Genomic DNA, 57,671 nt, shown 5'->3' on the forward strand with positions numbered 1-57,671 from the left:
TGTGGGGTTGTCTGCTATTGGCCGCGCTGTCGGCCATCAGGAAGACAGCGCGTCCGGCCGGAGCCAGCGCATGCGCGATGTGCTGAATCCACGCGGAGTTGGCGGACCCCCGGGGTGGCGGTTCATCCGGCCACCGGGGGTCGACAGGAACAGGGAGAGCCGACCAGCGGGCGCCCTGCTCCGTCTTGTCCTCCGGCGCCCAATCGCGCTGGTTGAAGGGAAGGTTAGCCAGGATGATGTCGTAGGGCTCGAGTTCGGGCTCCGCGAGGCTGTCCCCGGGCGGGAAGACGTGGGCCGTGATCCCCCGCACCGCGAAGTTCATGCGGGCCACCTGTGAGGTGTGGGCGTGCTGTTCCTTCCCCTGCAAGGACATGGCCGGGTGCAGCTCGACGCGTTCGCGGACATAGCGGTGACTCTCGACGAGCAGTCCCCCTGAACCGCAGACCGGATCCAGCACTCTGTGCCCGTCGCGGGGGACGGCCGCACCGACCATGAGACGTGTCATGTCATCCGGCGTGAAGTAGTGGCTGCCGTCTGCCTGGGCCTGGTCCGCCGAGAGGTCATGGAGGCACTGGTCGAGCAGGGGCCCGACCCGCTGGGTGGATCCGATGGCCTGGATGAGAGCGTGCAGTGCTCCTTCGGAACCGGAGGGCGGAATGGGCATCAGGCTCCTCATGCCCACGTCGGCGCCCTGTTCGTCGGCGACGGGAAGCCAGTGGCTCAGACACTTGCTCACGGCAGCGCGGATTCCCGAACCGCGCCCTGCTGGCTGACCCAGCAACCACGACCATGTCGGTACGCCGGCGCCGGGAGCAGCGTGCGCGGTCCGGCTCAGATACAGCAGCCCGAGGACGAGGCGAGTCGCATCGTGGGCGTTCATCAGCCGCGAGAGGTGCGTGCGGTGTCGGCGCACCTTCGCGAGCACCTCGTCGAGCGAGGAGGCACCCTCGGCCTGCATGTGTCCTCCAAGCGCACTCATGTCGCTCACGAGCCCACCACACCCAGGGCGCCCATGACCACGATGAGGAGTGTCAGGGAGCCGGCGAAGGTCAATGCTCCGGTCTTGAAGGCCGCCGTGGGACGCCCTCCCTCGACGACGGTCACGACGCTGCCGACCAGAGCGGCGACAAGCGCCGTGAGGACCGCGATGATCACGTACATCAGCCTCGGTTGCACGTTGTTCCTTCCTGAGGTCGGAGGTTCTCCCAGTGGACGAGTAAGCCGGTGATCCCTGGCTTCAGGAAGGACAGTAGAAGACGTAGGCGCAAGGCTACTGGGTGCACGCCGTTTGGGATTTTCTTAGGCGCGCGCCCGGAGTTCAAGCACTCTCGTCGAGTGCACGTCGTTTGGGATTCAAGACAGCGAGTCGGCGAGGGTGTGTCCGAGCCTTGGATTCACGTCCAAATGCCGTCCGCCCACGGCAATGCCTCGCACCGGGTGCCGTCGATGCCGTTGGTGTGGAGTAGTCCGGAGCGGCGCACGAAGGCACGGAAGCAAACGCTGGCCGCGCTCAACACTCAGGAACGCAACGACCTGTCCCTCCTGTTGGGCAAACCACTCACCGGTGCCACGGTGACCGTACGGCTTGACGTGCTCGACTCACAGCCGTGCGCCTCGGCCATTGGACTCGGCCTCAGGGACACCCTGGAGGAACTCGGCCCGCCTCTCACCGACCGCCGTGCCGCCCGCGCGGACGCGACGGCACGGCGGGAGCAGGTGTGGTCGTCCCTCACGTCGTCTCTGGACGCCTCCCCGCTCGTCGGCCAGGAATGGCCCAGGCGGTGGCACGACCTGTTGCGCCGGGCGGGTCCCGAGGGGAGTGACGCCCGATGCGGCGATCTGGACACTCCAGACGTAGGGGCATCGGCGCCATGCTGGGCTCTGGGAGCCATCTGGGAGCCGACCCGCTCCCCGAGCCCCTTCCGGACCGCCCGGGACCACCTCAGCCCACCGCCCTGACCAGGCAAAACAGCAACCCAGCCGGTAGCGATCACGCTCGAACCTCATTCGGGACGAAGAGGTGGTGGGTTCAAATCCCGCCACCCCGACTGAAGGAACAAGGGTCAGGCCCGGTGCTGAGAGATCAGCACCGGGCCTGACTCGTTGCACTTGCCCCTCGTGGCGGTGTGTGACTGTCCCTACACTGTGCAGACCGCGACATCACACGTGTGGGGGGACTGATGTTTCGACGAGCGGTGCCGACACCCGGGATGCCTGACGAGGGGACGGCGTCGACCAGTCCCCCGCGGGCGCGTCGGCTGTGTGCTTGGGCGCTGGATTTCGCCGTCGTCGTGGCCGTGGCCGTGCTGCTCGGCTGGTACACCTTCCAGCAGATCAGTGCCGAGGTGACCGACGTCACGAGCCTTGCTGGGACGAGTGCTTGGGAGGTCATCACCTCGGACGGCAATCTGGCGGGGGCGGGTCAGGACGTCGGAAGGTCGCTTTGGCGGTCCGCGGTGAGCGCGGTCCAGCAAGCCTTCGCCGCCCTGGTCGTGTTCACCTTCGCCTACCACTTCCTCTCGCTGGCCGTGATGAGCCGCACGCCGGGGCAGGCGTTGACGGCCCTGTGCGTGGTGCGGCGCGGTGGCGGAGGGCGGCCCGGGAAGGGCCGGGTTGCGGTGCGCGCCGGGGTGACCACGCTGGTCGATGTCGGCTGGTATGCGCTGGCCTGCTGCCTGCTGGCCGGCGGCGAGTTCGTCCTCTCGGTGCTGTGCTGGGTCGTCGCCATATCCTTCTTCGCCTTCAATGCGGGGCTGGCGCTGATGGGCTCCCGAAGGTCGCTGGCCGACCGGCTGGCCGGTGTGACGGTCACCGGCACATGGCGCGTCCGCGCCGCGCTCGCCCGGATCGGCGAGGCGGCGCGATGGGGCGGTCGTGGGGCAGGCCCTACGGTCGGCTGATGGGTGGCGTCGCGCAGCCACATTTCGCCGATGGCGGCGCTGCTGACGCGCAGTGACAGGCCGTCAGGGCTGGACAGGCGGGCCTCGGTCAGGTCCGGTTGTCCGGGTATCCGGGCGCTGCGCAACGTGATGCTGCCCTGGGCGTGCAGCCCGCGGGCGGCCAGGTCGGAACCCACGGTGAGCCCTTCGGCGTTCAGGGCGATGCCGCCGGGATGGTGCAGGCGGGCCGACGACATCGCGACCTGGGCGGTCACGGTGGCTCCGTCCAGGCGTACCTCACCGCGGGCGGACAGGGCGGTGGCCACGACCGCGTCACCGATCACCGTGTGGTTCAGCGCGACGGCGACTCCCTGCTCCTCGGCATGCGCCGATTCGACCGACAACCGGTCCGGATAGAGGGTGCGGGCGATCCGGGCCGAGCTGAAGCTGACCATCCCGGTCGCGCGGCACTCGCTCAACGCGACGAAGCTCTCGAACTGGGTCCCGACCGCGCTCAGCCCCGGCAGGCCGGTCCCCAGTCCGCGCCTTCCGCCGGATCTTCCTCGGGCGCGGCGCGGAAGTCGACGGCAGCGCCGGTGGGGAAGGCATCCCACACGCGGCGTTCCAGCGGCGTGAGCTCGTCGTAGGTCACCATCCGGGCACGTTAGCGAGGTGATCCCGGCCCGCGCCCGGCGCCTGGGGGCTGCTCGGCACAGCTGAACGGGGTCGGCCAACGTCCGGCGGGTGCCGTGTGAGAAGGCGATCACCTATCGGGAAGGACGTGCCCGGACCGACCCAGGCGCGGGTCCCGAAGGGTGGTCGGGCCGACCCCGTACCTCTTCAGCTTGATGCAGAGCAGATGTTATTGCAAGTAATTCGCAATAACAGTCAGAGCGTGGAGCGGACCTCCTGGGCCGCCGCGACCAGGTGCTCCAGGGAGGCGCGGACCTCGGGCCAGGCGCGGGTCTTCAGGCCGCAGTCGGGGTTGGCCCAGAGGCGGTCGGCGGGGATGGCGGCGAGGGCCGTGCGGAGGAGGGTGGCGGTTTCGTCGGGGCCGGGGACACGGGGGGAGTGGATGTCGTAGACGCCGGGGCCGACCTCGCGGGGGTAGTGGGCGTCGGCGAGTTCGGTGGCGACCTGCATATGGGAGCGGGCGGCTTCCAGGCTGATGACGTCGGCGTCGAGGTCGTCGATGGCCGGGAGGATGTCCCCGAACTCGGCGTAGCACATATGGGTGTGGATCTGGGTGTCCGCGCGCACGCCGCCGGTGGTGAGGCGGAACGCCTCGGTGGCCCAGGCCAGGTAGGACGGGCGGTCGGCGGTGCGCAGGGGCAGGGTTTCGCGCAGGGCGGGTTCGTCGACCTGGATGACCGGGGTGCCCGCGGCCTCCAGGTCGGACACCTCGTCGCGCAGGGCGAGGGCGACGTGGCGTGCGGTGTCGGCGAGGGGCTGGTCGTCGCGGACGAAGGACCAGGCCAGCATGGTGACGGGGCCGGTGAGCATGCCCTTGACCGGGCGGTCGGTGAGGGACTGGGCGTACGTCGTCCAGCGCACCGTCATCGGCTCGGGCCGGGAGATGTCGCCGGCCAGGATCGGCGGGCGGACGTAGCGGGTGCCGTAGGACTGCACCCAGCCGTGCCGGGTGGCGAGGTAGCCGGTGAGCTGTTCGGCGAAGTACTGGACCATGTCGTTGCGTTCGGGCTCGCCGTGCACCAGGACGTCGATGCCCGTCTTCTCCTGGAAGGAGATCACGTCCTGGATCTCGGCCGCGATGCGCTGCTCGTATCCGGCGGTGTCGAGCGTTCCGGCGCGCAGGTCGGCGCGGGCGGTGCGCAGCTCGCTGGTCTGCGGGAACGAGCCGATGGTGGTGGTCGGCAGCGCGGGCAGCCGCAGCCGGGCGCGCTGGGCGGGGGCGCGCTCGGCGTACGGCTCGGGGCGGCGGGCGTCGGCGTCGGTGACGGCCTCGGCGCGGGCGCGTACGGCCGGGTCGCGGGTGAGCGTGGAGGTGGCGCGGGAGGCCAGGTCGGCGCGGTTGGCGGCGAGTTGTGCGGCGATGGTGCCGGTGCCCTGGGCGATGCCGCGGGCGAGGGTCGCGACCTCGGTGGCCTTCTGGCGGGCGAAGGCCAGCCAGCGGGCGATCTGGGGGTCGATGTCGCGTTCGGCCGTCGTGTCGAGGGGGACGTGGAGGAGGGAGCAGGAGGCGGCGACGTCGACCCGGTCGGCGAAGCCGAGCAGGGTGCCGAGCCTGGACAGGGAGGCGGCGAGGTCGTTGATCCACACGTTGCGGCCGTCCACGACGCCCGCGACCAGGCGCTTGCCGGGCAGTCCGCCGACGGCGGCGAGGTCGTCGAGGTTGGCGGCGGCGGGCCCGGTGAAGTCGAGCGCCAGCCCGTCCACGGGGGCCTTGGCCAGGACGGACAGGGCCTCGCCGAGGCGGTCGAAGTACGAGGCGACCAGCAGCCGGGGGCGGTCGGTGAGGGCGCCCAGGTCGCGGTACGCGCGGGCGGCGGCATTCAGTTCGGCGGCGGTGCGGTCCTGGACGAGCGCGGGCTCGTCCAGCTGGACCCACGCGGCGCCGGCCGCCCGCAGATCGGCCAGCACCTCCGCGTACACGGGCAGCAGCCGGTCCAGCAGGGTGAGCGGCTCGAAGTCCGGCGCGACGCCGGGCGCGGGCTTGGCGAGCAGGAGGTAGGTGACGGGGCCGACCAGCACAGGGCGGGCGGTGTGCCCGAGTGCGACCGCTTCCGACAGCTCGGCGACCTGCTTCGCCGCGTTGGCGGTGAAGACGGTGTCGGGGCCGAGTTCGGGCACCAGGTAGTGGTAGTTGGTGTCGAACCACTTGGTCATCTCCAGCGGCGCGGCCTCCTGGGTGCCGCGCGCCATGGCGAAGTAGCCGTCCAGCGCGTCGGCGTCGACGGCGGCGCGGTGGCGGTCCGGTACGGCGCCGACCATGACGCTGGTGTCCAGCACATGGTCGTAGAACGAGAAGTCGCCGGTCGGCACCTCGTCGATACCGGCGTCGGCCAGCTGCCGCCAGTTCGCCGCGCGCAGCATCGCGGCGGTCTCCCGGAGGGTGCCGGCGCCGACCCGGCCCTTCCAGTAGCCCTCGACGGCCTTCTTCAGTTCGCGGTGGTGTCCCTGGCGGGGGTAGCCGTACACGGTGGCCCGTGCCGCCGCGGCGGCCGCGGATGTCGCTGTCACGTAGCTCTCCTTCGCGAGCGTGTCCCTTGGGGATCCCGGCCGGATTCGGGGGCGCGAAGGAGTGACGAACCGGGCGGATCGTCCGCGCGTCCGATACGCGCGCGTCCGCCTGCTGGGTACGCCGACCCGCCCTCGAGGTCACCGGGATCTCCGCGCGCGATCGGTCGCGCACGGGCAACGGGCAGGTCTTCGGACTCGCGGGCACACCTCGTGACGTCGTGCACGTACGAGGCACCTACTGGCCGTCGCTTCCCGGGCCCGTCTCCCGGACCCAGTGCGTATGACGGCGGTCGTTCCCGCTCACCGCTGCGGGGCAGTCCCGGATTTCCACCGGGTTCCCTCTTACGACGCGCCTGCCTGGCGGGCAGGGCGAACCAGCTGCGGGGCCCAGCCTAGGCGGTGGTGCCGGATCGGGGCACCCCCTCCACAGCGGCAGGGGGAGAAAGGGCGTATGGCGCGCCGTTCCTCAGCATCCGATGGGGGTTCCACAGCCTCCGCGGCCTCCGAGGCCGGAATCTCCGAATCCGACGCCGAGGCGATGGTCACCGCCGTGCTGACCGCGTCCCGGCTGCTCGTCGCCGTCTCCGCCCGGTCGTTGGCCGCGGTGGAGGAGTCCCTGACGCTGCCGCAGTTCCGGATGCTGGTCGTCCTGGACGGCGGAGGGCCGCTGAGCCTGTCCGGGCTGGCCGGGGAGCTGGGCGTCCAGCCGTCGACCGCGATGCGCATGATCGACCGCCTGGTCACGACGGGCGTGGTCGCGCGCGGCGTCTCCGCCGAGGACCGGCGTACCAGCATGATCTCGCTCACCGGGGCCGGGCGGTGGGTCGTGGCCGAGGTCACCGAGCGGCGCCGCCGGGAGATCGCGCGCATCGTGGGCGTCATGCCCGCCGGACAGCGCCGTCATCTGATCGAGGCGCTCCAGGCGTTCGCCGAGGCGGGCGGCGAACCGACCGTCGAGACCGGGAGCCCGCAGGCCCACGCCGCCTGGTGACCGCGCGGGCGCCCCGTCGCCCGGCAGCCGCACCCCCGTAACCCTGCGAGAATGATCAACTGCTCTGGGAGACCGTAAGACCGGTGGGTGGCCGGGGGGATAGGGGACGTGCGATGAGGCTGCGGGACCGGCTGCGGTACTGGTTCGACGGCACCATGGACCGGGGGACGCCCGCCCTGATCGGCTGGCTCGGCCTCGCCTCCCTCGCGTTGATCGCCGTGGTCTCCACGCTGGTGGTCGCCCTCTCCCACGAGGACACCCGGAAGAGCGGCGGCTGGACGGGCGTGGTGTGGATGAGCCTGCTGCGCACGCTCGATCCGGGCACCATGGGCGGGGACACGGGCCACCCGCTGTTCCTGGTGCTGATGCTCACGGTCACGATCGGCGGCATCTTCATCGTCAGCGCGCTCATCGGTGTGCTCACCACGGGCCTGGAGAACCGGATCCAGATGCTCCGCAAGGGCCGGTCGCGGCTGATCGAGCGCGGCCACACGATCGTGCTGGGCTGGTCGGACCAGGTGTTCACGGTGATCGCCGAGCTGGTGGAGGCCAACCAGAGCGCCCGCCGTTCCTGTGTGGTGATCCTCGCCGACCACGACAAGGTCGACATGGAGGACCAGATCCGCGACAGGATCCCCGTGACCGGCCGCACCCGGGTGATCTGCCGTTCCGGAAGTCCGCTGGAGCGGCGCGACCTGGAGCTGGTGAGCCCCGACACCGCCAAGTCGATCATGGTGTTGCCGCCGGTCGGGGACGACACCGACACGGACGTCATCAAGGTGCTCCTGCTGCTCAACAGCCGGAAGTGGAAGGGCGCGCGGCCGAACGTCGTGGCGGCCGTGGAGAGTTCGGACAACCTGCCCGCGGCCCGTCTCGCCGCCGGTACGAACGCGCTGATCATCGACGCCGACGACATCGCCGTACGGCTCATCGCCCAGGCGCACCGGCAGTCGGGGCTGTCCAGCGTCTTCAACGAACTGCTCAGCTTCGAAGGCAACGAGTTCTACTTCCACACGCAGCCCGCGCTGGCGGGTGCGACGTACGCGGACACCCTGGCCCACTACACGCAGGGCATGGCCGCCGGGCTGCGCCGCGGCGACGGTGAGGTGCTGCTCAACCCGCCGATGGACACCGTGGTCCGCGCCGACGACCAGCTGCTGGTGATGGCCGAGGACGATCTGCTGATACGCCCCGCCGAGACCCCGCCCGGGATCGTCCCGTCGGCGATCACCACGGCGCCCGGGCGGCCGCCGGTGCCGGACCGCACCCTGGTGATCGGCTGGAACTCCCGGACGTCGAAGCTCATCACGCTGCTGGACAGCTTCGTCGAACCCGGCTCGGCGGTGGACATCGCGGCGCCGCGGCTACCGCGGAAGGGAGTGCCGGAGGGGCTGAAGAACCTGACGGTCGGCCACAAGCGGTGCGAGCCGACCCGCAGGTCGTCCCTGGAGGCCCTCGACCTCGGCCGCTACCAGCACATCGTGGTGCTGTCCGACGACACCATCGACCCCCGGCGCTCCGACGACCGGACGCTGGTGACGCTGCTGCACCTGCGCGACATCGAGGTGCGGCTCGGTGACCCGTACTCGATCGTCACGGAGATGAACGACGACAGCAACCGGGAGATCGCCCAGGTCACCAAGGCCGACGACTTCATCGTCAGCACCAAGGTGATCAGCCTGCTGCTGACCCAGCTGACCGAGAACCGCGACCTGTACACGGTGTTCATCGACCTCTTCGACCCGGAGGGCTCGGAGATCTACCTCAAACCGGCCACCAACTACCTGGTGCCCGGGGCCGAGGCCAACTTCGCGACGGTCATCGAGGCCGCGCGGCGGCGCGGCGAGACGGCCCTCGGCTACCGGCTGGCACGCCACGCCGACGTGCCGCCCGCCTACGGTGTCCGCCTCAACCCCGACAAGGCCGCCCCGCTGGTCCTGGACGAGGGCGACGCGATCGTCGTGCTGGCGGAGGAGTAACGCTTCTGCGGGCCGGGCCCGCGAGTAGCGGCGCAGGTTCACATCGCCCTCGATAGGGGCCGCCTCGCGGAGCCACAGCTGCTGGCGCGCAGGGCCTGGCCGTCGGGGTGGGACAGCCGGGCCTAGGCGAGGTTGAGGTGGCGGGGCATCCGGGCCCCGCTGAGGTTGACGTGTCCTCGCGCGCGCAGCCGCTTGGCGTGCAGGTCGTTGCCGACGGACAGGTTCTCGGCGTGCAGGGCGATGCCGCCGGGGGCGTGGAGTTCACTGTCGTCGAGGTTCACCTGGCCGGTGACGGTGGCCTCGTTGAGCCGTATCATTCCGTGGGCAATGAGGCCCTCGGCCCGGACGTCGGCGCCTATGGCCGCGTTGTTGAGCTGGAGCAACGGCTGTTCGCAACGGGTGTCCGGAGTGCCCAGGCGCGCCCCGTCGAGGAAGAGCCCTCCGGTGATCTGCGCCCCCGCGAGCCGCACCGGGCCCGTCGTGCGGCACCTGCTCATCCGCAGGACGCCCTCGGTGTGCAGGGCCCCGGCCGTGAGCTCGGGAAGGGTGGAGTCGCTGAACACCAGGACGCCCAGCCGCGCCCCGTACAGCTGCGGGGTCCGCTCGAAGTGGCAGGACCGCAGCCGTATGGCGTGCTCGACCACCCCGTACTTCAGGCGCAACTCCCCGGTGATGCGCGCGCCGGTCAGCTTCAGGCCCGCCACCTCGCCGTCGCGGGTGGGCCCGCCGAGCAGCAGCGCGCGCAGCACCTCGGCCCGTATGGTCCGCTCGGGCCCCCAGGAGCCGCCGTGTTCGGGATCGTCGTCGGCGCCTTCGCGGAAATCGACGCCCTCATCGAGCGGGAAGGCCCGCCAGACGCGCCGCTCCGCCGGTGTCAGGTCCGTGATCTCCACCGGCGGGATCGTGTCGCGGGGGTGTTCGGGGTGTCAACCGCGCTGTGTTTCGCGGGCCTTCGGCTCGGCGGCGGCGGTATCGGCTGCGGGGGCCGCGGCGGGCTTGGGGCGGATGAGGCGGCGCGCCAGGGGCTCGGTCCAGCGGGCGGTGAGGGGGCCGATGATGACCAGGATCAGGACGTACGCCGTGGCCAGGGGGCCCAGCGACGGTTCGATGCCCGCGGTGACGGCGAGTCCGGCGATGACGATGGAGAACTCGCCGCGCGCGACCAGTGTGCCGCCCGCCCGCCAGCGGCCCTTGACGGAGATCCCGGCGCGCCGCGCGGCCCAGTAGCCCGTGGCGACCTTGGTGCAGGCGGTGACGACGGCCAGCGCGAGGGCGGGCAGCAGGACCGGCGGGATGCTGGCGGGGTCGGTGTGCAGGCCGAAGAAGACGAAGAAGACGGCGGCGAACAGGTCGCGCAGCGGGCTGAGCAGATTGTGGGTGCCCTCGGCGACCGAGCCGGTGAGGGCGATGCCGACCAGGAAGGCGCCCACGGCGGCGGAGACCTGGAGCTGCTGGGCTATCCCGGCGACCAGCAGGGTCAGGCCCAGCACCACCAGCAGCAGCTTCTCGGGGTCGTCGCTGGAGACGAAGCGGGAGATGTGGCGGCCGAAGCGGACGGCGACGAAGAGGACGAGGCCTGCGACGCCGAGCGCGATGGCCAGGGTGACGCTGCCCGCGGCCAGCCCGACACCGGCCAGCAGGGCGGTGACGATCGGCAGGTAGATGGCCATGGCCAGGTCCTCGAGGACCAGGATGGACAGGATGACCGGGGTTTCGCGGTTGCCGAGCCGGCCGAGGTCGCGGAGGACCTTGGCGATGACGCCGGACGAGGAGATCCAGGTGACCCCGGCCAGCACCACGGCTTCCACCGGGCCCCAGCCCAGCAGCAGCGCCATGACGGCGCCGGGCAGGGCGTTGAGCGTGGCGTCGACCAGCCCGGCCGGGTACTGGGTCTTGAGGTTGCTGACCAGATCGCTGGCCGTGTACTCCAGGCCGAGCATCAACAGCAGCAGTACGACGCCGATTTCGGCGCCGATCGCGACGAACTCCTCACTGGCCCCGAGCGGCAGCAGCCCGCCCTCGCCGAAGGCCAGCCCGGCGAGCAGATAGAGGGGTATGGGCGAGAACTGGAAGCGTCCGGCGAGGCGGCCCAGCAGTCCGAGGCCGAGGATGACCGCACCGAACTCGATCAGGAAGACGGCAGAAGAGTGCATCCGTCTGTCACTCCCGCCCCAATATCGCCGCGGCGGCTTCCACGCCCTCGCGCGTGCCGATCACGATCAGGATGTCCCCACCGGCCAGCCGGAAGTCCGGGGTGGGGGACGGGATGGCGTCCGCCCGGCGCAGCACGGCCACGATGGAGGTCCCGGTCTCGGTGCGGGTCCGCGTCTCGCCCAGCACCCGCCCGTTCCAGTACGAGGACGGGGACAGCTCGATCCGCTCGGCGACCAGCCCCAGCTCGGTGGTGGACAGCAGCGTGGGACTGTGGTGCGCGGGCATCAGCGCGCTGATGAGCGCCTCCGCCTCGCCCGGGGTGAGCCGGGTGGACAGGGCGCACTCGTCGGGATCGTCCCTCCGGTACGCGCTCAGCGTCCGTTCGCCGTCGCGGTGCGCGACCACCGACATCCGGCCCTGGTCCCGCGTCGTCAGGTCGTAACGGACTCCGATGCCCGGCAACGGCGTACTGCTCAACCGCGGAACACCCACAGCCATCCCCTTGTTCGTGCGCGACTTCCCGCTGGTCGCGCGGGTCGAAGTGTCGTCCGGCCACCGTAACAAATGGTAAAGAGTAAGTAATGGGGGGAAGTGCTCCGGGGCCCGGTGGAACAATCCGCGTTCGGGTGTCCGTACCCCGGGAGACGCACGAGAAAGACGGTGATCATGATCGAGTGGCGGCCGCTCAGCGTCGGCATGAGGCCCGTTCCGGAGCCCGTCGCCACCCCGGTCATCTGGTCCGCGGCCTTCGCCGGGGCGCTGCTGCTGGTGGCCGTCCTCAACTCGCTCGGCGGCCATGGTCGGCCGACGCTCGCCCTGATCGCCCTGTCGCTGTTCGCCGCCGTGCTCGGGCTGTGCGCGCGGTTCGTGGCGGCGCCGGGGACGGCCGTGCTGTGCTGGCTGTTCCTCAACGGCTTCGCCATCCCGCCCGTCGGCGTGCTGACCTGGGCGGGCGGCCGCGACGGCACCTGGCTCGCGTGCCTGCTCGGCGCGACCGTCGTCGGCACGGCCTGCGCCCGCGTCGTCAACGCCCGGGCGGGCTACCGGCGCATCACGCCGCGCGACCACGGCTGACGGGAGGCTCTGGAAGCGGGGCCGGGCGTCGCTGTTCCGCGAAGCGGGGCCGGGCGTCGCTGTTCCGCGAAGCGGGGCCGGGCGTCGCTGTTCCGCGGCCCTCGGCTCGGAGGAACAATGGCAGCATGACCGAGCGCAAGCCACCGGGCATCAGTTTCGAGACATGGGCCGACCGGCAGATCCGGGAGGCGGAGGAGCGCGGAGACTTCGCCGACCTGCCGGGCAAGGGCAAACCGCTGCCCCACCTGAACAGGCCGTATGACGAACTGTGGTGGGTCAAGGAGAAGATGAGCCGCGAGGGCCTGTCGTTCCTGCCCCCGACGCTCGTGCTGCGCAAGGAAGCGGAAGACGCGCTCGCGGCCGCGGCGGAGGCACCGTCCGAGCGGGCGGTACGCGAGATCATCGCGGACGTCAACGACAAGATCCGCGAAGCGATCCGGCACCCTCCCCCGGGCCCGCCGCTCCATCTGGCGCCCTTCGACGCCGACGAGATCGTCCGGGAGTGGCGGGAGCGGCGGCCAGAAGACCAAGGCTGACCTGGGCTGACGGGTCCGGCGCGGCCGGGGCGCGGGGCCCCGGCCACACCGGACCGCCCTTGAGAGGGCTACTCCTCGTTGCCGTAAGGCCGGGTGATGATCTCCATGCCATGACCGGCCGGGTCCATGAAGTACAGCCCGCGGCCGCCGTAGTGGTGGTTGATCTCGCCCGGCTGCTTACCGTGCGGATCGGCGTAATACGTGATGCCCTGCTCCCGTATCCGCTGGAACGCCGCGTCGAATTCCTCGTCGGAGATGAGGAACGCGTAGTGCTGCATGGTGATCGACTCGGCAGGGATACTGGCGAAGTCCAGGGTGACCCCATTGCTGGTGGAGACCGGTATGAACGGGCCCCAGGCGTCCCCCACCTCCAAGCCCAGAATATTGGCCAGGAATTCGGCGGATTCCCGGTTGTCCCGGGAGTGGACGATGGTGTGATTCAGCTCGACTGACACTGTGGAATGCCTCCAATTAAGGCAATCTCACGGGCACCTCCATGCCTCACCCGGCCGGTGACCGACACGCGATGCCGTATCTCCGATCCTAGGCGTCGTCCCGCTCGCCCGTCGAGCCTCGTTGGACGGCCGCCACGCTGAAGATTCCGCCCTCCGCGTCGCGGAGTGCCGCGACGCGGCCATAGGGGGTGTCGACCGGCGGGGAAACGACGCTTCCACCCAGCGCCACGGTGCGTTCGGCGACCCGGTCGACGTCCTCGACCCGGAAATAGGCATGCCAGCGGGGCCGTACATTCGGATCGGGGGCGGCCTCCAGGGCGCCGCCGCGCAGCCCGGCCACCGCCTTCCCATCGATGTGCAGGACCACCCGGTCATGCTCGAAGCGGACGTCGCACCGCTCCCGCGCCTGGGCGTCCCAGCCGAAGACATGGCCGTAGAAGAGCGCCGCGTCGAACGCGTCACGCGTACGCAATTCCAGCCAAACGGGGGCGCCCGGTCTGCGCTCGCCCCACCAGGCGGAGGTGAGATCGCCCTCCCAGATGCCGAAGACGGCGCCGTCCGGATCGGCCGCCCACGCCACTCGGCCGTTGCCGAATTCCAGTGGCCCGACCGCGACCGTGCCCCCGCGCTCCTGGACGCGCCAGGCGACCTCGTCCGCGCTGTCCGCAGCGAAGTACGTCGTCCAGGTGACGGGCAGGGTCACCCCCGCCGTCGGGGCCGACGCACCGATGCCGACCGTCGGTACGCCATCCTCGGTGCAGGCGATGGTGTAACGACCGTGCCCGTACCGCGTGGGCCGGAACGTCCAGCCGAAGAGCTCTCCGTAGAAGGTGTGCGCGCGGTCCAGATCGGCTGCCATCAGGCTCACCCAGCAGGGTGCTCCCTGGACAGCGCGGAACCTCTCCCGCAAGCCGCTCACCTCACTCCGCTCACTCCGCATCCATCGCGACGCACGGCCTGGCGCTTCCCTTCCGCGCGCAGCCCTCATCGCTCGCGCGTGACGCCCGATATCTTCACTTTCCTCCGATCCTCCGGTCCGCGCCACCGCACTGCTCATGAGACGGGCCGGAGAGCGGCCGCCGCGCACCTGTGGTACATCACACCGGGACGCGTCTGCCAACGTGTGACGGACGACCCTCCGCGGCAGGGCAGTATTGCGCCCATGTCGAATCTCCGCTCGAACATCGTCACGTGGCTGGGCCGCAAGTACTTCACGAAGATTCAGAAGAACGGGTTCGATCTGTCCAAGATGTCGTTTCTCCCGGATGCCACGCTGGCACCGCTGAAGCGCGACGGACTCGACCCCGTGGCCGATCTCTCCAAAACCCGGGCAAAGGAACCCATCAGCAAGATTTGGCTCCCTTTCGGGATCAACGGCTGGCTCGTCACCGGGTATGACGAGACCAAGGCGGTACTCGGAAAGGCGAAGGGATTCAGCTCCGACTTCACCAACCTGGCCGAGAAGGCCGTCGGCGTCGCCGAACAGCAGCATCCCGGCGGCCTCGGCTTCAGCGATCCACCGACGCATACGAGACTGCGACGGCTGCTGACGCCCGAATTCACCATGCGGCGGCTCAGCAGGCTCACCCCGCGCATCCACGCCATCGTGGAGGAGCGGCTGGACGAGATGGCCGCGGCCGAGGGGCCGGTCGACCTGGTGGAGATGTTCGCGCTCCCCATTCCGGCCCTCGTCATCTGCGAACTGCTCGGCGTTCCGTACGAGGACCGCGATGACTTCCAGCGGTACAGCACGGCGCGGTTCGATCTGTTCGGCGGCGCGAACGCGTCCCTCGGCGCCATGTCGGACTCGCTGTCGTATCTCCATGGAATCGTCCGCAAGCAGCGTGAATCACCGGGTGACGGGCTGCTCGGCATGCTGGTGAAGGAGCACGGCGACGAAATCGACGACCAGGAGCTGGCGGGGCTGGCCGACGGGGTGCTGACCGGCGGTCTGGAAACCACCGCGAGCATGCTGGCGCTGGGCACGCTCGTACTGCTCCAGGCCCCCGAACAGTTCGCGGCGATACGCGACCAGGAAGACGTCGTCGACCGTTTCGTGGATGAGCTGCTGCGTTATCTCTCCGTCGTCCAGGTGGCGTTCCCGCGGTTCGCCCGCGAGGACATGGAGATAGCGGGCACGAAGATATCCGCGGGCGATCTGGTGCTGTGCTCGCTGAGCGGAGCGAATCGCGACGAGAAGCTGGGTCCGGACATGGAGCGGGTCGACCCGCACCGGCAGACGGCGTCTCATCTGGCCTTCGGCCACGGCATTCACCGCTGCATCGGCGCCGAACTGGCCAAGATGGAACTCAGGGCGGCCTATCCCGCGCTGGTCCGGCGATTCCCCGAGATGCGGCTGGCCGTGGATGCCGACAAGCTCAAGTACCGGAAGCTGTCGATCGTTTACGGCGTCGACGCGCTGCCGGTGACGCTGCGCTAGGCGAACGCCGGAGGGGACACACCGGAGGGGCGTCGGGGACGGGGAGAGAAGGGGGCGAGGGCGGGGAATCGAGGGGTGGATACGGGGAGCTGGGGGCCTGTCAGGTGGGGACCTGACGGGGCGGGACCTGCTGAGTGGAGTTCCGCTGGGCGGGGATCTGCTGGGTGGGGATTCGCTGGGTGGGGATCTGCTGGGTGGGGATCTGCTGGGTGGGGATCTGCTGGGTGGGGATCCGTCAGAAGCGCTCGGTCAGTTGCTCACGCCCGGCCGGCGGCTCGTCCGCACGGGGCCAGAAGTCGGTGATGGTCTGGATCCTGCCGTCCGGAGCCGAGGTGAAGAAGCTGATGCCCTGCGTCTCCTCCTCCTCGTCGCTGAACCGGACCCAGGAGACCGCCTGGGTGTCGTCGGCGACCACGCGCTCGACCTCCAGGCTCCACTCGCCGAGCTGCTCGGCGTTGAAGCGGACCACGCCGTCCCGGCCGACCACCCGCTCCCGGGTCTGCGGAAGCTCGTAGCGGACGTCGTCGGCAAGGGTCGCGCCGAACGCCCTCCAGTCCCTGGCCTGGGCCGTGGCCCAATATGTCTCCACGGTCGCGGCTATGTCGCCCATCGTCGCCCCCTCCGTTCCGGCCCATCTGTCCATGCCCGCCGGGAACGTTATCCACAGGCGCGAGGGGACGCCAGCGCGGATGTCGGGGTGCGGCGCAGAATGGGGTCATGACTGAGAGCACGGAGTCCATGCCGGACTGGGAAAAGCGGTTTCGGGCACCGCGAGTGGGGTTGCCGGAGTGGGCGGAGGACGCCCCCGAGCGGTCGCTGTTCGTCTCGAACGCCACGGGCACATACGAGCTGTACGCATGGGATCGCGCGACCGGCGCGCAGCGGCAGGTGACGGACCGGCCGAACGGGACGACGGACGGGGTGCTGGCCCCGGACGGCCGGTGGATCTGGTGGTTCTCGGATACCGATGGTGACGAGTTCGGGGTGTGGCTGCGCCAGCCCTTCGACGGCGGCGACAGCGGCGGCGACGGGACAGGCGTCGGCGAGTCCGGGGAGACGGCGGGGGCGGACGAGCCCGCGGCGCCCGGCCTCGACCCCTCCTATCCGGCGGGTCTCGCGCTCGGCCGGGACGGCACGGCGATCGTCGGCCGGTCCACGGACGAGGAGGGCTCGACGATCCATGTGGTGGCGCCGGGGGCCGAGCCCCGGGAGATCTACCGCCACCGGGAGTCGGCCGGAGTGGGCGACCTGTCGCACGACGGGACGCTGATCGCGGTCGAGCACACCGAGCACGGCGACGCCATGCACTCGGCGATCCGGGTCGTCCGGCTGGACGGGACGGCGGTCGCGGAGCTGGACGACACCAAGAGCGGCACCGAGGAGCTGGGCCTGTCCGTCATGGGCTTCGCACCGGTCGCCGGGGACACCCGGCTGCTGGTCGGGCACCAGCGGCGGGGCCGGTGGGAGCCGATGGTGTGGGATCCGGTGACCGGGGTGGAGACGGCCCTGGCCATCGATCTGCCGGGCGATGTCGGCGCGGACTGGTTCCCGGACGGCTCGGCGCTGCTGGTCGCCCACGACCACCAGGCGCGCGGCGAGCTGTGGCGGTATGAGCTGGCCTCCGGTGAGCTGACCCGCGTCGAGACCCCGGCCGGGTCGATCGGGGGCGCCTCCGCGCGGCCGGACGGCACGATCGAGTTCCTGTGGTCCTCGGCGGAGCAGCCGCCGCAGGTGCGGTCGACGAGCGGGCGGACCGTGCTCGACCCGCCGGGGCTCAAGGCCCCCGTGTCGGTGCCGGTGAGCGACGCCTGGGTGGACGGGCCGGGCGGGCGGGTGCACGCGCTGGTGCAGAAGCCCGAGGGCGAGGGCCCCTTCCCCACGGTCTTCGACATCCACGGCGGGCCGACCTGGCACGACAGCGACGCGTTCGCGGCGGGCCCGGCGGCCTGGGTCGACCACGGCTTCGCCGTCGTCCGGGTCAACTACCGCGGCTCGACCGGGTACGGGCGGGCGTGGACGGACGCGCTCAAGCACCGGGTCGGGCTGATCGAGCTGGAGGACATCGCGGCGGTCCGGGAGTGGGCGGTGGCCTCGGGGCTGGCCGACCCCGAGCGGCTGGTGCTGTCCGGCGGTTCCTGGGGCGGCTATCTGACGCTCCTGGGCCTGGGCACCCAGCCCGAGGCCTGGGCGCTGGGCCTGGCCGCGGTCCCGGTCGCGGACTACGTGACGGCCTACCACGACGAGATGGAGGCCCTGAAGGCGATGGACCGCACGCTCCTCGGGGGCACCCCGGAAGAGGTGCCGGAGCGCTTCGAGGCGTCCTCCCCGCTGACCTACGTGGACCAGGTGCGGGCGCCGGTCTACATCTCGGCCGGGGTGAACGACCCGCGCTGCCCGATACGGCAGATCGACAACTACGTGGAGCGGCTACGTCAGCGCGGCGCCCCGCACCAGGTGTACCGCTACGACGCGGGGCACGGCTCGCTCGTGGTCGAGGAGCGGATCAAGCAGTTGCGCTTGGAGATCGATTTCGCTCAGCGTCATCTGAATCTTCCTGGTCCGGGGCGCGGTCCTGCCGCGGACCGGGCGGAGGAGCCGCAAGCCCGTCCGGAGTGAGGCCCAGCGCGAGGTCGCGGGCGGCCTCGACCTCGCGCCGGAAGAGCCGGAACCACATGAAGACCACGAAGCCCGCGAAGACGAACCACTCACCGGTGTAGCCGAGGTTCTGGAACGCCTTGAGGTCCAGCCCGGTGCCCTCCGCCACGACGGGGGGCACCGGCCGCAGGGCCCCGGGCGCCTGGGAGGAGGTGATCCACGCGTCGTACACCGAGTACGGCACCAGGTTGACCAGCGAGGCATCGCTGATCATGCCCAGCTGACCGCGCGGCAGCGCGCCGCTCGCGGTCACCCCGCCGCTGCCCTCGTGCTCGGTCGCCTGGAGCGCCCCGGTGACCGTCACCCGGCCGGACGGCGGCGCGGGCACCTCGGCGGTGTCGGCCTTGGAGGAGGCGTCCCCGGGCAGCCAGCCACGGACGACGGGCAGTGCCTTGCCCCCGTCGGTGCGCAGCAGCGTCAGTACGTAGAAGCCGGTCCGGTCGCCGAGTCGCCGGTCGGGAACGAGGAGTTGGTGTTCGGTGTCGTACCGGCCGGTGGCGGTCGCCCGCCGCCCGGAGGTCTCCGTGGTGACCGGCAGCAGGTCGTGCAGCGGCTTCGCCGCGGCCTTCTCGGCGCCGGACGCGTCCTCCTGCTGCTGCTCGTGCGTGTCGATGCGCGTCTCGAAGCGGCTGAGCTGCCAGCTGCCCATGAAGAGGCAGAACGGGATCGCCAGCACGGTGAACACGTTGATCACCCACCAGCGGGGTGTCAGCAGAAACCGATACACACCCCCACGGTACGGGCCCCACGGCGGGCCCCCGGCGGCGGGCCCCGGCTTGACGCCGCCGCGAGGACCACGACGGGCACCGGGACGGGCAGCGGCACGTGGGCCGGGACAGCGCCCGGAAGAGGGCCCGCGAGGGGGCTCAGGAGGAGGCCAGCAGGCCGGTGCCGTAGACCGTCCCCGCGCAGGCACCGCTCAGGGTCACGCTGCCGACCGCGGGCTCGCCCGCCTCCGGCGTATAGCTGACCTGGACGCTCGCGGCAGGCTGCTCGCCACCGCCGCCGCCCGGGGAGCCGCTCGGGTCGCCCGAGCCGGGCTGGTCCGCCGGGCCACCGGCGGCATCCGGGGTGGGGGTGGCGGTCGGGGTGTCGTCGCCGGAGCTGGGGCATCCGCTGGGGCCGCCGCCCGACGCCGGGATCCATGCGAACCGGACCTCGTACGCCTGGCCCGGCTGGAGGATCAGCGTGCCCGGCTCGGTGGCCGGGTCGGGCAGCCCGCTCGCCGCGTCCCCCGCCGTGTGATCGACGAAGAAGACCTTCCCGGGGTCCGCCGAGCCCTGCGCGGCCACGCCGAACCTGCCGTCGCCCTCGACCATGCAGGCCTGACCGGAGGTGTTCTCGACGCGGAACGAGCCGTAGATCCGGCCCTCGGCGTCCGCCGCTCCGGTCGACCCGCCGTTGCCGCCGAGCTGGGTGCGGGAGCAGGTGGGCGAGGTGGCGTTCAGCGTGCTGGAGGGGTCGGGGGCGGTGCCGCCCGAGTCGCCGCCCTGGGCGCCCTTGGACGGCTTGTCCTCGTCCTTCGTGCCGTCCTTGCCCTCGTCGCCGTGGTCGTCCGTCCGGGTCTTGTCGGAGGGCCCGTCGGGGTCCTTGCCGCCGCTGCCCTCGCCGCGCCCGCTGCTGTCGCCCCCCTGAGGGGTGCGGTGGCTGCTGGCCGCGTTGGCCGGGTGGTCGTTCGAGGCGTTGCTCGCGGAGGTGACGTGCACCAGGGCGGGCAGCGCGGCACCGCCGAGCACCACCGCCGCCACGGCCCCGACCAGGGCCTGGCGGCGCCGCGCCCGGCGGGCGGGCACGGCGCGCCGCAGACGCTCCAGGGAGTGCGGGGGCGGCTCCAGGTCGTCCACCGCGCAGTGCAGCATCCGCCGTAGCGACTGCTCGTCGATGTCAGCCGCGCGGCGTATGTCCCCCGCGTCGTCCGCGCCGATGCCGTCCGAACGCGCGCCGTCCGGACCCGTACCGTCCGCGCCGGTGCCGTCCGAACGCGCGCCGTCCAAACCCGTACCGTCCGCGGCCGCGGCGTCCGGCGCCGCTCCGTCGGGAGCGGCCTCCAGCGGCTCGCGGTCGCCCTGGCGGTCGGGGTCCTCCGGGCCCGGCGTGTCGTTCTCGTGGTTCATGCGGGAGCCTCCATGGCGACGCGGAGCGCCGCGATGCCGCGCGAGCCGTACGCCTTGACCGAGCCGAGCGATATGCCCAGCGTCTCGGCCACCTGGGCCTCGGTCATGTCGGCGAAGTAGCGCAGCACGAGGACCTCGCGCTGGCGGCGCTGGAGGCCCTTCATCGCCTTGATCAATTGGTCGCGCTCCAGCTGGTCGTACGCGCCTTCCTCGGCACTGGCCATGTCGGGCATCGGCTTGGAGAGCAGCTTCAGCCCCAGGATGCGGCGGCGCAGCGCCGAGCGGGAGAGGTTGACGACCGTCTGCCGCAGATAGGCGAGGGTTTTCTCCGGATCGCGGACTCTCTTGCGCGCGGAGTGCACGCGGATGAACGCCTCCTGCACCACGTCCTCGCAGGATGCGGTGTCGTCGAGGAGGAGCGCCGCGAGCCCGAGCAGCGACCGGTAATGGGCGCGGTAGGTCTCGGTGAGGTGATCGACTGTGGTCCCCGCTGCCATCGCCATCGCGTCGTCAGCGTCCTCGCGCCCCGTCGCGAGAGGTGCAGGGCGGGCGGTCGACCATGGCGCGATCACCGGCATGCCGCCTGATGTGCGCGGCCGCGGGGGCCGCACTGCCGTGCCGCCGCGCCCTGGAACCGTTGCGATGCCGAATACCTCTGCCACGTCTGTTGGACACGCTGTCCCCCGTCAGGGTTGTACGCGCGAGGCACCGCTTTTGACGCTGCACCAGATCCCCCCATGCGCCCCAACTCTCCCCAATGCCCAGTTTTCACAGCGCCCACGGGTGGGCGACCAGAAAGACGCTCCCCACTCGCTGTCGGTTGCAGCAAGCGGGGAGCGGTTCGTCGGACGGGCCATCGACCCGGACCAACTGGTCCAGGCCATTGACCAGATCACAGGATATTCACATTATCCGGGGCGTGCACCTCGTGCGGTGCACTCTTCGCGGGGCACTACGCGGCGGTCAGCTCCGCCGCGATGACCTCCCCGATCTGCGCGGTGTTGAGCGCCGCGCCCTTGCGGAGGTTGTCGCCGCACACGAAGAGTTCGAGCGCGTTCGGGTCGTCCAGCGAGCGCCGCACCCGGCCGACCCACGTCGGATCGGTGCCCACGACATCGGCGGGCGTCGGGAACTCGCCCTCCGCCGGGTTGTCGCACAGCACCACGCCCGGCGCACCGGCCAGGATCTCGTGGGCCGCCTCCACCGTCACCTCGTTCTCGAACCGCGCGTGCACGGCCAGCGAGTGCGTGGTGATCACGGGCACGCGCACACAGGTCGCGGTGACCCGCAGGTCCGGCAGCCCCAGGATCTTGCGGGACTCGTTCCGTACCTTCAGCTCCTCCGAGGACCAGCCGTCCTCCTTGAGCGAGCCCGCGAACGGCACCACGTTGAGCGCCATCGGAGCCGGGAACGGCCCGGTCTCGCCGACCGCCCGCCGTACGTCGCCCGGGTGGGTACCCAGTTCCGTACCGGCCACCAGCGCGATCTGCTCGCGCAGGGCGTCGATGCCTTCCTTGCCCGCGCCGGAGACCGCCTGGTACGAGGAGACGATCAGCTCGCTCAGCCCGAACTCGGCGTGCAGCGCGCCCATCGCGACGATCATCGACAGCGTGGTGCAGTTCGGGTTGGCGATGATGCCGCGCGGCCGGACGCGCGCCGCGTGCGCGTTCACCTCGGGCACGACCAGCGGCACATCCGGGTCCATCCGGAAGGCGCCGGAGTTGTCCACGACGACCGCGCCCTTGCTCGCCGCGACCGGCGCCCACTGGGCCGAGACCTCGTCCGGGACGTCGAACATCGCGACGTCGACGCCCTCGAACGCCTCCTCGCGCAGCGCGACGACCTCGACCTGCTCGCCCCGGACGGTCAGCTTCCGCCCGGCCGAGCGCGGGGAGGCGATCAGCCGGATCTCGCCCCACACGTCGGCCCGCTCGGACAGGATCGAGAGCATGACAGTGCCGACGGCGCCGGTCGCACCGACGACGGCGAGCGTCGGCTTCCGGCCACCGGCGCCGCCGGCCCGGGTCATCGGCCGGTCCCTCCGTACACGACCGCCTCGACGCTGTCGCTGTCCAGCCCGAACGCGCTGTGCACGGCGCGGACCGCGTCCTTCACGTCATCGGCGCGGGTGACGACCGAGATGCGGATCTCGGAGGTCGAGATCAGCTCGATGTTGACCCCGGCGTTCGACAGCGCCTCGAAGAAGGTCGCGGTCACGCCCGGGTTGGTCCGCATCCCGGCGCCGATCAGCGAGATCTTGGCGATCTGGTCGTCGTAGCGCAGCGAGTCGAAGCCGATCTGCGGCTTCGCCTTGGTCAGCGCCTCCATCGCCCGGTGCCCGTCCGTCTTGGGCAGCGTGACGGAGATGTCGGTCAGCCCGGTCGACGCGGCGGAGACGTTCTGCACCACCATGTCGATGTTGATCTCGGCGTCCGAGATCGTGCGGAAGATGGCCGCGGCCTCACCCGGCTTGTCCGGCACCCCGACGACCGTGACCTTGGCCTCGGACGTGTCGTGCGCGACCCCGGAGATGATCGCCTGCTCCATGCCTTCTTCTCCTTCTCCCGCTTCCTGCCGATTGCGCACCCAGGTGCCCTGATGGCCGGAGAACGACGACCGTACGTGGATGGGGATGTTGTAGCGGCGCGCGTACTCCACGCAGCGCAGATGCAGCACCTTGGAGCCGCTCGCGGCGAGCTCCAGCATGTCCTCGTACGGGATTTCGTTGATCTTGCGAGCCTTCTTCACCACGCGCGGGTCGGAGGTGAACACTCCGTCCACGTCGGTGTAGATCTCGCACACCTCGGCCTCCAGGGCCGCCGCCAGGGCCACCGCGGTGGTGTCCGAGCCGCCCCGGCCGAGGGTGGTGATGTCCTTGCTCTCCTGGGACACGCCCTGGAAGCCCGCGACGATCGCGACGGCGCCCAGTTCGAGCGCATCGCGGATGCGCCCCGGCGTGACATCGATGATCCGCGCTTTGTTGTGGACCGCGTCGGTGATGACTCCTGCCTGGCTGCCGGTGAACGACAGCGCCTCGTGACCGAGGTCTTTGATCGCCATGGCCAGCAACGCCATGGAGATTCGCTCTCCCGCGGTCAGCAGCATGTCGAACTCGCGCCCAGTAGGAATCGGGGATACCTGCTCGGCGAGATCGATCAGCTCGTCCGTCGTGTCGCCCATCGCGGAAACCACGACGACCACCTGGTGGCCGTTCTTCTTGGCTTCGACGATTCGCTTGGCGACCCGCTTGATGCCCTCGGCATCGGCAACGGAGGAGCCTCCGTACTTCTGCACGACAAGGCCCACGTGCGCTCCTCGCAGATCTCAATAATGCGGTCGGCTCAGTTTAGCGAGCGGCCGGAAAGTGCCCTCCCAATATCAGATAGCGAGACACACGCCTCACCACCCGACCAGGTCGGACCAGACGGACCCGGGCGGACCAGGGGGATCATGCGGCACAACGTCCCCGTACCGCGGATACTCCTGGCATCCCGTACCACTCGTTCAGCGACGAACCCTGCCCGCTTCCGGGCGAAGCACACAGGAACGTAACCCAGCTCACAGGGCGCGCGGAGGCCGTGCGGGCCTCCGGATGGCCTCTCAGGGGCGCAGGGAGCGCAGTCCCAGCGGCTCCGCGATCTCCGCCGCCATGACCCGGCCGGCCTCCTCCGCCAGCGCCTCGTCACCGCCCGCGCTACTGTCCGTGTCCAGCCCGTCCAGCTCGTCCAGCGGGCTGTCCAGCCGTACGTGCGCGACGAGCGACTGGAGCGCGCGCAGGGCGGCGGAAGCGGTCGTACCCCAGTTGGAGAGGTACGAGAACTGCCACCACCACAGCGCCTCGTTGATCCGGCCCTCGCGGTAGTGCGCCATGCCGTGCCGCAGGTCCGTGATGATCAGGGCGAGATCGTCGGAGATGCGGCAGGGGACGGGCTCACTGCGCGGTACGTACGGGTCGAACACCTCCGAGTAGACGTCGACCGGCTCCAGCAGCCGGGCGAACCGTTCCCGCAGCTCGTCGACGTCCGGCTCGGGACCGGCGTCCGGCTCGTACCGCTCGTCCGGTACGAAGTCCTCGTGGGCGCCGAGCCGCCCGCCGGCGAGGATCAGCTGGGAGAGCTCGAGCAGCAGGAACGGCACGGCGCTGTTCGGTTCGTCGCCCTTGGCGACCTCGGTGACCGCGACGATGAAACTCTCGATCTGATCGGCGATCTGAACCGAGAAGTCGTCCGGGTCCGGGTGGGCGTCGTGCAACGTTGCGTCAGACATCGAGAAGTCTTCTCCCTTCGAAGGCACGACCCAGCGTGACCTCGTCGGCATACTCCAGGTCTCCCCCGACGGGAAGACCACTGGCCAGGCGCGTGACCTTCAGCCCCATGGGCTTGATCATGCGCGCGAGGTACGTGGCGGTGGCTTCACCCTCCAGATTCGGATCGGTGGCCAGGATCAGCTCCGTGACCGTGCCGTCCGCGAGCCGGGCCAGCAGCTCCCTGATCCGCAGATCGTCCGGGCCCACGCCCTCGATGGGGCTGATCGCCCCGCCGAGCACGTGATAGCGGCCGCGGAACTCACGGGTCCGCTCGATCGCGACGACGTCCTTCGGCTCCTCGACCACGCAGATGACCGCGGGGTCCCGGCGCGGGTCCTGGCAGACCCGGCACTGCTCGGCCTCGGCGACGTTCCCGCACACCGCGCAGAACCGCACCTTCTCCTTGACCTCGGTCAGCGCGTGAGCGAGGCGGCGGACGTCGGTGGGCTCGGACTGGAGGATGTGGAAGGCGATCCGCTGCGCGCTCTTGGGACCGACGCCGGGCAGCCTGCCCAACTCGTCGATGAGGTCCTGGACCACGCCCTCGTACACGCCTGCATCCAATCTCGCGCCGCCGCGCGGTGGCTGTACTTCATCTGAATATTCGGTTGCGCCGCTCGAAACGGGACACAGGGCCCGTCGAACGGTCTTCAGTCTCGGGCCTACGGCCTCAGAAAGGCAGCCCCGGCATCCCACCCAGCCCCTGCGCCAGCGGGCCGAGCTTCGTCTGCTGAAGCTCCTGCGCCACGTGGTTCGCGTCGCGGACGGCCGCGACGACCAGGTCCGCGAGGGTCTCGGTGTCCTCCGGGTCCACCGCCTTCGGGTCGATCACCAGACCCTGAAGCTCACCGGCACCGGTCACGGTCGCCTTCACCAGCCCACCACCCGAGGACCCCTCGACGGGGGTACGGGCCAGCTCCTCCTGGGCCGCGGCGAGGTCCTGCTGCATCTTCTGCGCCTGCTGCAACAACTGCTGCATGTCAGGCTGGCCACCACCGGGAATCACGAGTTCGCTCCTGGCTGTCGATTGCGGTTCTCTTCGATAGCCCGAGCCTACGTGCTCCCACGGCGCCTTGCCCTACGCCGTACGAAGGAGACGGCCGCGCCCGGCACCGGGCCCGCCCCCTACGCCGTACGGCCGACGCGCTCTCCCCGCTCTCCCCGTTCTCCTCGCTCTACGGGTTCTCCTCGCTCTGCCCGCTCTACTCGTTCGCGATCTCTTCGATGACCGTGGCGCCCAGCTCGCGCACGATCAGGTCGTGCCCGCTCAGCGCGGTCTCGTCCAGATCCGGGTCGTCCTCGGCCGGCATGTCGTCCTCCGGCGAGATGGGCGGAGGCTCGGGCTCCCGGTACGCGGACGCCTCGGGGGGCGGCCCCGCGTCGGCGGGCGCGGGGGCCGGGGCCGACGGCGCGGGGGCGGGCGGGGGCGTGGGGGCGGGCTGCCGGGGCGGGGCGGGCTGACCGCCGCCACCGAAGCCGCCTGCGTTTCCGCCACCTCCGCCGAAGCCGCCTGCGTTTCCGCCGCCGCCACCGAAGCCGCCGGGACCGCCGGACGCCCCCGGCCCGGGCCCGCCGGGACCGCCGCCCGGACCGGCCGACCCGCCTCCTTGTCCGCCAGAAGGATCGACGATCGCCTCGATGCGCCACTGCACGCCGATCGCGTCGTTGAGGGCCTGCCGCAGGACGTCCTCGCTGCCGCCGTTGGCGAAGCTGTCGCGGGCGCCCGCGTTGGGGAACCCGATCTGGAGGGTCGTGCCGTCGAAACCGGAGACCGTGGCGTTCTGGCTCAGCAGGATCCAGGTGAAACGGCGACGGTTCTTGACCGCCTCCAGGATGTCCGGCCACATCTGCCGCACCTGCATGGCGCCCTGCGCCATGCCCGGCGTCGGCTGCGGCTGGCCGGGCCCACCGGCGGGACGCCCCTGTCCGGCCCCGGGCGCAGGTGCGGGCGCGGGCGCGGGAGCCCCGGCCCCCGGCGCGGAGGCGGTCGGCCAGGCCCCCGGCCGCTGCCCCCCGCCCGCCGCGGGCGAACCGCCGGGCTGCTGCCCACCGCCGCCCGCACCGGGCTGCGCGCTGGTCGGCCAGGCCCCGGGCCGCTGCCCGCTGCCCTGCGGCGCCTGCCCGGACGCACCGCCGCCGCCTCCACCCCCGGAAGGCCAGGCGCCGGGCCGCCGCGCACCGCTGTCCGCACCGCCGCTGTCCGTACTGCCGACGTCCGTATGACCGCTACTACCGCTGCCCGCACCGCCGCCGTCTCCGGCCGGGCCGCCGCCCGCCGCGGGCTGCGCACCGCCGGGCCAGGCACCCGGCCGCTGGCCGCCGCCCTCACTTCCCGCACTCCCGCCGGAAGCGTCGTGCGCAGGCGCCGGTCCCCCACCGCCGCCTACCGTCTCGTCCTGCCCGCCGGGCTGCTCCCCAGGAGCCGCAGGAGCCTCGGGCGCGCCCCCGCCCGGCCCCCGGCCACCGGCCATCGCCGCGCGGGCGGCCGCCGGACCGGAGGGCCCGGCCGGGACGTGGGCGTCGGGCCCCGGTACGTACCCCACGGCAGGCCCGGGCCCACCACCGGCGCCGCCACCACCGCCGCCGACGCCACCGCCCAGGCCGCCCGCCAGGGCACCCCGCTCCAGCCGCTCCAGCCGCGACTGCACCGACCGCTCGTCGTCGAAGGCGGCGGGCAGCAGCACCCGCGCGCAGATCAGCTCCAGCTGCAACCGCGGCGAGGTGGCGCCGCGCATCTCCGTCAGCCCCTCGTTGACGAGATCGGCCGCCCGGCTCAGCTCGGCCCCGCCGAAGACCGACGCCTGCGCCTGCATCCGCTCGACCACATCGGCCGGGGCATCGATGAGCCCCTTGTCCGCCGCGTCCGGCACGGCGGCGAGGATCACCAGGTCGCGCAGCCGCTCCAGCAGGTCGGCGACGAAGCGCCTGGGGTCGTTGCCGCCCTCGATCACCCGGTTCACGACCTCGAAGGCCGCCGCGCCGTCGGTCGCCGCGAACGCGTCCACGATCGCGTCGAGCAGCGAGCCGTCCGTATAACCGAGCAGCGAGGTGGCCATGGCGTACGTCACGCCGTCCTCGCCCGCGCCCGCGAGCAGCTGGTCCATGACCGACATCGAGTCCCGGACGGACCCGGCGCCCGCCCGCACCACCAGCGGCAGCACCCCGTCCTCGATCGGGATCTCCTCGCGCCCGCAGACCTCGCCCAGATAGTCGCGGAGCGTCCCCGGCGGCACCAGCCGGAACGGATAGTGGTGCGTACGCGACCGGATGGTGCCGATGACCTTCTCCGGCTCGGTGGTCGCGAAGATGAACTTCAGGTGCTCCGGCGGCTCCTCGACCACCTTCAGCAGGGCGTTGAACCCCGCCGAGGTGACCATGTGGGCCTCGTCGATGATGTAGATCTTGTAACGACTCGACGCGGGCCCGAAGAACGCCTTCTCCCGCAGCTCCCGCGCGTCGTCCACACCACCGTGCGACGCGGCGTCGATCTCGATCACATCGATCGACCCGGGCCCGTTCCGCGCGAGGTCCTGGCAGGACTGGCACTCCCCGCACGGCGCCGGAGTGGGGCCCTTCTCACAGTTCAGACAGCGGGCCAGGATGCGCGCACTGGTCGTCTTGCCACAGCCGCGCGGACCACTGAACAGATACGCGTGGTTGACCCGGTTGTTGCGCAGCGCCTGCTGCAGCGGATCGGTGACATGCTCCTGCCCGATGACCTCCGCGAAGGTCTCGGGGCGGTAGCGGCGGTACAGCGCGAGGGACGACACGCTTACGACGATATCGGGGCCCACCGACATCCGGACGCCGCCCGGGTCCCCGCCCCGCAACGCCCCCACAAACGAAAGGGCCCCCCACGCACCCGCCAGAGCCCACTTACCCTTGCTGCCTTCCGGCCCTGGGGGAGTTCGGTGAGATAGCGCCACGTGAGGGGCTGGCCCCCACCCTAGCGGATAGACCGGGGTGGGAACGAGTTCGCGAGCACTCCCGATCGTCTTGTAGAGTCTCCAGCGGAGGATTCGCCTAGAGGCCTAGGGCGCACGCTTGGAAAGCGTGTTGGGGGCAACCCCTCACGAGTTCGAATCTCGTATCCTCCGCAGCCGCCCACCTGGGCAAACGAAGGCTCCGACCGGATCTCGGTCGGAGCCTTCGTTGTGCTGTGGTTGCAGTTTTGGTTGCGGTTGACGCCGGGGGAGTCGACCGCAGCGAGGCTCCCGCTTAGCCGCTCACATCTGGAGGGCAGTCCGCAGCTCTTCGTCCCGGAGTAGTTCGAGGACTCCGGGCTCCTCGTCGGCGAAGATCCGGGGAGCTTCCTCGGACACAGCCTTGTGCAGCGCCGCGTAGCAGACGTCGGCGAACGGTTGGGTGCGCATACGGTAGATCTTGCGGCGCATGTTCCTGAGATCGCCGTCGGCGCGAGCTCGATCCCAGCCCCGTAGGTCGTCTGTCAGGTTCAGCCAGGCTTCGGCCCGCACTCGTGGCCGCTTCCCTTCGTTCAGGCCGCAGACCTTGATGGTCCACTCGCCTTTAAGGGAACCCTCGACCGGGCGGTAGACGCCGCTAGCCAGGCCGAGGTCTAGGTACTCGAAGGGGTCCTCACATGTCGGATCGATGAGCAGCGAGCCGACAAGGCCGTCGCTGCGATGCTTGTCGCCCTTAAAGCGGGTGTTGCAGGTGTTGCAGGCCAGTAAAAGATTCGGCCAGTAGAAGGTCCGCAGGGCGCATCGGGACTTGGGCACGAAGTGGTCCACCGTGTCGGCCAGGTGATTGCCGCAGTACATGCAGCAGTCCACGCCGGGGGCGATGTTCTCAAGGGCCTCGCGCACGGGCCGGTACACGTCCCGGCGCACGGTCTTGCGCTCCCACATCCGCTCGGCGTGCTCACCTCGCTCGGGAACCGGGGTGCTGGCCATCTCCTGGGTTAGGGCCAGCAGAGAGGCTTCCAGTTCGGTGGGGAGCCGCGGTCGTACGATCCTGATCACGAGCCACCGGTCTCCCGCCTCCTGGACCGCAGGCTGGAGTCCTCCACGTAGGTCGCTTGCGAGCTAGCCAGAGTCCGGCGCAGGGCGCGGAACCGCCGTACTGTCTCCGGATCGGCGTCCCCCGCCGCTACCTCGTACTCCAGGTCCGCCAGCTCCTCCCGTAGCTCCTCGGCGTGACGGGAGAACGGGGACCGAAGGCCGAAGACGTCCGAAAGGACTGCGTCGTCACCGGTGCCGTAGACGATCGTGCCGTACTCCTTCTCGTCCACGACCTCCGGTGGGACCTGCTCGTCCAGGCCGGGCAGCCTGATGAGGCCGCCAGGATCCGCAGCCTGGCAGATGTAAGGACTGTGCGTGGTGACGATGAACTGCACTGCTGGGAAGTGAGCCTTGAACCAGTCACCGATGCGCTGCTGCCAGGACACGTGGAGGTGCGCGTCCACCTCGTCGATGAGGACGACTCCTGGGTACGGCAGGTACGGTCGGCCGCCACTGTCGCGACACAGCTCCAGTGCTCCATAGGCGGCATGCATCTGCCGTACAACGTCCAGGACCAGTGCCGTGACGGTGCGCAGGCCGTCACTCATCCGCCATTGGGCGACCAGCGGTCCCTCTCCATCAGCGTGCCGCAACCACAGTCCTCGTGAGGTGACGTCCTCGACGCGGAAGTCTCCCGGCAGGAGATCGTCGTTCAGGAGCGCGAGTACCGATTCGATCAATGCCCCCGCGCCGGCCTCGCCTTCCAACCGACGCGTATGGACAGAGACGAGCCAGACCACCGATTCGGTGAGTGCCGACTTCTCTTCGAAGAGGGTACGCAGGGCCTCGGCACGATCTGGATTCTGCCGGTCACGCTCAAACAAGCCGGTACCGCTGAGGCGTCGGAAAGGCCCGTAAGCGGCGTGGAACCAGCCTGGCGGCGGTGAGGAAGACCACAACAGGTTAGCCGTCCTGGCACCCGAGTCGGGGAGGAACCGTACGCGGGTCGGGGGCGCGTCCTCCGCACTGAGCGGCTCCCGGCCCGGTTCCCACACCAGCTTGACGGTGCGCGGATCAGGCGTGGCAGGAGCCCCGAGGTCAGCCTTCGTGTCCGCTCGGAGGGAAAGCTCCAGACTCCCCCGGGACTGTCCGTAGGCGAGGTAGTCCTCTACCTCGCCGTCCAGCCGACTGGCTCTTTCCGGACCGGCCAGAGCGAGGGCGATAGCCCTCAGCAGGGTCGTCTTCCCCGAGCCGTTGCGTCCGGCCAGCACGGTCCACCCGGCGAAACTCCCATCCGGACGGGTGAAGTCGAGGTCGCAGGCCCTGGCGCCGTGGAACCCACGTACGCCATCGAGCCGGAGCCTCGTCACATACACCGCAGCGTCCTTCCTGGTCTTTCCCTGGCCTTCCCGATCGGGCCGGACCCGCTGGCCCGTCGCAACTTACCGCCCACTGTACGAATGCGCACTGACAGTGACGCGGCGGAGCCCGTGGCCTAATCCGGACGGTCATCATCCGCGTGGTGACGAAAGCCCCAGACACGCGTACATCGACTGGTGTAATGGGTGAGGCCGAATGACTGTTCCAGGGCGCGGGACAGATATAGGACACGCGAGGCCGCGAGGTACGGGGAGGGGCCGTGAGCGCTTCTGGCGCGCAGGCGAACAATGACAAGGTCGAGCAGGCACTGCACGATGCCGGCTGGCGGGTGTGTGCCCCGCACGAGCGCGATCTGAAGCCGGACGCGACGGCTGTCCGCGCCCCACATCCCGGCCTCAACGGAGTGTGCCTCTATCTCCTCCACGTTGACCGGGACCTCAGCGGCCTCGTGGTGGCGGGGGCCGAGACAGCCGACCCCCACGAACTGCTCGCCGAGGCAAACGATCTCGCCGCTCCACTCGCGACTCAGTACCTACGGCGAACCTGGCAGGAACGTCCCCTCCCGTTCCGCTACGGGACCAACGGCCGTGTCTGGTGCTTCCTCAACGCCCTCGATGCCGAGCACCTCGACGGCACGCCCTCCGCCGACGCGCCCCAGGGCGGGGCGCGCAGCCGCTATGTATTCGCCCCGGCCCGGCCAGCTACCGTCGCCCGCTGGAAGCGCCAGGCTGTGCAATACCCCGACACGCCCTCGCTGCGGGCCCGGCTGCGCTGGCTGCCGAGAGTCCATCTCGACCCGCGGCGGCAGCTGTACGACGCCCAGCGCCGGGCCATCGAGGGTCTGGAGGGCTCACTCGCGGCTGATCATCATCGGGCGCTGATCCAGATGGCGACCGGAGCCGGCAAGACATATACGGTCGTTCAGGCGAGCCACCGGCTACTGAAGCACGCGGGCGCGCATCGCGTGCTGTTCCTCGTCGACCGCTACAACCTGGGAGAACAGGCATACCTGGAGTACCGCGACTTCCAGCCAGCGGATTCAAGAAAGCCACTGCATGAGGAGTTCCCCCTCAAGCACCTCTCCAGTGGGCGTTCGGGCCTGGCTGACTCCGACAAGATCGTGATCACGACTATCCAGCGGCTATGGTGCATGCTGACCGACCGGACCCCTCCGCCACCTGACAGCGAGGAAGCACAGAACTTCGAGGGCAGCGGGACAGCCGGTCTCGGCAGGAGACTGCCCAAGGTCCACTATTCTGCCGCACTCCCGCCCGACTCCTTCGACTTCATCGTCATCGACGAGTGCCACCGCTCGATCTACGGCGCCTGGCGGCCCGTACTCGAGTACTTCGACGCGCACATCGTGGGGCTCACCGCTACGCCAATCGGCCCTACCTTCGCCTTCTTCGAGAACAACCTGGTCAGCCAGTACACATACGAGGAAGCGGTCGCCGACGAGGTCAACGTCGACTACGACGTCTACCGAATCTCGACCCGGATCACCCGGGACGGTTCGGAGATCCCGGCCGTCACCGAGACCCAGGCCCCCGACGGCACCATCGAGAAGATCAACACTGTCGTGGCCCAGGTGGACCGGGTCACACGGGAGCAGCACTGGCACCAGCAGGCGGAGGACGACGAGTACACGGCGGCCGAGCTGAACGCCCGGGTCGAGTCCACCAGTCAGATTCGTACGGTCATCGAGACTTTCAGGGATCGGCTCTTCACAGAGATCTTCCCGCCCGAGGCCAACCCCGATACCGGGGAGATCGTCCACCAGCGGACCGTCGTACCCAAGACCCTGATCTTCGCCGCCACGAACCGGCATGCGGACGCCATCGTGGCCGAGGTGCGCAGGGCCTGGAACGCAGGCAACAAGTTCTGCCTAAAGATCAACAGCGAGACGTCGCAACCAGCCAAGGCGATCAAGGATTTCCGCAATGCGTCGGAGACCCGGATCGCCGTCACCGTCGACATGATCGCCACTGGCACCGACATCCCCGCCCTGGAGTGCCTGGTCTTCATGCGGGACGTGCGGACGTGGTCGTACTTCGAGCAGATGAAGGGCAGGGGTGCACGGATCATCAAACCGGAGGACTTGCGCAAGGTCACCGAGGACGCCCTGTGCAAGGACCGGTTCGTGATCGTCGACACGGTGGGCGTGACCGAGCACGCCATGGTCGAGGCCCGGCCCCTCGTACAGGACGACCTGCGGGAGCTGCCCAGCCTGGAGCGACTCCTCAAGTTGTGTGCGCAGGGAGCCCCGCTGAGTATTGCCGACGTCTCCACTCTGGCCGGCCGACTGAGCCGGCTCGGGCAGCGGCTCGACGAGCAGCAGCTAGCCCGGATCGAGGGGTGTGCGGGTGGCCGCAAGCTAACCGATCTGGTGACGGACCTGGTACGTGCCTCGGATCCGGACCGGCTGGCGAAGGAGAGAGTCAGCGCTGCCGAAGAGCCCGAAGAAGCGCCAGAGACAGATAAGTCCGGTCCCGCGGCTGACGGCGAAGCCGCTGTCGCAGTTGTGCTGGCGCAGGCTCTGCGACCGTTCGTCGAAGGCGAGGCACTGCGCGAGGCACTCCTCGATGCGGCGAGACGTCGCTGGATCAAGATCGACCATCTCAGCCAAGACGGGGGCGTGATCGCCGAAGGCGTGACGGACGTCATGCGGGCCGAACGGACCGTGGAGGACTGGCGCCGGTACATGACGGAACAGCAGGACAAGTTCGCCGCCCTGCGCATTGCCTTTCAGGACCGGCAACCGCTGAGCGAGGTCCAGGCGCAGATCGACGAGCTTCTCAGCATGGTCAGTCCACCGCAGCAGCAATGGACCGGACAGAAGCTCTGGAAGGCATACGTCGACCTTGGCATCGCGCGCACGAGGAGGCGGAGAAACGCAGGGCTGCCCGAATTGCTCTCCGTACTCCGATGCGAGCTGGGACTCGATGGAGGCGGCTTCCGGCCGTACCGGGATACCGTGGACCTCCGCTTCCAGGAGTGGCTCGCGCGTCAGGAGACGGCGGGAGTGACGTTCACGGAGGAGCAGCGCACCTGGCTCAAGCGCGTCGCGAACGTGGTCGCCACCTCGGCGACGGTCTCCGTGGAAGCGCTTGACCGGCATGCGGTATGCCGAGCTGAAGGCGGCTGGAGCAGGTTCAGGACGGTATTCGCGGGAGGAACGCGGACGCCGGACGAGCTGATCAATGAACTGGATCGGGAACTGGGTGCGTGAGTGTGGAGAGAGGCGAAGCGGGCACGGGTGCGTCGGAGCCCAAGCTGCCCCATGGTTGGGCTTGGGGCACCGTCGGCGAGATCCTCGTTAGATCCGATTCGGGCAAATCGTTCAAGTGCGAGCCTCGCCCTGCCACCACGGATGAATGGGGCATCATCAAGGTCAGCGCCATGACGTGGGGCGAGTTCCAAGCGAGTGAGAACAAAGCCCTGCTCGACGAGTCGCTGGTCAACCCAGACTACGAGATCCAGGCCGGCGACATCTTGGTGAGTCGCGCAAACACCGTTGATCACGTAGGTGCTCCGGTACTTGTCGAGGAAGTTCGGCCCCGGCTACTGCTGAGCGACAAGAGTCTCCGATTTACGCCTGGTTCGGCGGTCGATCGGAAATGGTTCGTGTACTGGCTCAGGTCCCCGGCTGTACGCAGAGCCATCGCATCGAAGGCGTCCGGGACCTCGGACTCCATGAGAAACGTCTCTCAAGCCAACCTCAGAGCGATCAGCATCCCGATCCCGCCCGCCGCTGAGCAGCGACGCATCGCCGCCGCCCTCGACGACCGGCTCACTCAGCTCGGCGAGATGACCCAGCTCATCGCCCGTGCACGAGCCCACTCCGCCAGCCTCCGCAAGCAGGTGCTCCTAGACGCCATTCCCGAGGTGGCCAACTGGCCTGTTGGCTGGAAGGCGCTGACCGTCGAACAGGCAGGAACAGTCGACCTTGGCAGAGCACGGCACCCTGACTGGCATACTGGTCCCAAAATGCGCCCCTACCTGCGCGTCGCCAATGTCTTCGAGGATTACATCGACACCACGAGCCTCATGGAGATGGACTTCTCCGAAGGGTTTGGCAAATACCGTCTCCTGCCGGGCGACATCCTCCTCAACGAGGGGCAGAGCCCTCATCTTGTCGGGCGTCCGGCAATGTACAGGGGCATCCCCGACGGCGTGGGCTTCACGAACAGTCTGCTCCGATTTCGCGCCGGGGAAGGCGTGCTTCCCGGCTGGGCGCTGCTCGTGTTCCGCCGTCACTTGCAAGCGGGACGGTTCATGCGTGAGGTGCGCATCACAACCAACATCGCGCACCTCAGTGCATCTCGACTGAGGGCTGTAGAGTTCCCGGTTCCCACACTCGACGAGCAGCAGCGACTCATCGCCACGATCAAGGGACGGCTGGCTCGTGTTAACGCGTTGGAGCGGCTTCTGGACGAGGCAGAAGCCCACGCCACCGCCCTCCGTGGCACCCTCCTCGCCGAAGCCTTCGCCGGCCGACTCGTCCCCCAAGACCCCCACGATGAGCCCACCGAGGACCTCCTCAAGCGCATCCGGGCCGAGCGCGAGGCCGCGGAGACCGAGCGGAAGGCGGCCCGGCGGGCCACTACTCAGGCCAGGCGGAAGAAGCAGCAAGGCGCGGCCAAGCTCTCCACGGCCGCGCCTCCGTCGGCCCCTGCTGCCCATACCCCCCTCCCCGAGGGCGAACAGACCACCCTCCCCCTGGAGTTCACCGAGTGAAGCCGGAAGCACGCCGTCTCGTCGATCGTCTCTGGAACTACTGCAACGTCCTGCGTGACGACGGCGTATCGAGCCTTGAATACCTGGAGCAGCTCAGCTTCCTGGTGTTCCTCAAGATGGCTGCCGAGAAGGATGTAGCCGACAAGGGCCTCTCCAAGGAGAAGCAGCGCCCCGTACTCCCGGACACCAAGGAGTGGCAGGGGCGCGGCTGGCCGGAGCTGCTCGAACTCTCTGGCGACAAGCTGGAGGAGGCGTACACCCAGCTACTCACCGATCTGGGCAAGCAGGACGAAGGTCACGAGAGCACCCTCGGCCTGATCTTCCACCGCGCCCGTAACCGTATCCAGAACGCGGCCAACCTCCGCCGCCTCATCGTCGACCTGATCGAGAATGAGGACTGGCTCGAGTCCAGCAAGGACATCAAGGGCGACGCCTACGAGGCGCTGATCGCCCGCAGCGCGGAGGACACGAAGGCTGGTGCCGGGCAATACTTCACCCCGCGGGTACTCATCGAGTCCATCGTGCGGTGCATGCGGCCTACCCCGGAGGACACCATCACCGACCCGGCCTGTGGAACCGGTGGATTCCTGCTCGCCGCGCACGGTTACATCGTGGACGCGTACGGCGAGGAGATGTCCGTCGAGGAGTCCGCACGGTTCGACGAGGGTGCGATCTGGGGCACCGAGCTGGTGCCGGCCACCGCGCGTCTCGCCGCGATGAACCTGCTTCTCCACGGCATCGGCAGGCCCGATGGCAAGCCGCTGATCGACGTCGATGATGCCCTGGCCAAGGCTCCCTCCAAGCGGGCCTCGCTGGTGCTGGCCAACCCGCCCTTCGGTAAGAAGTCCTCGATCGTGATCACCCATGGCGACGGCACGGTCAGCCGCGAGGACATGTCCTACCACCGCAAGGACTTCTGGGAGACCACTACCAACAAGCAGTTCAATTTCGTCCAGCACATCGCGAGCCTGCTCACCGACAGCGGCAGGGCTGCGGTGATCCTGCCCGACAATGTCCTATTCGAGGGCGGCCGGGGCACGAACATCCGCCGCGAACTACTCAAGCGATTTAACCTGCACACCATGTTGCGCCTGCCTGCTGGCATCTTCTACGCGGGAGGCGTCAAGGCCAATGTCCTCTTCTTCGACGCGGCGCCGCCCCGCCGCAGCGAGGACGAGCCTCCGCACACGCAGCAGTTGTGGGTGTATGACCTGAGGACCGGCAATCGGTTCACGCTCAAACAGAACCCGCTTCTCCCAGGGCACCTCGAGGACTTCGAGAAGCAGGTCTTCGGAGTAGGCGAGTGCGGAGAGATTGCCGACGCCGTCGCCCGGCGGAAGCCTGGGGGGCGGCTGCAGGTCTTCGACGGTGCGGAGCTCGCCGCCACGAAGGACGTCAACCTCGACATCGGCCTGATCGAACCGGACAGCGAGGAGGCTGTGAAGGCCAAATCCTTGTCCGAACTGACCCTCGCGCTCTCCGCCGATCTACGCGGAGCCCTACTCGAACTTGAGCACCTGGCAGCGGACCTGGATGTGGAACTGCCACCGCTGCTCCGTGAAGAGTCGTAACTCAGGTGGGCCCCGACCGAGACGACAGTCGGGGCCCACAACGTTTCCTCAAGGAAGCGCGGCGTAATAGCAGTCACGAATCACTGCGCGCCTCGCTGTCTCCATACTTCCGCGGGTTCGCCGCGCGATCCACAGCCTGTGCACAAGCCTCGCCAAACGCCTTGTCGACCGCTCCCTTGTCTGTGCCGCGGACCAGGGCATCGACCTCTTGGCCAGGACGACGAGCGGTGTGCCATCGCACCGGCAGATCGGTGTAATGTTCGGCCTCGAACTCCCAGGCTGGTGTGGACCACCGCTCGGGACCACCAGTGTTCAACCGGTGGCCTCCGGCCAAGAACAACGCGTGGGCGTGGTGGACGACCCGGCGGTCGGGCATCCGATCGCGCACGGCTAGCCCACCGCCTGAGCCGTGGCGCTCCCACTTCTCCCGGTCCCATTCCTCCATTCCTGTGGAGCACCCGGGATGGTCGGCGCCCCACTGGGCAGCGACCGCCTCCGCATACGCGCGGTGGGCGAAGGGCACATGGCGCTCGCCGAGGCAGGCGACGTACACGGTCGGTGCGGTGGCGGCCGGATTCCCATTCGGACCTCCTTCGTCTGTTGCCGTGGGCAGGGACGGTGCCGTCCCCCAGAGCAGGCTGCCGACCTTGGCGGCGGTCTGCTGGAGCACCTGGCCGGTGAGGTGCTGATAGCGGCGGCGCATCCGGGCGGACTTGCCGGGCTCCCAGCCCATGATGCGGTCGACAACTGCCTCGGGGACACCAAGGATCAGCAGCACAGTCGCGGCGGTGTGACGGGCGTCGTGAAGGCGGCCGTCACGGACATTGGCTGCCTTCAACAGGTCTTTCCACCTGTGGAAGTCGGTGTTGGGGTTGAGCGGCTCGCCGGTCGGCGAAGTGAACACGTAACCCCTTTCCACCCATAGGTCGCGCGCGAGCGTCCGCTCGCGATCCTGCTGCTCCTTGTGCCGGCGCAGTAGTTTCAGCAGTTCTTCGGGCACGCCGATCGGGCGCTTGCCGGCACGGGTCTTGGTGTCCTTCGTCTCACGACGAATGTTGATCTTCTGCGGGCAATAGCCAGGCTTACGTCCGCACTTGTCTCCACAGCCGTGCTTGTAGCGGGGCCGCAGGCGGCCTCGGCGTACGAGAATCACGCCAACCTCGAAGTCGACGTCCTCCCACTTCAGGCCGAGGGCCTCTCCCTGGCGGAGGCCGAGCGCGAGCGCGATGACCCAGCGGGCGGTGTTGCGGTGCTTGCCCGCTTCGAGGAGGAGACGCTGGACCTCTTCGACCGTGTACGGCTCGACCTCCTCCTCTTCCACCTTGGGGGCCTTGGCGACGGAGGTCGGGTTGGTAGCGAGGTGGCGACGACGTACGGCCTCGTTGAGTGCTGTGCGGACCGTGCGGTGTACCTGGTGGGCGGTGCCTGCGGCGCTCCCGTTTGCTTGCATCTTCCGGTAGAAGCGCTCCAGGTGCTCCGGCTCCAGCTTCTCCAGGCGGTGGGCGCCCAGGCCGGGGATGAGGTGGTGGTACACGGCGACGCGGTAGCCGTCGATGGTGTTCTCACCGACGTTGGGTGCGGCGATGTTCTCCACCCAGTGGGTCAGCCAGGTCTTGACCGTCCAGATCTGACCAGCCTTGGCAACACCAGTGGAATCTCGCTGCTTCTCCAGGTCGCGTACGGCCTTGGTGGCCTCGGGACGGGTCTTGCGGCTGATGTGACGGCGGTCGGGGCGACCATCGTCCTTGACGCCGACGGTGACATAGCCGTGCCAGCGGCCGTCCTTCCCGAAGAAGATCGAGGAGGCGCCGTTGGGCTGGCGGGACGTGCGGGGCTTCTTGGGCTGTGCCATGCGCGCCCGCCTCAGGCCGCGGCGTCGAAGTCCGTGGCCCGGTAGCGGCGGGCTAGGAATTCTCCGACCGCCTCAGCGGGTATGCGTCGCAGGTTGCCGATCTTGACGGAAGGTATCTCCCCGGACGAAACGTACTCGTACATCTTCGTCCGGCCGATGCCGAGGCGGCGGGCGGCCTGCTCGACAGTGAGCCCGACTAGGGTGGGGTCGCCGGGTTCGTCACCCCTCTCGGCCATCATGGCCCGAAGGGCCTCCTCGGGGATACCGAGCAGCTGGGCGATCTGGGTGACGGGCAGGGGGAACTCGGGCAAGAGGGCTCCTCACCCCGGTCGCGTACGGAGCGCCAACTCCGACCGGACCGGTCGTGGTGGTGTGGGTGTGGTTGGGCGGTTGCGCAGACGCGCGAAGGTGCCGCAGTGGAAGGCCCTGGGTGTTCGCAGCACCGAGGGCCTGGCAGCAGGGATTACTGGTCGATACCGCTGTCGGCGGCCGACGGATTGACGGCGTCGCCGAGCCAGCGGATCAGCCGGGAACGGGCGCCCTGGTGGCGCTGGAAGTCGCCGTCGGAGGCCGCGTCCAGTTCGTGGGCGAGCAGGTTGCGGACCATGGTGTCCTGGTCCGGGTTGGCCTTGGTGTACTCCCGGAGCTGGTCCTGGACGCGGTCCATGGATTTGCCGAGGGAGCGCCATTCCTTCCACAGCTCGACGTACTCGCCGACCAGGCGCCGGATGATCGGGTTGGCCATCTGCCCTGGCGGGCTGGCCAGCTCGTCGAGGGTCATGTCGAAGATCTTGCAGAAGCCGAGCGCCTCATCGGTGTTGACCCGGCGGCGCGGCTTGCCGCTCTCGATGCGCCAGACCGCGGACTGGCCGATGGGGTGGCCGATCTCGGCCATCTTCTCCGCCAGGGTGACCGTGCTCCATCCGCGCGCCTCACGCTCCAGCTTCACGCGCTCAGCGATGTTGTCCTCGACCGGGGGTCGCGCGTTCGTAGAGCGCGCATCGTCGTCGCCCTTGCCCTCGGCCATGGTTCACCTCCTCGTCGTACGGGCCTGGCCGTTCAGCTACGGCCCAGGGTGAACCAGTAGAGCGCATTTGGAAGACGAATGCAAGTAGATGTTTCCCGAATGCCTAGGGTAGACTTATGGCGTCCGGCGGCGAACGCGGCTGGACAAGCAGAAACCCCCGGTGCTGCGAACACCGGGGGCGAAGCGGAATACCTCACAACCGCCCAACCATGACGATCTGGACCGGTGGCCGGAGTTAGCGCTCCATGCGGCCTGCCGGGAGAGGAGTCCTATGGCCCAGAGTACGGGCCTGCCACACCATTTTCCATCCCGCCAGCCCTTGGACGAGGACCCTGGGGCCGGTCTCCGCGGTCCGGGCGAACCCCTGTATGCCCTGGCTGCCGAGCAGGCAGTGCTTGGCGCATGTATGCACCGCAGCGAGGCCGTGGACGTGGCTCGGGGCATCCTGGACGCCACCGACTTCTACCGGCCCGCGCACGAGACGGTCTGGCGCACGCTCCTCGCGCTACGGGGCGAGGATCTGCCCACCGACCCCATCGTGCTGAGCGAGCGCCTCGACGCCGCCGGTGACCTGAACCGCGTAGGCGGCGCGGCCTACCTGCACCAACTCGCCAGCGCCTCGCCATCGGTCGGCGACGCCGAGCATCACGCTCACATCGTGCGCCGCCAGGCCGACCGGCGACGCCTGCACTCCATGAGTCTCCGGTTGCAGCAGCAGACCGAAGAACCGGGCGCCGATCCAGATGTGGTCCGCAGCACTTTCGAGGCGGACCTGCGCACCGAGCGCGAACGGGCTCTGGCCTCCGGCAGCGGGCGCCTCTCCCGCTACCTCGTCGACGGCTGGGACTTCGTCACCAAGACCGGTGCGGACACCGACCCCCTGTGGGGTACGCGCGACCAGACCGCCTGGTCGTCCGGCGAGTGCCTGATGATCGTCGGCGCTCCCGGCGTTGGCAAGACGACCCTCGCCCACCAGGTCGTCCTGGCCCGCCTCGGCATGCAGGACACGGTCCTCGACCTGCCGGTCGCCGAGAGCGGGCGCGTGCTGTACCTGGCGATGGACCGGCCGAAGCAGATCGCCCGCGCCATGGCCCGCCGCGTCGGCCTCCGTGACGAGCAGCGGCTCCGCGAGCGGCTCTCCGTCTGGCAGGGCCCGCTGCCCGCCACCCTCGACAAGGAGCCGGACCTGCTGGCCGACCTGGCCGCAGCGCACGGCGCCGACACGATCGTGATCGACAGCCTCAAGGACGCCGTCAGCACGCTCGTCGACGACGCCCTCGCGGTGGCCTACCACAACGCCCGCATGCGCGCCCTGCGCAACGGCGTCGAGGTCATGGAACTGCATCACCAGCGCAAGGCCACGGCCGACGCCCCGCGCGGTCAGCGTCCCGCTCTGGACAGGGTCTACGGCTCCACCTGGCTCACCTCCGGTGCCGGAAGCGTGCTGTTCGTCGAGGGCAAGGCAGGTGACCCCGCCGTCACAATCCACCACCTCAAGACCGTGACCGGCGAGATCGGCCCGCTCAACGTCGTTCACGACCACCAGCACGGCACCACGACGGTCGAGCCGACCCTCGACCCAACGGTCCTCCTGCGGAGCGCACCCAACGGGCTGACCACCCGCGACCTGGCAACACGCCTCTCCGGCGACGCCAACCCCGAACGCGCCGACGTCGAGAAGGCCCGCCGCCACCTCGAACGCCTGGTCGCCACCAACCTCGCCGTCAAAGCCGACGGTATGGCTGGTGGAACGGGAGGCGGGCAGCAGGCCCGCTACTACGCATCCGCCCGCCACATCGGCGTCGTCGGCTGACACCACGCCCGCAGACCCGGAAGCGATCACGCGACCGTACACGCGCCCCTGACGCGCACACGCCCCGGAAAACCGCCCACGGCGTCCACGCTCGCCGCAAAACCGCAGGTAGAGCGACCACGCGAGCGTCCACGCCGTACACGCGACCGAGCGATCACGCGCGGGCCCCCCTTTAGAAGGGGGCCTGCGTGTACGCCCCCTCCGTGAACGCCGCACCGCAAGCTCACCGCGCCACCCTGGAGAGACCTGACTTGCCCTCCCCCGCCCCGATAGCCCTCGCCGCCGTACGCGGCAGCCGTTCCATCCGCGTCGGCATCGTCCTGCTCGCCGCCTTCGGCTTCGCGCTCTCCTACGACGCCCTGCGCCAGATGGCCGTCGCAGGCCACGTCCGCGGGCCGCTCACCTACCTCTTCCCGCTTGTGATCGACGGCTTCATCGCCATCGGCATCGTCGCCCTGCTCATCCTGCGAGGCGCGCCTCTACGCTCCCGCCTCTACGTGTGGACGCTCATCGGTGCAGCCACCGGCACCAGCATCGCGGCCAACGTCGTCCACGCAATCGGCCTCAACGAAGGAACCCGCCTCCGCCTCAACAACACCACCGCCGGTGCCCTGTCCGCCATCGCCCCACTCGCCCTCGCCGGCGCCGTCCACCTCTACCTCGTCATGAACCGCCACCTCGCCGACGACACCGTGGCGGAAGCGAGGCCCGCCACGGCGCCAGCAGTGTCCGCCAAGCCCGGGGATGGCCGTCAGATCCGCCAAGAGCTGGCGAGCGACGCCAACACCATGGCGCCCGCCAGGACGAGCAGCCCCGCGCCGGCGCCCGAGGCGAAGCCCGGCGCCACCAAGATTCCCTCCGCCGAGAAGGCGCCCAGGTCCCGCCAGCGCACCGTCCCCGAAGAGAAACTGCTGGCCACGGCACGCGCCCTCGGTGCCGAGACCGGTCAAGTCCCTCGCACCGCCTTGGAGGAGGCAGTCAGGGCCAAGGGCTACACCGTGAGCAAAGACGACGCCAAGAAGGCGGCCGACGCCGTCAGGGCGGAACTGAATGCCGCCAAGAGCGGCATCGTCACGTGAGGGCCATGGCGAAACAGCAGGCGTTGGCGGATCACGTCCCGCCACCACCTGGCACAGCCAGCTGAACCACGCCACCAACCAGGCCATCAACACCGAGCTCCGCCACTCGGCACCTCACCTGACCGACTCCGGCTCCGAGCTACGGCTGCAGCCGCGCCCCACACGACTCGATGGAGACCAACCCAATGCACGACGAGCACCACATGCACCTCACCCACCGTGATGCGTCAACCGACACCCCAGCCCCAAGCGGAGCAAGTTATCGGCCACGACACTCTTCCCCGTCGGGGAAGGCAGCCTGGCCAGAGCCCGCCCCGGGAGTGGCGGGAGCGGACCAGCACCGGGGGGAGCTGGCCCATGGGGCAACGACCGAGGGCGGATCGCAGCCGGAGGAGAAGCCGTCACCACGCCAGCGCCGCGACGCGAAGAAGACCTCGCGCAAACGCTCGCCCAAGCCGCCTTCTCACAAGCGCGATTACGTGTGCAGTGTCCGCCTGAACGACGACGAGAAGACCCTGCTCTCCGCTGCCGCCAGCACGACGCGGACGAGCCTGCCGGCCTTCCTCGCCCGCAGCGGCCTCGCCGCCGCACACGACCTCGACAACACCGCCGCCGCCATCGCAGGCCACCGCGAGCTGGTCGCCGAGCTATTCGCTGCCCGCCGACACCTCGGACAGGTCGGCAACAACCTCAATCAGATTGCCCGCGCCATCAACTCCGGCGGCCAGCCAGCAGAGATGGACGCGATCATCGCGGCGGTCCAGCGCGCCGTGACCCGCGTACAGGCAGCCACCGACCGACTGCTGGACCAGCACTGACCTGGCTTACATACGACGCCGCCCCGCGCCCACCACTCCCACCAACCACCTCGGACACAGCATGATCCCCCGGATTCAGAAGCGCGGCCAGCGCACCATCGGGCTCCTGTACTACCTGTACGGGCCCGGGAAACACGAGGAGCACATCGACCCGCATCTGGTCGCCTCCTGGGACCACAATGCCCCCGACCCCGGCCGGGACCGGTCTGCCACCCTCCGGCAGCTCCAGCAGCTTCTGGACCAGCCCGTCGAGAACATCGACCAGGCCCAGCGGCCGAAGAAGCACGTGTGGCACCTGTCCGTCCGCAACAGTGCCGAGGACCGGATCCTGGCGGACGAGGAGTGGGGCGAGGTGGCCCGCCGGATGGTCGCCGCCGCCGGTATCGACGACCCCGAGCAAGGTGCGGGATGCCGGTGGGTAGCCGTCCGCCACGCCGATGATCACATCCACATCGTCGCCACCGTCGCCCGCGAAGACGGCTACAAGCCCGACCTCAACCACGACGCCGCCCGCGTCCAAGCCCAGGCCCGCGCCCTCGAAGCGGAGCTGGGCCTGCGCCGCCTCAACAAGGGCGACGGCACCGCCGCCCGGCGACCGACCAGCGCCGAGCGCCACAAGGCCGAACGCCAGGGCCGCGAACGCACCGCGCGGGAACAACTTCGGGAGAGGGTGCGCCGCGCGGTGGCCGGCGCAACCAGCGAGGAGGAGTTCTTCGAACGGCTGGCCTCCGCCGGCCTGCTGATCCGCAAGCGCCTCGCCCCCTCCGGGGACCTGCTCGGCTACAAGGTCGCCCTGCCCGATGACCGCAACAAGGACGACGAGCCGGTGTTCTACCCTGGCGCGCGCCTCGCGCCGGACCTGTCCCTGCCCCGAATCCGGGAACGCTGGTCCGGCGACGCCCACGACCAGGACACCAGGCAAGATGCTCCCGTCCGTAACGTGCCGGGCACACCAGCCACCGCCCGTAGGCGGACAGCAGCGGCGGCATGGGACGCGGTCCTGTTCGTCGAGCACGGCGACGATGCCCTCGCCGCCGCGCACATCGCCGCGACCGGCGAGGTTCTGGACGCCCTGGCGAAGACCTCCGCCGCCCACACGCGCGGTGAACTACACAAGGCCGCCATCGCGTTCGAGCGCGCCTCCCGCTCCCATATCCGGGCCGAGCGCGGACACGACCGGGCACTGCGACAAGCCGCCCGCGACCTCATCCACAGCGGACCCGCCCTGGGCCTCGGAGAAGACGGTGCGACCACCGCGATGGCGATCGACATGATGTTCTTCCTCATCACCGCCGCCGCCCACTGGCACGCGAAGAAGGGACACGCCCAGCAGGCTGCCGCAGCCCGCCAGACCGCCGAGCACCTACGGGCCGCCTACCAGCCCGCGGCGGCCGAGCCCCTCAGTGTCCTTTACCAGCGCGGCCGACGCTTGGGCCGCCCTCTCCTCCAGCGGCAGACGGCAGTACTGCGCGAAGCCGTGCCGGAGCTGGCGGAGCAGGTCCTCGCCGAGCCCGGCTGGTACGCGCTCGCCGCCACCCTCACCGATGCCGAGGCCACCGGCCACGACCTCGCATTTCTCCTGAGCGACGCTGCCCGGCATCGCGAACTCGCCACGGCGGAGTCCGTAAGCAACGTGCTGGTCTGGCGTCTGCGCCGAACCGCCGACCTACCGGCCGCCACCAGCCACACGGCAACCGAAGCACACACAGCCCAGCACGCCGCCCACCACACGTGGCAGCAGACACGGAGCCAATCCCCGGTCCGCCGCGGCCGGTCATAGCTGCGGACTTCGTGCATAAAGCCCGGCTTCCTCATCCGAGGAAGCCGGGCTCGTCGCGCCAGGGGAGAGCAGCCGGTCGTCAGTCGGCTGGCGCTCGCAGAAGCCGGTCCTGTGTGCTCTCGGGCAGCACCCGACGCAAGACCGGTGCGGTGGAGCTGAGGGAGTCGGCGAACGCAGCGACGAGGTCATGCGGCACGCTGGCGCCGAACGACGCCGCCCACAGATAGCCCGCGCCAAACACCGGCTCGGCCCACGCCTGCCACCCAGCCAGAACTGCCTCGTCAGCCTCGGCCACGAGGGCGAGCGGGTCGGCGTCCTGAATGAGAGGCGGCACCTCACCAAGGCGGATGTGGGAGGCGAAGGTCGGATCCACTGCCCTCACCCCAGGCTGGTCGACGTCGCGCAGCCAACCATGCGCCGCAACAGCGTCGACGACCAGCTCGTGGCCGCCAAGCGGTACGGCAGGCTGATCGCGCTCGTCGAGCGCGACGAGAAAGTCAGCGAGGACCTCGCCGGGGACATCGCGGGTGAAGTACGCCGACCACTGCGCGAGCGGGCTGCTTGTGTCCGAACGAGCGGAGACCTGCCAGGCGATCGGCAAACTCCCCAGGTGGAAGGGCTCGTCCGGCAGGACCCACTGGACCCAGCGGAGGGTGTCGGGGCTGAGGTGAAGGACGGTGCTGCGCAGAACCTGACGGTCCTCCGGCACCTCGTCCAACTCCTGTCGCCCCCGGACGATCGTCACGCTCGTCCAACCTAGGTCGGCGAGCGTGTCAGCGACGGCATCGTAGAGATGCCCGTCGTCACCTGCCAGATGCCGGGGGCCGACCCAATACGCGGACGGAGCGCTGGTCGAGGTGGACGGGTCGTACGGGAAGTCGGGATACAGGAGCGCCTCCAGGGGCTGGTGGGGAATTACGAACCGCCCGGTTGCTCCGTAGCCTGTGCGACGTGCGCCAGCCGGGGCGGCATCGGGAAAACAGACTCATCACATGCCGCACTGGCATGCCCGAGTGCAGGCGGACAACGTCGATGAGGTCGGCGACGGAAATCTCCGTGCCATAGTCAGCCTCCTGGCACGAGGCAAGACGGGGTGGAAACCGGCCGTGAGGCCGCCGGGGTGGGCGGAGAGCAGCCTCCAGTTGCGGCCCTGCGACTCGATCCTCGGCTCACACCTGCCGGGAGGTCTCCAGCGCGCGAGTCACAGCGGCAGCGACGACATCGGCCGGCGTCTCGGTGTCGAATGAAATCCGGTATCCGCGCGCCTTGGCCGTGCCGGTAACGGCGATCTTCCATCCCTCGCGATCGGTGCCAGGGCGCCCGGACGGGAACCATCCGAGATAGAAACGGCCGTCCTTCGAATTGACGTGTACGTCCGCACGGTCGTCCACGACCAGATTGAAATCGTCGGCGTAGAACTGATCTATCACGAGCATGGGCTCACCCGGACCGATTAGCCACTCACGCAACCGCAGGGCCTCGATGGTGGTGGAGAATCCGGGACTCGGGGGTACCTCAGCCACAGGCAATCACCTCTTTGACCTGGGGATTTAGACGAAGGTCCACGTTGGCATGTGCTTGCACACGTTGGCCAGTCATTCGTGGATCCTTGCCGTCTGCCCCCGGCGAACTCTTGTCCTTTGACATCGAACCCAGTCGTTTGTCATCGAACTGAGCCGAGACGCTATACGGGGCCCTGGATTGGCAAGGGATTCCTGACGCAGTTGCGCCCGCTAGGGGTCCAGTGAAGCGGCACCTGACCGGAGGGAGTCGAGGGGGAGACTGCTGAGCGCCGGCCGGGTAGCTAAGTCCCGTACTGCCACGAAACCCTCTCAGTCTGCGCGCTCACCGTGCTTTGCAAGAATGCTGCGGACTGTGTTGCGGGAGTGGCCCGAGAGTTGAGCGATTTCGACCTCACTCAACCCCGATCTCTTCGCCGCGATGACCAAGACATCTCGAGTGGCACAGGTACGCCGGTACTTCTCAAGCTTCTCCCGCGCGGTGTCTGCGTTGTCCGGCGACGGTGCATCCGAGACGCCCGCCCTCTCGGTCTTGTACGCGCGATGCGATCGGACGTCGCTGCTGCTGCTCTCCATCCGCCGCAGGGTAAGCGGTGACGGCGCTCACGCGACTGTGCAGCATTGCACACCACTGTTCAAAATTGCACAGCCTGACTACTCCCTGCGAGTGACTTCTTCGCCGCGTCGCCATTCCCCTGCCGACGAAAACGCCGCCGGTCTGCGACATCTTGAGCGTCAACTCAGCGCAGAAAACAAGCGATTGTGCAGAACTGCACAACTCTCACGTTCCGGCACCGTGTTCCGGGCCTGAGGTTCACCCTTTCGTCTGTACGAACGGAATCGCGTGTCTACTCCTCGCCTCGTAGCGGCCATCGACATCGGCACCCACGGCATCGGCGCCGCCTGGTGCGTCATCTCGGAATCCAACGCCGAACCCTCCAGCCGGAAGATCCATTTCTGTGACCAGTGGGAGTCACAGCCCGCACCCACCGCGAAGAACCTGTCGGCGCTCCTGCTCGACGGCAACGGGAAGCTGATCGCCTGGGGGTACGACGCCCGGCGGCTCTGGCTCACTCAGGGTGCAGCACTCCGCGACCAGGGGGTGCGCTACCACCATGGCTTCAAGATGGACCTCGGGGTGCGCCCGGCTCCACAGACCACCGACGACAGCAGCGCTGACTCGGCCCCTCTGCCAGCAGAACCCGGCGACACGGAGCGGGAAGTGCTGAAGCGCAGTACCCCCACCGACCGGTTGACACCTGACCTGCTGACGATGCTGCTGCGCGAGGTCGTCGCGGTGACGCTCCGCCAGATCGCTGCCAGCGGATACGACGAGGACGACGTTCGCTGGTGTCTCACATCGCCCGCCTGTTGGAGCGATTACCAGAAGTCTGTGCTGCGCGGCATCGCGATGGACGCCGGACTGCCCAGTGAGGACGGAAGGGTGTTGCTGTCCCTCGAGCCGGAGGCGGCAGCACACTACGCGCGGGTGTCCGGAGTGCGGGTCGTCGGCGACCACAATGGCCCCACCAGCGATCTCCTGGCGCCTGGCTCTCGCTTCATGGTGGTGGACTGCGGGGGCGGCACCGTAGACATCACGGCCTACGAGAACGACACCGACGGAAAGATGATCGAGATCGGCCGGTCCATCGGCGACCGCTTCGGGTCAGACTTCCTCAATCGCGCTTTCGAGAAGGAGCATCTCAGGGACTGCCTCGGCGATCAGGACATCCTGGACGAGATCCAGGAGAATTGTCCTGATGCCCTGCTCAACCTCGTTGACCAGTGGGAGCGCGGCAAGCTGCACGTGGCTCTCGACCAGGACGAGAACCTCAACCTGCTCATCCCCACGGCCATCGACCGCCGGCTGGGGGCCGCCGTCCGCAAGCGCCTCGCCCGGCGGCAGAACAAAATCAACGATGCCATCGTCCTCACCCCCGCCCAGATCCACGCGTTGTTCGACACCGTCATCCCCGGCACGCTTGACCTCATCGAGGCTCAGCTCAAGGAGATGGATGCCACCCGCGGGGAGAACAGCAGCCCCAACGTCATCCTCCTGGTCGGCGGCTTCAGCAACTCCCCATACCTCCAGCAGGCGGTCAAGGAGCGTTTCGGCGAGCGCGCCCAGGTGATGGTGCCCCCCAACCCCGACATCGCTGTCCTGTTCGGCGCCACGCATTTCTGCTACGACCCCCAGACCCGCGCGCGGCGCAGCCGCTTCACCTACGGCACGGAGGTCAATGAGGACTTCGAGGAAGGCACCGACCCCGAGGCCAAGCGCTACGTCACATCGCAGGGCAGGGCCACCTGCGCTGACCGCTTCTCCATCTTCACCCGAGCCGGAGCCTCCGTGCCCACAGACGCCGAGGTGATGCGCGAGTACCTGCCGCTCGAAGAGGCCCACACCGAGGTCGACTTCACGATCTACGCGACGAGCCATCCGGATCCCCGCTACGTCACCGATCCAGGGTGCGACGCCCTGGCCACGGTCACCGTGGACCTGAGGCCCGTCATGCGCTTCAGTCTTGAGGAACGCGCGCTGCGCCTGTTCATGCGGTTCGGCGAGACCGAGATCAAAGCTCGTGCAGAACTCGTCCAAGGCGGCGGAGAAGTCGCTACAAGCGTCCGCTTCCACTCCAACTACTAACAGGGAACGACGATGCAATTCATGAGTCCTCGTCGTGAAGTACCCGAAGACAGCCCTGCAGCAGATATCGAGTGGGTATATGAGGAGGAACCCCTGCAGGAACTGCTTGACCAGGCGTTGGTGCGGATCGATCAGCTGGAGAAGTCCGCCAAAGTCGGCGAACACGAACACAGGCAACTGTGGCGCCGACTGGAGCGCCTGGAACGTCAGCTCGGCGCGTTGATGGCTGCCCGGACGGCAGAGCGCGACGACCTCCCCGGAGCGGAGCACGGCAAACACCAGGCCCTCGCCCGCCAGTACCGCACCCTGGTCGAGCAGCGTCTGCTGAACTTTGCCCGCCGCTATGCCGAGCGAAGTGACCGCGTCATGGACCATCCTGAACATGAGCGCGGCTACCGTCTCATGGGGCTGCTGAGCCAGCAGCTATTCACCGACGACCTCAGGTCCAGCCGAGAGATCGTCCGCCGCCTTCACCTCCCGGAGGGCAATGGCCACATCGAGAGCGCCCTCACCACACTCCGAGGTCACTGCTCCGAGCTAGCACTGGAGATCCACCGAGCCGGTCTCCACCACAGCTGGGACATGGAATACAAACCGGGCATGGCGCTCGACCCGGCACGCCAGGAACAATGGCCCTCCTGTGACCAGGGAGCACCGGTGCTCTTCGTCATGGCGCCGGCATACATCGTCAATGGGCGCTCGTACTGTCTTCAGTACGTGTACACCTCCCTCTGAGACCCGCCTCGCAACACGTAGTGCCAAAACGATCGAGGCGCCTAACCCAGCAACGCGTATGCGGGCACGGTCCGGTATCTCGCTTCCTGCCGCCCAGCCATCGCTGGCGCCACCCCGCCTTCGGCCAATTACGCCCCCGGAGGCATGACGGGGCGGCACATGCGCGGCAGTCAAACGCTGCGATTAGATGACAGAAGACAAATCTGTCCCCGATCGAGACGTCGCGCGTTTACGCGTACGCAGCCGTCGGTGGCGCCCGCTGCGGGACTGGTCGACGGCGTCCATACGCGGCAGGGAGGTTGGTCGCCGCAGGACTACACTGCCGATCATGACGCGGAGTCCTGTCGATCTGGCGATCTTCGATTGTGATGGCGTGCTGGTGGACAGCGAGCGGATATGCGTCAAAGTGGACGCGATGATCACGGCTGACCTGGGGTGCGCGTTCACCGAGGAGGAGATCATCGAGAAGTTCGTCGGCTCGTCCACGGAGGTCTACACGGCCGCCGTGGAAGAACGGCTGGGACGGCGCCTGGAGAAGAACTGGCTGCGGCAATACGAGCATCTCTACCAGGCGGCCCTCGAAGCTGACCTGACCGCTGTCGATGGCGTCGCAGAAGCCCTGAACGGCCTTGCCATGCCCGTCTGCGTCGCATCGAACACTGATCACGCCAGCCTCAGGAGAAACCTGGAGATCGTCGGCCTGAGAGACCACTTCCAAGGGCACATCTTCAGCGCAGCCGACGTCGCCCGAGGCAAACCTGCCCCTGACCTCTTTCTGCACGCTGCGCGATCCATGGGCGTGGAACCCGGGCGGTGCGTGGTGATCGAGGACAGCGCGTACGGAGTTCAGGCAGCCCGTGCCGCCGGTATGCGGACTTTGGGCTACTGCGGCGGTCTCACGCCAGCCTCACGGTTGAAAGGGCCAGGCACCACCCTGTTCGACGATATGCGCGACCTGCCCAAGCTGCTGGCCGCCACTACCCACTGAACTTCCGCAGCGTCCCTACCACTTGGCTCCGTGAGCCGGAGGCGCTCCCCCGGCTCACGGCTGAGCTTTCCGCTCCCGGTCTGCGTCAGGCTCCGGTGACCTCGATAGCCGCCAGATTCTTCTTGCCCCTGCGCAGCATCAGCCAGCGTCCGTGAAGGAGTTCGTCGGCCGTGACCACGGCATCCTCGGCGGTCACCTTGACGTTGTTCACGTAGGCGCCGCCCTCCTTCACGGTGCGGCGGGCTGCTGACTTGCTCGGCACCAGGCCGACCTCAGCGAACAGATCGGTGACCTGGCCGAGCTCGCTCACCTTGGCGTTCGGGAGCTCGGAGACCGCGGCGGCCAGCGTCGCCTCGTCGAGTTCGGCGAGCTCGCCCTGACCGAACAGCGCCTTTGACGCTGCGATCACGGAGGCGCACTGACCGGCGCCGTGCACCAGCGTGGTCAGCTCCTCGGCAAGCGCACGCTGCGCGGTACGGGCTTGCGGCCGCTCCTCGGTCACCTTTTCGAGCTCCTCCAGCTCGTCGCGGGACTTGAAGGAGAGGATGCGCATGTACCGCGAGATGTCCTGGTCATCCGTGTTCAGCCAGAACTGGTAGAACGCGTACGGAGTGGTCATCTCCGGGTCGAGCCAGAGCGTGCCCGTCTCCGTCTTGCCGAACTTGGTTCCGTCCGCCTTCGTCATCAGCGGCGTCGCGAGCGCGTGCACCTCGGCGTGCGGCTCCAGGCGGTGGATCAGATCCAGACCAGCCGTGAGATTGCCCCACTGGTCGCTACCGCCCGTCTGGAGGGTGCAGCCATACCGCCGGTACAGCTCCAGGAAGTCCATACCCTGAAGCAGTTGGTAGCTGAACTCCGTGAAGCTGATGCCCTCGTCGGACGCCAGGCGCCGGGCGACCGAGTCCTTGGTGAGCATCTTGTTCACGCGGAAGTGCTTGCCGACGTCCCGCAGGAACTCGATCACGGACAGGCCGCCGGTCCAGTCCAGGTTGTTGACCATGGTCGCCGCGTTGTCGCCCTCAAAGGTGAGGAACGGCTCGATCTGTGCACGCAACCGGGTCACCCACTCGGCGATGACCTCCGGGTCGTTCAGGGTGCGCTCGGCGGTCGGCCGAGGGTCGCCGATATGACCGGTCGCGCCACCCACGAGTGCCAGCGGCCGATGCCCGGCCTGCTGGAGTCGCCGCATAGTGAGCACCTGCACCAGGTGGCCGACGTGCAGGCTGGCCGCGGTGGGGTCGAAGCCGCAATAGAAGGTGACAGGGCCGTCCGCGAGAGCCTTGCGCAATGCGTCCTCGTCAGTGGCATGGGCGATCAGCCCGCGCCACGTGAGCTCGTCGACGATGGCCGTCACGGTCCCGTGTCTCCTTGAGTCGCGCGTACAGTGCGGCGGCCAGTCTAGTCGTCCAGCCCGAGCTTCTGCGTTTGTGCTGGTCAACGACGGCGTGTGGGACGGAACAGTCAAGATCACCCCACATCTGAGTGTCCTGAGTCACACAGTCCCGAACCATGCGTCGAGCAGGCGGTCGGCGACAGCTTCGCTGTGATCACGGTAGTCACGCACGAGCGCCCTCCCGTTGGTCACGAATCGGGCCCGGAACGCCGGATCATGATCAAGTGCGTCGATTGCCTGCCCAAGATCTCGCGCGGCCCGCTTGACGTCATTCCCGGAAACCACGGGATACAGCACGTTGCCATCGAGCTCGTAGTCGGCGATGGGTGGCGGGTCGACGAACATCGCGGCATTCCCAAGTTCGGGCAGGCTGCCTATCCGGTGAGCCACGACGGGCACGCCTGACTCCATCGCTTCCAGCGTGACCCGCGCGAGACCTTCTGGGCCCAGGGACGGCACCAGCAGAATCCTGGTGCGGTTGTAGATCGTGGTGGGGTCCGGGGCGAAGGGGGCCACTTGGACGTTCGATGAGGGTGGCACATACGCCGGGACATCGGGCCAGGTCTCCACGACCAGGTAGTCGTCGCCGGGGCGCTGTCGAATGAGTGCGTCCCAGACACACCGGCCCTTGATCGGGTGGTGATTGATCAAGGTCAGGAACCGCCCCTCTGCCCCCGAAGGTGCAGGGTCGGCTCGTCGCTCGGGTAGGAGGTTGGGGAGAACTTGCGCCGGCACACCGGTTTGGCCATGGAAGGCATCGGCGATGGTCTGGCTGACCGCATACACGCTGGTCTGCCTCATCAGTTCGTAGTAGCTCCCCACCTCTTCGTCGGGGTGGTCACTGCTTGTGGGGTAGAGCTGGTCAGTCACCAGCATCGCTACCTGCCGACCGCTCGCAAGGCTTTCATCCAGCGCGGCGTGATGCGCTTCATTGAGGCGAACCGCACACGAGTTGAGCAGGATCACGTCGGGATCCAGATCATTCAAAATATCCTGAAGAGCCTGCCGGTACGCGCTGGCCGCCCCCGGAGCACCGACGAAGGCTTCGTGGACAGCGCAGCCCTGGACTGTTCGGGCTCTGCGTCCGATTCCGGGGTCCGCGCTTTGAGCGATACAGGCGAGGCTGGCCGGGTGCCCTCGGGCTACGACGCGTTTCAGTAGCTCGCGAACTTGCAGGAACAGGCCATTTGTGAAGCCCTCGCGGGTGAAGTCGTCGATACTCACAAAGAGGACACCGGCCATGACGTTACTCCTTGTGGGCCGCGGCGACGGCAAAGGCATCGAGCAAGCTCCAGAGCCGGGTGGCGATCTGGCTGCCAACGGAGGGCGGGCCGACGACGCTGAGGGGACTCGGGGCGAGCATTTTGAGGCATGCGACCGCCGAGTACAGGTCGAATACACGACGCCGACTCGGGCCGACGCACAGCGGTGCCGCAACCTGCTCAATGCAGTCGGCTTCCGGTCCACGGGCAAGAAGACCGGCGCGCGCGACTCCGAGCGGGTACAGGGCGTCACCGAATCCGACCTCGTCTAGGTCGACGATTGCCGTGACCTTCCCGCCCTCCACCAACACGTTCTGGTGAGTGGCGTCGATCAGATAGGGCAGCGGGTCGATCCCATCGAATTCGGGACCCAGCTCGTGGATGCTCCGGCGGATTTGTCCAATGGCCGGGGCCTGACGTTGCAGGGGCGCGAGCTGATCAACTGCACCGGTGAAGTACTCCCACAGCACGTCCGACCAGCGCGGATGACAACGAAGGTCGCCGTAGCTGGCGATACCGCCGTACCCAGGGCCGGGTGGGAGCCCGCGCGTGCGGTGTTGGAGATCGAGCAGGTCGTCGGCAATGCTGCGCTTCTCGGCCGCCGTAAGGTTCGCGTAGACGTTACAGAGATCAGTTCCTGGGGCTTGCTCAAGGAACATGATCGGCCAGGGCAGTACGGTCCCGCTCAGGTCCATGTGCAGTACGCGGGGAACGGGCACTCCCACCCTTGCCAGCTGGCGCCGCCAGTACGCGAATCCGGTGAAGCACTCGGCACGGTCGTGGCGCGTGATCCGTGCGATCACGCGCTCACCGGACGCCAACTGCACCGTGAACACGAAGTGACTGCGGCCCATCGGGATTCGGTTCGCGGTTACGGCCTCTTGATTCAGGCATCGACCGGCCGCCCGCAGGACTGCCTGCTCTGTCGGAGGCTTCATGGCAGGAGGACCTCTGCTGCCGCGAGCGGGATGACATTGAGGCTGGCGTAGCCTCGAAAGAATGACCAGGTCGTCTCGAAGTCGTCGGTACTGACGATCAGGCCAGGCACACCGAGGCAACCCGCGAGGTGGCCCAGGCCGCTGTCACACCCCACGAAGAGACGGCATGACAGCAGGCGGGCGACCATTTCGGGGAGGTCGGCCCGGACGTAGGTCAGGTCCTCGCCGAGGTACGTCTGGGTGTCGGGGCCACCGAGGATCCGCACTTCACCGTGTGCTGAGACCTGATTCAGGAGCCGCCGGGCTGATTGTCGAGATGGCGCGGTGCTAGAACGCGCATCGAGCTGGCAATACACCACATTCTCTTGGCCACGAGGCGTCGGTGCCCGGCGGAGAGGCAGCGGCTGTACTCGGTGGCGGGCCCGCCCTCCAAAGGCGTCGGTGACGGCGTGGTTGAAGCGATCAAGCCAAGGGATGCTCCATGAGGATCGGGCGAAGATCGCGTCGCCGTTAATCGACTCGCTGGGCGAAGGGGCATAGCTCACCCGCTCGCACGCGAACACCTCCGCCACTTCGGCAAGGGCCGACGAACCAGTCACGGCAATCGACGCCACGGCGTTGTCGCGGCAGTAGTGCTCCAGGCCGGTCACGATGCCCAGCGCGTCGCCGAGGCGGTTATGGCGGGCAAACCGCATCACGGTTCCCTCGGCGAGCGTTGACAGCGGCGTGTCCTCACGCGACGCGGCTTTCGCTGCGTCGACGAGCTGGTCGCCCAGGCAGCGCAACCCTCGTTGGCCGCAGCGCCAAGTCCGGGGAACCGCAGCAATGTCCACTGCGGCCTGCTGGTGGGCATCGACAAATCGCACCTCGTCGAAGCCGAACTCCTCGATGAGATCACGCATCGCCGGAGGCCCGCTCACCTCGACTTGGGTCAGTCCATGTGTCCGGGCGTAGGAGGCCAGGCCAGCGGCCAACTCGACGCAGTCACGGACGGGAAGGTCGGCGGCTGCGAAGCGCGTCGGCAGCTCTTCTCGGCCGCACAGCGACGGTCGGTTCATCGAGCCCCCTCGTACGCCTCTGCACGCATGTACGTAGCGTCGAAGCGTCGCTTGCCCCTCAGCAGGCGCACCACCAGCTCTTTGGCGTGAGCATCGGAGAAATACGGGTTGAGGGAGTACACCCGTAGAGCAACGACCGGCTCGCCGGCGGGTGTGTAGAACGCCGCGGAGGTCTTGCTCACCGCGATCTGTTCAGCGTCCGGCACCCGCTGATTCGACAGCCACGCGAACAGGTCAGAGGTGTACTGGTTTATCCGGCGGACAGAGCTGGTGTCGTCGAAATCCTCCTCGGTAATGGCGGGATCATCCGGCGGATAACAACGCACGAACACGTCCGGGCCGTACGCATGTCTGTTGATGGCTGTCGCATCGCGACCTGCCAAGGCATTGATGTGCCGCCGGAGCGCTTCGGCTGTTTCAAGCGCGTGGCCGAGCAATTGCCGCATCCCCTGCTTACCCAGAGCCTGCAAGCCAACCCAGGTCGCGACCATGTTCGCTGCCGACCTGGACGTCTCCAGCGTGAAGGTCCCGGGGTTGTAGGCGTCCTTGTCGTGGAACAACGGGGTCATTTCTCCGCCGTCGCGACGCATCCGCGAGAAGTCCCGACTTTCTCGCATGACGATCATGCTCGACGTATAGGGCGCGAAACCGGTCTTGTGGAAGTCCGTTCCGAACGAGTCGGCGTGCCGCACCGTTTTCAGACGCTCCACGAGACGTGACAGCTTGGCCACCACGGGAGGGCTGAAGCCGAGGGGATTCTGATGAAGGTCGTAGTCGATGAAGCAGAGGTATGCCCACCCGATGACCGTGTCTGCGTGAACATGGGGCGTGTAATCCAACCCATATTCGGCGGCCAGGCGATCCCGCATCCCAGCGATCTCGCCGAAGTCGTCGACAGCCATGTTGGAAGTCGTCCCGCCCGCGCCGATGATGCACGCAAGCCGGTGGCCGCGTGCCAGCACGTCGCGACAGGCTGCTTCCATCGACTCCAGGTCCGTGGTCTGGTCGGGTAGCGACGCAGCGGATATGTAGTTTCGGGTGCCGATCCCAAGCCACGCGCACGCGGATTTCTGCGAGTAGTGCGCCGGCCAGGACCCGACGACGGCCATCCCGGGCTCAATCCCACGCTCGGCGTGGTCGGGCTGTGCCTTGGAAATGCCGACGTTGATGGCGTAGAGGTTGGTCGCCGTGCCGCCGAACGTGAACAGGCCGCCTGCCCGCTCTGGGTCGTACCCCGCCAGGCGCGCCAGCGCCTGGGCGGATGACAACTCCGCGGAAAGGGTCTCCGCAGCATCCTCCCCAGTAACGCCATTCGGCATGAACAACGA

50 protein-coding genes, 1 tRNA gene, 1 other RNA gene and 1 riboswitch (2 of these 53 running past the window's edge) are annotated in these 57,671 nt (G+C 68.8%); of the genes, 19 read left to right on the plus strand and 33 right to left on the minus strand.

Features of this window, described 5'->3' with window-relative positions; genetic code table 11:
- Together LCH29_RS25425 and LCH29_RS25430 are read right to left on the minus strand one after the other, a co-directional pair.
- On the minus strand, positions 1-979 hold the 5' portion of the coding sequence (locus LCH29_RS25425; RefSeq protein WP_446464097.1) for an N-6 DNA methylase. It extends 524 nt beyond the left edge of the window; the window shows 979 of its 1,503 coding nt (coding positions 1-979); the start codon lies at positions 977-979; its stop codon lies beyond the left edge, outside the window.
- Between the two features lie 5 nt (positions 980-984).
- Positions 985-1,176: a hypothetical protein gene (locus LCH29_RS25430; RefSeq protein ID WP_446464036.1), complete on the minus strand. Its 192-nt coding sequence runs from the start codon at positions 1,174-1,176 to the stop codon at positions 985-987.
- 270 nt (positions 1,177-1,446) lie between these two features.
- On the opposite strand from LCH29_RS25430, the gene LCH29_RS25435 reads away from it, so the two are divergent.
- Together LCH29_RS25435 and LCH29_RS25440 are read left to right on the plus strand one after the other, a co-directional pair.
- Positions 1,447-1,959, plus strand: coding sequence for a TIGR02679 domain-containing protein (locus LCH29_RS25435; protein WP_446464098.1), 513 nt, complete (start codon positions 1,447-1,449; stop codon positions 1,957-1,959).
- Between the two features lie 251 nt (positions 1,960-2,210).
- Entirely contained in the window at positions 2,211-2,900 is a 690-nt protein-coding gene (locus LCH29_RS25440; protein WP_446464037.1) for an RDD family protein, read from the plus strand.
- A 493-nt stretch (positions 2,901-3,393) separates the two neighbouring features.
- Here the strand turns inward: LCH29_RS25440 and LCH29_RS25445 are convergent, their stop codons facing one another.
- Positions 3,394-3,534, minus strand: coding sequence for a hypothetical protein (locus LCH29_RS25445; protein WP_446464038.1), 141 nt, complete (start codon positions 3,532-3,534; stop codon positions 3,394-3,396).
- Between the two features lie 233 nt (positions 3,535-3,767).
- Positions 3,768-6,080 carry a 5-methyltetrahydropteroyltriglutamate--homocysteine S-methyltransferase gene (gene metE, locus LCH29_RS25450; RefSeq protein ID WP_446464039.1) on the minus strand — a complete coding sequence of 771 codons (2,313 nt, stop codon included), beginning with the start codon at positions 6,078-6,080 and terminating at the stop codon, positions 3,768-3,770.
- 163 nt (positions 6,081-6,243) lie between these two features.
- Positions 6,244-6,474, minus strand: a riboswitch (cobalamin riboswitch).
- Positions 6,475-6,531: 57 nt separating this feature from the next.
- Between metE and LCH29_RS25455 the strand changes: the two genes are divergently transcribed.
- Complete coding sequence (locus LCH29_RS25455) at positions 6,532-7,071, plus strand: MarR family winged helix-turn-helix transcriptional regulator (protein WP_446464040.1); 540 nt, start codon at positions 6,532-6,534, stop codon at positions 7,069-7,071.
- Between the two features lie 113 nt (positions 7,072-7,184).
- Positions 7,185-9,050 (plus strand): CASTOR/POLLUX-related putative ion channel, encoded by a 1,866-nt coding sequence (locus tag LCH29_RS25460; RefSeq protein ID WP_446464041.1) that lies wholly within the window; start codon positions 7,185-7,187, stop codon positions 9,048-9,050.
- 122 nt (positions 9,051-9,172) lie between these two features.
- Here LCH29_RS25460 and LCH29_RS25465 read toward each other — a convergent pair whose 3' ends face one another.
- From LCH29_RS25465 to LCH29_RS25475, 3 genes are read right to left on the minus strand one after another with little or no spacing between them, the layout of a single operon-like run.
- On the minus strand, positions 9,173-9,943 hold the full coding sequence (locus tag LCH29_RS25465) for a hypothetical protein (protein ID WP_446464042.1): 771 nt from the start codon (positions 9,941-9,943) through the stop codon (positions 9,173-9,175).
- Positions 9,944-9,976: 33 nt separating this feature from the next.
- Entirely contained in the window at positions 9,977-11,203 is a 1,227-nt protein-coding gene (locus LCH29_RS25470; RefSeq protein WP_446464043.1) for a cation:proton antiporter, read from the minus strand.
- A 7-nt stretch (positions 11,204-11,210) separates the two neighbouring features.
- Complete coding sequence (locus tag LCH29_RS25475; RefSeq protein WP_184502882.1) at positions 11,211-11,702, minus strand: cation:proton antiporter regulatory subunit; 492 nt, start codon at positions 11,700-11,702, stop codon at positions 11,211-11,213.
- 168 nt (positions 11,703-11,870) lie between these two features.
- Between LCH29_RS25475 and LCH29_RS25480 the strand changes: the two genes are divergently transcribed.
- Positions 11,871-12,278 carry a hypothetical protein gene (locus tag LCH29_RS25480; RefSeq protein WP_446464044.1) on the plus strand — a complete coding sequence of 136 codons (408 nt, stop codon included), beginning with the start codon at positions 11,871-11,873 and terminating at the stop codon, positions 12,276-12,278.
- A 125-nt stretch (positions 12,279-12,403) separates the two neighbouring features.
- Positions 12,404-12,814, plus strand: a complete 411-nt coding sequence (locus LCH29_RS25485; protein WP_446464045.1) for a DnaJ family domain-containing protein — start codon at positions 12,404-12,406, stop codon at positions 12,812-12,814.
- Between the two features lie 68 nt (positions 12,815-12,882).
- Here LCH29_RS25485 and LCH29_RS25490 read toward each other — a convergent pair whose 3' ends face one another.
- Together LCH29_RS25490 and LCH29_RS25495 are read right to left on the minus strand one after the other, a co-directional pair.
- Positions 12,883-13,269 (minus strand): VOC family protein, encoded by a 387-nt coding sequence (locus LCH29_RS25490; protein ID WP_179935291.1) that lies wholly within the window; start codon positions 13,267-13,269, stop codon positions 12,883-12,885.
- An 88-nt stretch (positions 13,270-13,357) separates the two neighbouring features.
- On the minus strand, positions 13,358-14,128 hold the full coding sequence (locus tag LCH29_RS25495; RefSeq protein WP_446464099.1) for a VOC family protein: 771 nt from the start codon (positions 14,126-14,128) through the stop codon (positions 13,358-13,360).
- A gap of 303 nt (positions 14,129-14,431) precedes the next feature.
- On the opposite strand from LCH29_RS25495, the gene LCH29_RS25500 reads away from it, so the two are divergent.
- A complete protein-coding gene (locus LCH29_RS25500; RefSeq protein WP_446464046.1) occupies positions 14,432-15,709 on the plus strand; it encodes a cytochrome P450 in 1,278 nt (425 codons plus the stop codon).
- A gap of 235 nt (positions 15,710-15,944) precedes the next feature.
- Here LCH29_RS25500 and LCH29_RS25505 read toward each other — a convergent pair whose 3' ends face one another.
- Positions 15,945-16,319 (minus strand): nuclear transport factor 2 family protein, encoded by a 375-nt coding sequence (locus tag LCH29_RS25505; RefSeq protein ID WP_446464047.1) that lies wholly within the window; start codon positions 16,317-16,319, stop codon positions 15,945-15,947.
- A gap of 128 nt (positions 16,320-16,447) precedes the next feature.
- On the opposite strand from LCH29_RS25505, the gene LCH29_RS25510 reads away from it, so the two are divergent.
- Positions 16,448-18,325 (plus strand): S9 family peptidase, encoded by a 1,878-nt coding sequence (locus LCH29_RS25510; RefSeq protein WP_446464100.1) that lies wholly within the window; start codon positions 16,448-16,450, stop codon positions 18,323-18,325.
- On the opposite strand, the gene LCH29_RS25515 is transcribed toward LCH29_RS25510, so the two are convergent.
- The 10 genes from LCH29_RS25515 to ffs form a co-directional block, all read right to left on the minus strand.
- Positions 18,213-19,091, minus strand: a complete 879-nt coding sequence (locus LCH29_RS25515) for an SURF1 family protein (protein ID WP_446464048.1) — start codon at positions 19,089-19,091, stop codon at positions 18,213-18,215. The two genes, LCH29_RS25510 and LCH29_RS25515, sit on opposite strands and share 113 nt — an antisense overlap.
- Positions 19,092-19,230: 139 nt before the next feature.
- Complete coding sequence (locus tag LCH29_RS25520) at positions 19,231-20,478, minus strand: hypothetical protein (RefSeq protein ID WP_446464049.1); 1,248 nt, start codon at positions 20,476-20,478, stop codon at positions 19,231-19,233.
- Positions 20,475-21,056, minus strand: coding sequence for a SigE family RNA polymerase sigma factor (locus LCH29_RS25525; RefSeq protein ID WP_184502881.1), 582 nt, complete (start codon positions 21,054-21,056; stop codon positions 20,475-20,477). The genes LCH29_RS25520 and LCH29_RS25525 overlap by 4 nt, the downstream gene beginning before the upstream one ends.
- Before the next feature lie 374 nt (positions 21,057-21,430).
- The gene (locus LCH29_RS25530) at positions 21,431-22,507 is read right to left on the minus strand and encodes an aspartate-semialdehyde dehydrogenase (RefSeq protein ID WP_446464050.1); all 1,077 of its coding nucleotides are present in this window, start codon (positions 22,505-22,507) and stop codon (positions 21,431-21,433) included.
- Positions 22,504-23,784 carry an aspartate kinase gene (locus tag LCH29_RS25535; protein WP_009716710.1) on the minus strand — a complete coding sequence of 427 codons (1,281 nt, stop codon included), beginning with the start codon at positions 23,782-23,784 and terminating at the stop codon, positions 22,504-22,506. The genes LCH29_RS25530 and LCH29_RS25535 overlap by 4 nt, the downstream gene beginning before the upstream one ends.
- A gap of 294 nt (positions 23,785-24,078) precedes the next feature.
- Entirely contained in the window at positions 24,079-24,744 is a 666-nt protein-coding gene (locus tag LCH29_RS25540; protein WP_009716709.1) for a DUF5063 domain-containing protein, read from the minus strand.
- Positions 24,737-25,336 carry a recombination mediator RecR gene (recR, locus tag LCH29_RS25545; protein ID WP_009716708.1) on the minus strand — a complete coding sequence of 200 codons (600 nt, stop codon included), beginning with the start codon at positions 25,334-25,336 and terminating at the stop codon, positions 24,737-24,739. The genes LCH29_RS25540 and recR overlap by 8 nt, the downstream gene beginning before the upstream one ends.
- Before the next feature lie 118 nt (positions 25,337-25,454).
- A complete protein-coding gene (locus LCH29_RS25550; protein ID WP_009716707.1) occupies positions 25,455-25,790 on the minus strand; it encodes a YbaB/EbfC family nucleoid-associated protein in 336 nt (111 codons plus the stop codon).
- 196 nt (positions 25,791-25,986) lie between these two features.
- Entirely contained in the window at positions 25,987-28,554 is a 2,568-nt protein-coding gene (locus LCH29_RS25555) for a DNA polymerase III subunit gamma and tau (RefSeq protein ID WP_446464051.1), read from the minus strand.
- Between the two features lie 73 nt (positions 28,555-28,627).
- Positions 28,628-28,722: signal recognition particle sRNA small type (gene ffs / locus LCH29_RS25560), an RNA gene on the minus strand.
- 74 nt (positions 28,723-28,796) lie between these two features.
- Between ffs and LCH29_RS25565 the strand changes: the two genes are divergently transcribed.
- Positions 28,797-28,881 (plus strand) — tRNA-Ser (locus tag LCH29_RS25565).
- 129 nt (positions 28,882-29,010) lie between these two features.
- On the opposite strand, the gene LCH29_RS25570 is transcribed toward LCH29_RS25565, so the two are convergent.
- Both LCH29_RS25570 and LCH29_RS25575 read right to left on the minus strand, forming a co-directional pair.
- A complete protein-coding gene (locus LCH29_RS25570; protein ID WP_446464052.1) occupies positions 29,011-29,766 on the minus strand; it encodes an HNH endonuclease in 756 nt (251 codons plus the stop codon).
- Positions 29,763-31,121, minus strand: coding sequence for an AAA family ATPase (locus tag LCH29_RS25575; protein WP_446464053.1), 1,359 nt, complete (start codon positions 31,119-31,121; stop codon positions 29,763-29,765). The genes LCH29_RS25570 and LCH29_RS25575 overlap by 4 nt, the downstream gene beginning before the upstream one ends.
- Before the next feature lie 263 nt (positions 31,122-31,384).
- Between LCH29_RS25575 and LCH29_RS25580 the strand changes: the two genes are divergently transcribed.
- The 3 genes from LCH29_RS25580 to LCH29_RS25590 all read left to right on the plus strand — a co-directional run bounded on the left by LCH29_RS25580 (position 31,385) and on the right by LCH29_RS25590 (position 37,433).
- Positions 31,385-34,354: a DEAD/DEAH box helicase family protein gene (locus tag LCH29_RS25580; RefSeq protein ID WP_446464054.1), complete on the plus strand. Its 2,970-nt coding sequence runs from the start codon at positions 31,385-31,387 to the stop codon at positions 34,352-34,354.
- A 170-nt stretch (positions 34,355-34,524) separates the two neighbouring features.
- On the plus strand, positions 34,525-35,862 hold the full coding sequence (locus LCH29_RS25585; RefSeq protein WP_446464055.1) for a restriction endonuclease subunit S: 1,338 nt from the start codon (positions 34,525-34,527) through the stop codon (positions 35,860-35,862).
- The gene (locus LCH29_RS25590; RefSeq protein ID WP_446464056.1) at positions 35,859-37,433 is read left to right on the plus strand and encodes an N-6 DNA methylase; all 1,575 of its coding nucleotides are present in this window, start codon (positions 35,859-35,861) and stop codon (positions 37,431-37,433) included. Before LCH29_RS25585 ends, LCH29_RS25590 begins: the two co-directional genes overlap by 4 nt.
- Before the next feature lie 73 nt (positions 37,434-37,506).
- On the opposite strand, the gene LCH29_RS25595 is transcribed toward LCH29_RS25590, so the two are convergent.
- From LCH29_RS25595 to LCH29_RS25605, 3 genes are all read right to left on the minus strand, one after another.
- Positions 37,507-39,285: a tyrosine-type recombinase/integrase gene (locus LCH29_RS25595; RefSeq protein ID WP_446464057.1), complete on the minus strand. Its 1,779-nt coding sequence runs from the start codon at positions 39,283-39,285 to the stop codon at positions 37,507-37,509.
- Positions 39,286-39,296: 11 nt separating this feature from the next.
- Positions 39,297-39,596 carry a helix-turn-helix domain-containing protein gene (locus LCH29_RS25600; protein WP_446464058.1) on the minus strand — a complete coding sequence of 100 codons (300 nt, stop codon included), beginning with the start codon at positions 39,594-39,596 and terminating at the stop codon, positions 39,297-39,299.
- A 152-nt stretch (positions 39,597-39,748) separates the two neighbouring features.
- The gene (locus LCH29_RS25605) at positions 39,749-40,312 is read right to left on the minus strand and encodes a helix-turn-helix domain-containing protein (RefSeq protein ID WP_446464059.1); all 564 of its coding nucleotides are present in this window, start codon (positions 40,310-40,312) and stop codon (positions 39,749-39,751) included.
- Positions 40,313-40,583: 271 nt separating this feature from the next.
- Here LCH29_RS25605 and LCH29_RS25610 point away from each other — a divergent pair, with 271 nt between their 5' ends.
- The 4 genes from LCH29_RS25610 (at position 40,584) to LCH29_RS25625 (ending at position 45,802) form a co-directional block, all read left to right on the plus strand.
- Positions 40,584-42,125, plus strand: coding sequence for a DnaB-like helicase N-terminal domain-containing protein (locus LCH29_RS25610; RefSeq protein WP_446464060.1), 1,542 nt, complete (start codon positions 40,584-40,586; stop codon positions 42,123-42,125).
- A 251-nt stretch (positions 42,126-42,376) separates the two neighbouring features.
- Positions 42,377-43,204, plus strand: coding sequence for a DUF2637 domain-containing protein (locus LCH29_RS25615; protein ID WP_446464061.1), 828 nt, complete (start codon positions 42,377-42,379; stop codon positions 43,202-43,204).
- Positions 43,205-43,524: 320 nt separating this feature from the next.
- The gene (locus LCH29_RS25620) at positions 43,525-44,022 is read left to right on the plus strand and encodes a MobC family plasmid mobilization relaxosome protein (RefSeq protein WP_446464062.1); all 498 of its coding nucleotides are present in this window, start codon (positions 43,525-43,527) and stop codon (positions 44,020-44,022) included.
- 61 nt (positions 44,023-44,083) lie between these two features.
- Positions 44,084-45,802: a mobilization protein gene (locus tag LCH29_RS25625; RefSeq protein WP_446464063.1), complete on the plus strand. Its 1,719-nt coding sequence runs from the start codon at positions 44,084-44,086 to the stop codon at positions 45,800-45,802.
- 79 nt (positions 45,803-45,881) lie between these two features.
- Here LCH29_RS25625 and LCH29_RS25630 read toward each other — a convergent pair whose 3' ends face one another.
- The 3 genes from LCH29_RS25630 to LCH29_RS25640 form a co-directional block, all read right to left on the minus strand.
- Positions 45,882-46,703 (minus strand): DUF317 domain-containing protein, encoded by an 822-nt coding sequence (locus tag LCH29_RS25630; RefSeq protein ID WP_446464101.1) that lies wholly within the window; start codon positions 46,701-46,703, stop codon positions 45,882-45,884.
- 268 nt (positions 46,704-46,971) lie between these two features.
- Positions 46,972-47,325 (minus strand): DUF317 domain-containing protein, encoded by a 354-nt coding sequence (locus tag LCH29_RS25635; RefSeq protein ID WP_446464064.1) that lies wholly within the window; start codon positions 47,323-47,325, stop codon positions 46,972-46,974.
- Positions 47,326-47,634: 309 nt separating this feature from the next.
- Positions 47,635-47,898: a hypothetical protein gene (locus LCH29_RS25640; protein WP_446464065.1), complete on the minus strand. Its 264-nt coding sequence runs from the start codon at positions 47,896-47,898 to the stop codon at positions 47,635-47,637.
- A gap of 268 nt (positions 47,899-48,166) precedes the next feature.
- Between LCH29_RS25640 and LCH29_RS25645 the strand changes: the two genes are divergently transcribed.
- The 3 genes from LCH29_RS25645 to LCH29_RS25655 all read left to right on the plus strand — a co-directional run bounded on the left by LCH29_RS25645 (position 48,167) and on the right by LCH29_RS25655 (position 51,692).
- The gene (locus tag LCH29_RS25645; RefSeq protein ID WP_446464066.1) at positions 48,167-49,969 is read left to right on the plus strand and encodes an Hsp70 family protein; all 1,803 of its coding nucleotides are present in this window, start codon (positions 48,167-48,169) and stop codon (positions 49,967-49,969) included.
- Between the two features lie 12 nt (positions 49,970-49,981).
- Positions 49,982-50,704 carry a hypothetical protein gene (locus tag LCH29_RS25650; protein ID WP_446464067.1) on the plus strand — a complete coding sequence of 241 codons (723 nt, stop codon included), beginning with the start codon at positions 49,982-49,984 and terminating at the stop codon, positions 50,702-50,704.
- Positions 50,705-51,032: 328 nt separating this feature from the next.
- The gene (locus tag LCH29_RS25655) at positions 51,033-51,692 is read left to right on the plus strand and encodes an HAD family hydrolase (RefSeq protein WP_446464068.1); all 660 of its coding nucleotides are present in this window, start codon (positions 51,033-51,035) and stop codon (positions 51,690-51,692) included.
- Positions 51,693-51,777: 85 nt separating this feature from the next.
- On the opposite strand, the gene tyrS is transcribed toward LCH29_RS25655, so the two are convergent.
- The 5 genes from tyrS to LCH29_RS25680 form a co-directional block, all read right to left on the minus strand.
- Positions 51,778-53,046 carry a tyrosine--tRNA ligase gene (gene tyrS / locus LCH29_RS25660; RefSeq protein WP_446464069.1) on the minus strand — a complete coding sequence of 423 codons (1,269 nt, stop codon included), beginning with the start codon at positions 53,044-53,046 and terminating at the stop codon, positions 51,778-51,780.
- A gap of 138 nt (positions 53,047-53,184) precedes the next feature.
- Positions 53,185-54,327, minus strand: coding sequence for a glycosyltransferase family 4 protein (locus LCH29_RS25665; protein ID WP_446464070.1), 1,143 nt, complete (start codon positions 54,325-54,327; stop codon positions 53,185-53,187).
- Between the two features lie 4 nt (positions 54,328-54,331).
- Entirely contained in the window at positions 54,332-55,285 is a 954-nt protein-coding gene (locus LCH29_RS25670) for a phosphotransferase family protein (protein WP_446464071.1), read from the minus strand.
- Entirely contained in the window at positions 55,282-56,343 is a 1,062-nt protein-coding gene (locus LCH29_RS25675) for a glycosyltransferase family 9 protein (RefSeq protein WP_446464072.1), read from the minus strand. The genes LCH29_RS25670 and LCH29_RS25675 overlap by 4 nt, the downstream gene beginning before the upstream one ends.
- Positions 56,340-57,671, minus strand: partial view of a pyridoxal phosphate-dependent decarboxylase family protein gene (locus LCH29_RS25680; RefSeq protein WP_446464073.1) — the 3' portion only. The gene runs 351 nt beyond the window's last position; the window shows 1,332 of its 1,683 coding nt (coding positions 352-1,683); the start codon falls outside the window, past its right edge — the gene reads right to left on this strand; it ends in the stop codon at positions 56,340-56,342. The genes LCH29_RS25675 and LCH29_RS25680 overlap by 4 nt, the downstream gene beginning before the upstream one ends.

The organism is Streptomyces sp. BRA346 (genome assembly GCF_052851135.1).

Coding starts and splice junctions, on each gene's coding strand:
- LCH29_RS25595 (WP_446464057.1), bottom strand. CDS start 39,285: ATGGCACAGCCCAAGAAGCCCCGCACGTCCCGCCAGCCCAACGGCGCC.
- LCH29_RS25445 (WP_446464038.1), bottom strand. CDS start 3,534: ATGGTGACCTACGACGAGCTCACGCCGCTGGAACGCCGCGTGTGGGAT.
- LCH29_RS25520 (WP_446464049.1), bottom strand. CDS start 20,478: ATGAACCACGAGAACGACACGCCGGGCCCGGAGGACCCCGACCGCCAG.
- LCH29_RS25670 (WP_446464071.1), bottom strand. CDS start 55,285: ATGAAGCCTCCGACAGAGCAGGCAGTCCTGCGGGCGGCCGGTCGATGC.
- LCH29_RS25470 (WP_446464043.1), bottom strand. CDS start 11,203: ATGCACTCTTCTGCCGTCTTCCTGATCGAGTTCGGTGCGGTCATCCTC.
- LCH29_RS25500 (WP_446464046.1), top strand. CDS start 14,432: ATGTCGAATCTCCGCTCGAACATCGTCACGTGGCTGGGCCGCAAGTAC.
- LCH29_RS25650 (WP_446464067.1), top strand. CDS start 49,982: ATGCAATTCATGAGTCCTCGTCGTGAAGTACCCGAAGACAGCCCTGCA.
- LCH29_RS25455 (WP_446464040.1), top strand. CDS start 6,532: ATGGCGCGCCGTTCCTCAGCATCCGATGGGGGTTCCACAGCCTCCGCG.
- LCH29_RS25605 (WP_446464059.1), bottom strand. CDS start 40,312: ATGGCCGAGGGCAAGGGCGACGACGATGCGCGCTCTACGAACGCGCGA.
- LCH29_RS25665 (WP_446464070.1), bottom strand. CDS start 54,327: ATGGCCGGTGTCCTCTTTGTGAGTATCGACGACTTCACCCGCGAGGGC.
- LCH29_RS25530 (WP_446464050.1), bottom strand. CDS start 22,507: ATGACCCGGGCCGGCGGCGCCGGTGGCCGGAAGCCGACGCTCGCCGTC.
- LCH29_RS25540 (WP_009716709.1), bottom strand. CDS start 24,744: ATGTCTGACGCAACGTTGCACGACGCCCACCCGGACCCGGACGACTTC.
- LCH29_RS25505 (WP_446464047.1), bottom strand. CDS start 16,319: ATGGGCGACATAGCCGCGACCGTGGAGACATATTGGGCCACGGCCCAG.
- LCH29_RS25525 (WP_184502881.1), bottom strand. CDS start 21,056: ATGCCGGTGATCGCGCCATGGTCGACCGCCCGCCCTGCACCTCTCGCG.
- LCH29_RS25495 (WP_446464099.1), bottom strand. CDS start 14,128: ATGGCAGCCGATCTGGACCGCGCGCACACCTTCTACGGAGAGCTCTTC.
- LCH29_RS25480 (WP_446464044.1), top strand. CDS start 11,871: ATGATCGAGTGGCGGCCGCTCAGCGTCGGCATGAGGCCCGTTCCGGAG.
- LCH29_RS25655 (WP_446464068.1), top strand. CDS start 51,033: ATGACGCGGAGTCCTGTCGATCTGGCGATCTTCGATTGTGATGGCGTG.
- LCH29_RS25625 (WP_446464063.1), top strand. CDS start 44,084: ATGATCCCCCGGATTCAGAAGCGCGGCCAGCGCACCATCGGGCTCCTG.
- LCH29_RS25475 (WP_184502882.1), bottom strand. CDS start 11,702: ATGGCTGTGGGTGTTCCGCGGTTGAGCAGTACGCCGTTGCCGGGCATC.
- LCH29_RS25610 (WP_446464060.1), top strand. CDS start 40,584: ATGGCCCAGAGTACGGGCCTGCCACACCATTTTCCATCCCGCCAGCCC.
- LCH29_RS25585 (WP_446464055.1), top strand. CDS start 34,525: ATGACGTGGGGCGAGTTCCAAGCGAGTGAGAACAAAGCCCTGCTCGAC.
- LCH29_RS25675 (WP_446464072.1), bottom strand. CDS start 56,343: ATGAACCGACCGTCGCTGTGCGGCCGAGAAGAGCTGCCGACGCGCTTC.
- LCH29_RS25510 (WP_446464100.1), top strand. CDS start 16,448: ATGCCGGACTGGGAAAAGCGGTTTCGGGCACCGCGAGTGGGGTTGCCG.
- LCH29_RS25435 (WP_446464098.1), top strand. CDS start 1,447: ATGCCGTTGGTGTGGAGTAGTCCGGAGCGGCGCACGAAGGCACGGAAG.
- LCH29_RS25640 (WP_446464065.1), bottom strand. CDS start 47,898: ATGGAGAGCAGCAGCAGCGACGTCCGATCGCATCGCGCGTACAAGACC.
- LCH29_RS25460 (WP_446464041.1), top strand. CDS start 7,185: ATGAGGCTGCGGGACCGGCTGCGGTACTGGTTCGACGGCACCATGGAC.
- LCH29_RS25485 (WP_446464045.1), top strand. CDS start 12,404: ATGACCGAGCGCAAGCCACCGGGCATCAGTTTCGAGACATGGGCCGAC.
- LCH29_RS25440 (WP_446464037.1), top strand. CDS start 2,211: ATGCCTGACGAGGGGACGGCGTCGACCAGTCCCCCGCGGGCGCGTCGG.